53 protein-coding genes and 2 riboswitches (2 of these 55 only partly in view) are annotated in these 55,073 nt (G+C 70.9%); of the genes, 35 read left to right on the forward strand and 18 right to left on the reverse strand.

Features of this window, described 5'->3' with window-relative positions; genetic code table 11:
• From amrB to KGA65_RS04105, 5 genes are all read right to left on the reverse strand, one after another.
• A protein-coding gene (gene amrB, locus KGA65_RS04085; protein ID WP_225861863.1) for an AmmeMemoRadiSam system protein B crosses the window boundary here: on the reverse strand, positions 1–644 show its 5' end (the start). The gene continues 784 nt to the left of window position 1, outside the view; the window shows 644 of its 1,428 coding nt (coding positions 1–644); it begins with the start codon at positions 642–644; the stop codon falls past the left edge of the window.
• Positions 645–1,131: 487 nt separating this feature from the next.
• Complete coding sequence (locus tag KGA65_RS04090; RefSeq protein ID WP_310740937.1) at positions 1,132–3,012, reverse strand: caspase family protein; 1,881 nt, start codon at positions 3,010–3,012, stop codon at positions 1,132–1,134.
• Positions 2,991–3,632, reverse strand: coding sequence for a hypothetical protein (locus tag KGA65_RS04095; protein ID WP_225861865.1), 642 nt, complete (start codon positions 3,630–3,632; stop codon positions 2,991–2,993). The genes KGA65_RS04090 and KGA65_RS04095 overlap by 22 nt, the downstream gene beginning before the upstream one ends.
• Before the next feature lie 538 nt (positions 3,633–4,170).
• A complete protein-coding gene (locus tag KGA65_RS04100; protein WP_225861866.1) occupies positions 4,171–4,470 on the reverse strand; it encodes a hypothetical protein in 300 nt (99 codons plus the stop codon).
• A gap of 90 nt (positions 4,471–4,560) precedes the next feature.
• Positions 4,561–6,000 (reverse strand): O-linked N-acetylglucosamine transferase, SPINDLY family protein, encoded by a 1,440-nt coding sequence (locus tag KGA65_RS04105; protein ID WP_225861867.1) that lies wholly within the window; start codon positions 5,998–6,000, stop codon positions 4,561–4,563.
• A 361-nt stretch (positions 6,001–6,361) separates the two neighbouring features.
• Between KGA65_RS04105 and KGA65_RS04110 the strand changes: the two genes are divergently transcribed.
• Genes KGA65_RS04110 through KGA65_RS04120 form a run of 3 tightly spaced genes read left to right on the forward strand, consistent with a single transcriptional unit; the run spans position 6,362 to position 9,840 of the window.
• Positions 6,362–7,033: an XdhC family protein gene (locus KGA65_RS04110; RefSeq protein WP_225861868.1), complete on the forward strand. Its 672-nt coding sequence runs from the start codon at positions 6,362–6,364 to the stop codon at positions 7,031–7,033.
• 51 nt (positions 7,034–7,084) lie between these two features.
• Positions 7,085–7,552 (forward strand): (2Fe-2S)-binding protein, encoded by a 468-nt coding sequence (locus tag KGA65_RS04115; RefSeq protein ID WP_225861869.1) that lies wholly within the window; start codon positions 7,085–7,087, stop codon positions 7,550–7,552.
• Entirely contained in the window at positions 7,552–9,840 is a 2,289-nt protein-coding gene (locus tag KGA65_RS04120; protein ID WP_225861870.1) for a xanthine dehydrogenase family protein molybdopterin-binding subunit, read from the forward strand. Before KGA65_RS04115 ends, KGA65_RS04120 begins: the two co-directional genes overlap by 1 nt.
• Before the next feature lie 7 nt (positions 9,841–9,847).
• Here KGA65_RS04120 and KGA65_RS04125 read toward each other — a convergent pair whose 3' ends face one another.
• Positions 9,848–10,759 (reverse strand): LysR family transcriptional regulator, encoded by a 912-nt coding sequence (locus tag KGA65_RS04125; protein ID WP_225861871.1) that lies wholly within the window; start codon positions 10,757–10,759, stop codon positions 9,848–9,850.
• A gap of 210 nt (positions 10,760–10,969) precedes the next feature.
• Here KGA65_RS04125 and KGA65_RS04130 point away from each other — a divergent pair, with 210 nt between their 5' ends.
• The 4 genes from KGA65_RS04130 to KGA65_RS04145 all read left to right on the forward strand — a co-directional run bounded on the left by KGA65_RS04130 (position 10,970) and on the right by KGA65_RS04145 (position 14,431).
• Positions 10,970–11,878, forward strand: coding sequence for a transporter substrate-binding domain-containing protein (locus KGA65_RS04130; RefSeq protein WP_225861872.1), 909 nt, complete (start codon positions 10,970–10,972; stop codon positions 11,876–11,878).
• A 15-nt stretch (positions 11,879–11,893) separates the two neighbouring features.
• Positions 11,894–13,180, forward strand: coding sequence for an NAD(P)/FAD-dependent oxidoreductase (locus KGA65_RS04135; RefSeq protein ID WP_225861873.1), 1,287 nt, complete (start codon positions 11,894–11,896; stop codon positions 13,178–13,180).
• A 186-nt stretch (positions 13,181–13,366) separates the two neighbouring features.
• The gene (locus KGA65_RS04140) at positions 13,367–13,822 is read left to right on the forward strand and encodes a MaoC family dehydratase (protein ID WP_225861874.1); all 456 of its coding nucleotides are present in this window, start codon (positions 13,367–13,369) and stop codon (positions 13,820–13,822) included.
• A gap of 3 nt (positions 13,823–13,825) precedes the next feature.
• Positions 13,826–14,431, forward strand: coding sequence for a TetR family transcriptional regulator (locus tag KGA65_RS04145; protein WP_225861875.1), 606 nt, complete (start codon positions 13,826–13,828; stop codon positions 14,429–14,431).
• Between the two features lie 14 nt (positions 14,432–14,445).
• Here KGA65_RS04145 and KGA65_RS04150 read toward each other — a convergent pair whose 3' ends face one another.
• The 3 genes from KGA65_RS04150 to KGA65_RS04160 all read right to left on the reverse strand — a co-directional run bounded on the left by KGA65_RS04150 (position 14,446) and on the right by KGA65_RS04160 (position 15,882).
• Complete coding sequence (locus tag KGA65_RS04150; RefSeq protein ID WP_225861876.1) at positions 14,446–14,937, reverse strand: 6,7-dimethyl-8-ribityllumazine synthase; 492 nt, start codon at positions 14,935–14,937, stop codon at positions 14,446–14,448.
• Positions 14,938–15,014: 77 nt separating this feature from the next.
• Positions 15,015–15,170: riboswitch (FMN riboswitch) on the reverse strand.
• A gap of 87 nt (positions 15,171–15,257) precedes the next feature.
• Positions 15,258–15,560: a heme-degrading protein HmuQ gene (gene hmuQ / locus KGA65_RS04155; RefSeq protein WP_225861877.1), complete on the reverse strand. Its 303-nt coding sequence runs from the start codon at positions 15,558–15,560 to the stop codon at positions 15,258–15,260.
• A 67-nt stretch (positions 15,561–15,627) separates the two neighbouring features.
• Positions 15,628–15,882: a DUF2789 family protein gene (locus KGA65_RS04160; protein ID WP_225861878.1), complete on the reverse strand. Its 255-nt coding sequence runs from the start codon at positions 15,880–15,882 to the stop codon at positions 15,628–15,630.
• A 172-nt stretch (positions 15,883–16,054) separates the two neighbouring features.
• On the opposite strand from KGA65_RS04160, the gene KGA65_RS04165 reads away from it, so the two are divergent.
• Positions 16,055–17,095: a family 8 glycosyl hydrolase gene (locus tag KGA65_RS04165; RefSeq protein WP_225861879.1), complete on the forward strand. Its 1,041-nt coding sequence runs from the start codon at positions 16,055–16,057 to the stop codon at positions 17,093–17,095.
• A gap of 24 nt (positions 17,096–17,119) precedes the next feature.
• Here KGA65_RS04165 and KGA65_RS04170 read toward each other — a convergent pair whose 3' ends face one another.
• From KGA65_RS04170 to KGA65_RS04200, 7 genes are read right to left on the reverse strand one after another with little or no spacing between them, the layout of a single operon-like run.
• The gene (locus KGA65_RS04170) at positions 17,120–18,172 is read right to left on the reverse strand and encodes a S66 peptidase family protein (protein WP_225861880.1); all 1,053 of its coding nucleotides are present in this window, start codon (positions 18,170–18,172) and stop codon (positions 17,120–17,122) included.
• Positions 18,173–18,206: 34 nt separating this feature from the next.
• Positions 18,207–18,824 carry a M15 family metallopeptidase gene (locus tag KGA65_RS04175; protein ID WP_225861881.1) on the reverse strand — a complete coding sequence of 206 codons (618 nt, stop codon included), beginning with the start codon at positions 18,822–18,824 and terminating at the stop codon, positions 18,207–18,209.
• Positions 18,825–18,827: 3 nt separating this feature from the next.
• Entirely contained in the window at positions 18,828–19,727 is a 900-nt protein-coding gene (locus KGA65_RS04180; RefSeq protein ID WP_225861882.1) for a LysR family transcriptional regulator, read from the reverse strand.
• Complete coding sequence (locus KGA65_RS04185; RefSeq protein ID WP_225861883.1) at positions 19,724–21,313, reverse strand: ABC transporter substrate-binding protein; 1,590 nt, start codon at positions 21,311–21,313, stop codon at positions 19,724–19,726. Before KGA65_RS04185 ends, KGA65_RS04180 begins: the two co-directional genes overlap by 4 nt.
• A gap of 19 nt (positions 21,314–21,332) precedes the next feature.
• The gene (locus KGA65_RS04190) at positions 21,333–22,241 is read right to left on the reverse strand and encodes a S66 peptidase family protein (protein ID WP_225861884.1); all 909 of its coding nucleotides are present in this window, start codon (positions 22,239–22,241) and stop codon (positions 21,333–21,335) included.
• On the reverse strand, positions 22,238–23,524 hold the full coding sequence (locus tag KGA65_RS04195; RefSeq protein ID WP_225861885.1) for a serine hydrolase: 1,287 nt from the start codon (positions 23,522–23,524) through the stop codon (positions 22,238–22,240). Before KGA65_RS04195 ends, KGA65_RS04190 begins: the two co-directional genes overlap by 4 nt.
• Positions 23,521–24,774 carry a D-amino acid dehydrogenase gene (locus KGA65_RS04200; RefSeq protein WP_225861886.1) on the reverse strand — a complete coding sequence of 418 codons (1,254 nt, stop codon included), beginning with the start codon at positions 24,772–24,774 and terminating at the stop codon, positions 23,521–23,523. Before KGA65_RS04200 ends, KGA65_RS04195 begins: the two co-directional genes overlap by 4 nt.
• A gap of 248 nt (positions 24,775–25,022) precedes the next feature.
• Between KGA65_RS04200 and KGA65_RS04205 the strand changes: the two genes are divergently transcribed.
• From KGA65_RS04205 to KGA65_RS04235, 7 genes are all read left to right on the forward strand, one after another.
• Entirely contained in the window at positions 25,023–25,928 is a 906-nt protein-coding gene (locus KGA65_RS04205; protein WP_225861887.1) for an N-acetylmuramoyl-L-alanine amidase, read from the forward strand.
• Between the two features lie 39 nt (positions 25,929–25,967).
• Positions 25,968–26,978, forward strand: coding sequence for an ABC transporter permease (locus KGA65_RS04210; RefSeq protein ID WP_225862180.1), 1,011 nt, complete (start codon positions 25,968–25,970; stop codon positions 26,976–26,978).
• Positions 26,975–27,901, forward strand: a complete 927-nt coding sequence (locus tag KGA65_RS04215) for an ABC transporter permease (RefSeq protein WP_225861888.1) — start codon at positions 26,975–26,977, stop codon at positions 27,899–27,901. Before KGA65_RS04210 ends, KGA65_RS04215 begins: the two co-directional genes overlap by 4 nt.
• Positions 27,901–28,854 (forward strand): ABC transporter ATP-binding protein, encoded by a 954-nt coding sequence (locus KGA65_RS04220; RefSeq protein WP_225861889.1) that lies wholly within the window; start codon positions 27,901–27,903, stop codon positions 28,852–28,854. Before KGA65_RS04215 ends, KGA65_RS04220 begins: the two co-directional genes overlap by 1 nt.
• On the forward strand, positions 28,851–29,819 hold the full coding sequence (locus KGA65_RS04225) for a dipeptide ABC transporter ATP-binding protein (protein WP_225861890.1): 969 nt from the start codon (positions 28,851–28,853) through the stop codon (positions 29,817–29,819). Before KGA65_RS04220 ends, KGA65_RS04225 begins: the two co-directional genes overlap by 4 nt.
• Before the next feature lie 43 nt (positions 29,820–29,862).
• On the forward strand, positions 29,863–30,807 hold the full coding sequence (locus KGA65_RS04230; RefSeq protein ID WP_225861891.1) for a succinylglutamate desuccinylase/aspartoacylase family protein: 945 nt from the start codon (positions 29,863–29,865) through the stop codon (positions 30,805–30,807).
• Positions 30,808–31,253: 446 nt separating this feature from the next.
• On the forward strand, positions 31,254–34,073 hold the full coding sequence (locus KGA65_RS04235; RefSeq protein WP_225861892.1) for a TonB-dependent receptor: 2,820 nt from the start codon (positions 31,254–31,256) through the stop codon (positions 34,071–34,073).
• A 118-nt stretch (positions 34,074–34,191) separates the two neighbouring features.
• Here KGA65_RS04235 and dacB read toward each other — a convergent pair whose 3' ends face one another.
• Positions 34,192–35,679 carry a D-alanyl-D-alanine carboxypeptidase/D-alanyl-D-alanine endopeptidase gene (dacB, locus tag KGA65_RS04240; protein WP_225861893.1) on the reverse strand — a complete coding sequence of 496 codons (1,488 nt, stop codon included), beginning with the start codon at positions 35,677–35,679 and terminating at the stop codon, positions 34,192–34,194.
• 71 nt (positions 35,680–35,750) lie between these two features.
• A complete protein-coding gene (locus tag KGA65_RS04245; RefSeq protein ID WP_225861894.1) occupies positions 35,751–36,950 on the reverse strand; it encodes a GGDEF domain-containing protein in 1,200 nt (399 codons plus the stop codon).
• A gap of 131 nt (positions 36,951–37,081) precedes the next feature.
• Here KGA65_RS04245 and KGA65_RS04250 point away from each other — a divergent pair, with 131 nt between their 5' ends.
• The 20 genes from KGA65_RS04250 to KGA65_RS04345 form a co-directional block, all read left to right on the forward strand.
• Entirely contained in the window at positions 37,082–38,341 is a 1,260-nt protein-coding gene (locus tag KGA65_RS04250) for an MFS transporter (RefSeq protein ID WP_225861895.1), read from the forward strand.
• 27 nt (positions 38,342–38,368) lie between these two features.
• Positions 38,369–38,635: riboswitch (cobalamin riboswitch) on the forward strand.
• Between the two features lie 174 nt (positions 38,636–38,809).
• Positions 38,810–39,442 carry an energy-coupling factor ABC transporter permease gene (locus tag KGA65_RS04255; RefSeq protein WP_225861896.1) on the forward strand — a complete coding sequence of 211 codons (633 nt, stop codon included), beginning with the start codon at positions 38,810–38,812 and terminating at the stop codon, positions 39,440–39,442.
• Positions 39,443–39,444: 2 nt separating this feature from the next.
• Entirely contained in the window at positions 39,445–40,254 is an 810-nt protein-coding gene (gene cobM / locus KGA65_RS04260; protein ID WP_225861897.1) for a precorrin-4 C(11)-methyltransferase, read from the forward strand.
• Positions 40,251–41,162, forward strand: a complete 912-nt coding sequence (locus KGA65_RS04265; protein WP_225861898.1) for a sirohydrochlorin chelatase — start codon at positions 40,251–40,253, stop codon at positions 41,160–41,162. The genes cobM and KGA65_RS04265 overlap by 4 nt, the downstream gene beginning before the upstream one ends.
• Positions 41,159–41,842: a precorrin-8X methylmutase gene (locus tag KGA65_RS04270; RefSeq protein WP_225861899.1), complete on the forward strand. Its 684-nt coding sequence runs from the start codon at positions 41,159–41,161 to the stop codon at positions 41,840–41,842. Before KGA65_RS04265 ends, KGA65_RS04270 begins: the two co-directional genes overlap by 4 nt.
• Positions 41,839–42,957, forward strand: a complete 1,119-nt coding sequence (locus tag KGA65_RS04275; protein WP_225861900.1) for a cobalt-precorrin-5B (C(1))-methyltransferase — start codon at positions 41,839–41,841, stop codon at positions 42,955–42,957. Before KGA65_RS04270 ends, KGA65_RS04275 begins: the two co-directional genes overlap by 4 nt.
• A 7-nt stretch (positions 42,958–42,964) precedes the next feature.
• Positions 42,965–44,308, forward strand: coding sequence for a precorrin-6y C5,15-methyltransferase (decarboxylating) subunit CbiE (cbiE, locus tag KGA65_RS04280; RefSeq protein ID WP_225861901.1), 1,344 nt, complete (start codon positions 42,965–42,967; stop codon positions 44,306–44,308).
• Positions 44,305–45,111, forward strand: coding sequence for a precorrin-2 C(20)-methyltransferase (gene cobI / locus KGA65_RS04285; protein ID WP_225861902.1), 807 nt, complete (start codon positions 44,305–44,307; stop codon positions 45,109–45,111). Before cbiE ends, cobI begins: the two co-directional genes overlap by 4 nt.
• Complete coding sequence (locus KGA65_RS04290) at positions 45,108–45,869, forward strand: cobalamin biosynthesis central domain-containing protein (RefSeq protein ID WP_225861903.1); 762 nt, start codon at positions 45,108–45,110, stop codon at positions 45,867–45,869. The genes cobI and KGA65_RS04290 overlap by 4 nt, the downstream gene beginning before the upstream one ends.
• Positions 45,866–46,963 (forward strand): 5,6-dimethylbenzimidazole synthase, encoded by a 1,098-nt coding sequence (bluB, locus tag KGA65_RS04295; protein WP_225861904.1) that lies wholly within the window; start codon positions 45,866–45,868, stop codon positions 46,961–46,963. The genes KGA65_RS04290 and bluB overlap by 4 nt, the downstream gene beginning before the upstream one ends.
• The gene (gene cobJ / locus KGA65_RS04300) at positions 46,960–47,967 is read left to right on the forward strand and encodes a precorrin-3B C(17)-methyltransferase (protein ID WP_225861905.1); all 1,008 of its coding nucleotides are present in this window, start codon (positions 46,960–46,962) and stop codon (positions 47,965–47,967) included. The genes bluB and cobJ overlap by 4 nt, the downstream gene beginning before the upstream one ends.
• Positions 47,964–48,389 carry a (2Fe-2S) ferredoxin domain-containing protein gene (locus tag KGA65_RS04305; protein ID WP_225861906.1) on the forward strand — a complete coding sequence of 142 codons (426 nt, stop codon included), beginning with the start codon at positions 47,964–47,966 and terminating at the stop codon, positions 48,387–48,389. Before cobJ ends, KGA65_RS04305 begins: the two co-directional genes overlap by 4 nt.
• Positions 48,389–49,354 carry an adenosylcobinamide-phosphate synthase CbiB gene (gene cbiB, locus KGA65_RS04310; protein WP_225861907.1) on the forward strand — a complete coding sequence of 322 codons (966 nt, stop codon included), beginning with the start codon at positions 48,389–48,391 and terminating at the stop codon, positions 49,352–49,354. The genes KGA65_RS04305 and cbiB overlap by 1 nt, the downstream gene beginning before the upstream one ends.
• Entirely contained in the window at positions 49,351–50,445 is a 1,095-nt protein-coding gene (locus tag KGA65_RS04315; RefSeq protein WP_225861908.1) for an aminotransferase class I/II-fold pyridoxal phosphate-dependent enzyme, read from the forward strand. The genes cbiB and KGA65_RS04315 overlap by 4 nt, the downstream gene beginning before the upstream one ends.
• On the forward strand, positions 50,442–51,275 hold the full coding sequence (locus KGA65_RS04320; RefSeq protein WP_225861909.1) for an adenosylcobinamide-GDP ribazoletransferase: 834 nt from the start codon (positions 50,442–50,444) through the stop codon (positions 51,273–51,275). Before KGA65_RS04315 ends, KGA65_RS04320 begins: the two co-directional genes overlap by 4 nt.
• Positions 51,266–51,883, forward strand: a complete 618-nt coding sequence (locus KGA65_RS04325) for a histidine phosphatase family protein (RefSeq protein WP_225861910.1) — start codon at positions 51,266–51,268, stop codon at positions 51,881–51,883. The genes KGA65_RS04320 and KGA65_RS04325 overlap by 10 nt, the downstream gene beginning before the upstream one ends.
• 13 nt (positions 51,884–51,896) lie before the next feature.
• Complete coding sequence (gene cobU / locus KGA65_RS04330; RefSeq protein ID WP_225861911.1) at positions 51,897–52,466, forward strand: bifunctional adenosylcobinamide kinase/adenosylcobinamide-phosphate guanylyltransferase; 570 nt, start codon at positions 51,897–51,899, stop codon at positions 52,464–52,466.
• Between the two features lie 4 nt (positions 52,467–52,470).
• Positions 52,471–53,361: a cobalamin-binding protein gene (locus KGA65_RS04335; protein ID WP_225861912.1), complete on the forward strand. Its 891-nt coding sequence runs from the start codon at positions 52,471–52,473 to the stop codon at positions 53,359–53,361.
• Positions 53,358–54,896, forward strand: coding sequence for a cobyric acid synthase (locus KGA65_RS04340; RefSeq protein ID WP_225861913.1), 1,539 nt, complete (start codon positions 53,358–53,360; stop codon positions 54,894–54,896). The genes KGA65_RS04335 and KGA65_RS04340 overlap by 4 nt, the downstream gene beginning before the upstream one ends.
• Positions 54,897–54,968: 72 nt before the next feature.
• Positions 54,969–55,073, forward strand: the 5' portion of a protein-coding gene (locus KGA65_RS04345) for a GSCFA domain-containing protein (RefSeq protein WP_225861914.1). Its footprint extends 969 nt past the window's final position; 105 of the gene's 1,074 nt are visible here — the first part of the coding sequence; the start codon lies at positions 54,969–54,971; its stop codon lies off the right edge, out of view.

Below are 55,073 nucleotides of genomic sequence, written 5' to 3' on the forward strand. Positions count from 1 at the left end.
GGGTCCAGCTCCGGCAGGCGGTGCAGCAACCGGTCCACCGTGTGCGCGTCCACCGCCCGGGCCTGGTCGTAGGGCAGGTAGTGCGACAGGTCGGAGCTGATGACGATCAGTGTCTCGTCGTCGCCCCACAGGCGTTCCAGCACCTGGGCCACCGCCTCGGGCGCAGCATCGCCCACGGCCAGCGGCACCAGCTGGAAGTCGTCCAGCACCAGCTGCAGAAACGGCAGCTGCACCTCCAGCGCATGCTCCTGGGCGTGTGCCCGGTCGCTGAAGCTCACCTGGGGCAGATCGGCCAGCCCGTCCAGCGCGGCCCGGTCCAACGGCACCGGCCCCAGCGGGGTGTCGAAGGCGGCCACCGTGGGCGCGGCCAAGCCATGCACCGCCACGCGGTGGGTGGGGCCCAGCAGCACCACGCGGTGGATGCGGTCGTGCCAGGGCCGGAGCAGTGCATAAGCGTGCGCGGCGACGGGGCCGGAATACACCGTGCCCGCATGCGGCACCACCAGCAGCTTGGGCGGCTGTGAGGCCGGCGGCGGTGCCGGCACCTCGTCCAGATAGCCCTGCAACTCGGCCCGCAGCCGCGCTGGCGCCGCCGGGTAGAAACGGCCCGCAACGGCGGCGGGGCGGTGGGCGGCAGTGGGCATGGCAGACCTCCTGAAGGGACTGCCGCGAAGATGAGCCCTCCGGGGCGGAAATTCAAGCCCGTGGGGTCAAGCCGGTCACGGGGCTGGCTGCCAGGCGGGCCCTGATGGGGATGACGGGAGACGTGGCAGCCGGGTGACGTGGTGACTGGCTTGTTGGGCAGGGGATGTGTCGGGTTTCGACCCACTGCAGGCACTCCCCCTGTCGAAATGGCTATCCGAAACCCGACGATTGGAGCTGCCGGCGGCAAACGACAGCTTGTGCCGCAAAGCCGACGGCTGTGTGCAAGTCGAGGTATAGGCAACTCTGCGCTTGTCGATCCGCCAACAATAACGCAGCAATTGCGAGGCACGCCTCAGAACGAGCGCAGCTGTCCCACGATGGCGTGCGGTCATGCGTACCCCACCTAGGCTGTCAAACGCTGACGCCCAGCGAGGCAAAAGGCCTCCTGCGTGGCGTCCCGCCGGCAGCGGTGCGGGTTTCGTCTCGTCAGCTCTCCAAGAGAAACCACGCTTGCCGATCTGGGTATAGGAGTGATGCGGCAATTGCCAGAGAGGCGATAAGCGGTGTTTGCGGGGAGGTCTTCGGCGGGGGCCAGCTTGCAACAAAGTCCGCAGTCTTGAACACGTCGTAGCCGATCGACCAAACGAGGTTCTCTCCACCCTCCATGAGGTGATCACCGAATCGCACGTAGTCAGCGGGCAAGTAGGCGCTGAACGCGAGCCCGTCGATCTTCCAGAGGCTCTCATCAAAGACATCTTCGAGCCCGAGTTGCACGGCCGCTTTAAGAAGCACGGTGAGCAAATCGACAGGACGCGCGACCAGATCCACGGAATCGGAATAGTCGTTTTGACGTCGGGCGATCAGGTAGTCGAGTGCTCTGTCGCGAGGCAAGTCGCCCCTCGCGACCTTTCCTTCGCACTGGATCAGCGAGTTGAAGAGCAAGCCTGCCAGTTGTTCGCCTTCATCTCGTAGACCCAGTCTCGTGCATGTCGACAGCGCCACACAACATCCTGCGGCCTGCGCGTCGCTGAATGAGGCTACAGAGCCGCTGTAGTAAGCCAAAATCAGCCTGGTCAAACGTCCGTACAGAGCCTCGGCTTCCGCGCGCAGCGTTGCGTCCCGGCTGATTCCTGTTGCCGCGGCTGACCAGCCGAGCACCTTGGTGATCCGTACGGGCAACTCGTGAAGCTCGCTCAAGACACCGCTTCGGTCAGACAGCAGCGCGTACTTGTCAGATTCGAGATCCTTCACAAGTGCCGCCGTCGCACCGACTAGCGACTGCGCTACGTGGTCAACCAAACGTTCAGCGGTCTCCGCGACCAGTTGGTGTCCAAGCGCAGGGAGCAGCGCGACGGCAAGCGTCGCTGCGACTTCCACACTTCTAAACGGGTCGCGAGCTTGGGTCGCTCGCTGAAGGAAGGTGATTGCCAGGCGCTCAGCTAGGCTTGCCATGACCTCCGGATCACTGGCTGATGGCAGAAGCATCGCGCGCACTAGCGACGAGAACTTTCTTGGATCCCAAACCCCGCCAACCGCAGAGTAGGCGGTCCATAGCTCGTCATAGTTCCGTTTGATGACCTCGTCGCTGCCAGTCGGCCAAGTGTGGAGCGCGTGGCGGAGCGAAGAGGCTGGATCGCTTCCGAATCTGGGGTTCTTACAGAAGCCGCGAGAGCCAAACAGGTTCAGGCCCCATACCACCGGGTTCTGCCCGCTTCGGCACAAACGCTGCGAAACCTTCATCCCAATTTCGATGAGATCGAGATTGGCCTTGTGGTCCTGCACAAAGTCGCGACCTTCAATGCAGTCCAGGAGCGCGATCGTTCCGGTACCACCTGCAGGTGTATCGCCCGCGCCCTGATCCTGCGCTGCAGTCGCAACCAGCGTTAGACCAGGGGAGTGTGCGTTGCCCAGGAGGCTCGGCTTGAGCAGGACGCCCAGGTCTTCAATGAGGCCGCCGCTCTCGCAGGCGTCGATGATGATGTTGCTTTGTCCCGGGGCAGCTTCGTTGAGATTTCTGAAGACATCTGCAAGCGACAGTGCTGAAGCCGATAGACCCTTGGGATTCGAGTCGCGCAGCCACATGTAGAAGGCGCCGGCGGACACACTCCCGTGACCTGCGAAGAACAGGGTGAAGGTATCGGGCTGAGGATCTGTGAAGAGCGCATCCCTCAGAACTTGCCTGAGCTCATCGTAGCGTGGCGAAAGCAGCAGGCGCGAACGGCCAGGGTCGTAGTCACCAACTTGCGGCTGAACGAGCGCGTCGAACATTCGCTGTGCGTCCCGCTCGGCCCCGTTAAGCTTTCTCGCGTGGTCGTAGAAGTCGCATCCGATCGCTAGAAGCACTCTCATTGAGAGTCCCCATAGCATACGAAGCGCGCCTTCCGCTCAACCTCACGCGCCAGAGCCTCCGCTGACTTGCGAGCTTTGATCTCTTCGATGCGTTGGTGGAATTCAGGCGGCGCCTCGGCGATGGATTGCTGAAGCTTGTTCGCTGCATCAGGGTGGGAATGGATTTCGGGCAGCTTGACCTTGCCGAACTTGTCCGCAGCGAATTCCACTTTCTCCAGCATCTGCGCGAATGCTTCGCGCGGCGAGCCCTCAGACGGGGAATCGACTACGTTTCCCACACTCGCGGCGGCGGCCGACACAGTGGAATACATCATCTGAGCGAACTGGCGTTCCATGTCCTCGACAAGCCCGCCGACAACTTGGTCGATGACAGTGAGATCGTGGTTCGCAATCTTCTCGAATGGAACTGAGGTCTCAGAAGAGTGCTCTTTGAGACCGGTGGTTAGCGCCTGAGGAGCCGCTGGGTGCGCCCATTGACCCCCGTGCTTGAAACGTTGGGTGTTTTCTGCTCGAAGGTACTTTGAGAACGCGTTCGCTTGCGCTTTGGCCATGAACTTCGTGAACGAGAGGTGGAATTCATCCTCACCAACTTCGTCGGAGAAGTAGTTGGCGCGCTTCCTCAAGGGAGCTGTAGTCATTCTTTCCTCCCATGTAACTGCGCTCGCCGCCGCTCCAATGCGACGGACACCACTGTTGAGTTGACCTTGGGTTTGTACGGCAGTGTAAGGTGACCGCTGGATCGCCACGGCCGACTGCTTGGGTAGCGGATGCGGTCGCTCGCCGAGCCCGGGCAGCCTCGGCGCTGGGCCGATCGCATCGTCGGTACCTGACGCTCGCGTGCGGCAGCTATTGGCCGGGAGCTGCCGACGGCGGCCGGGCGCTGCAGGTGGGCACTCCTCACGACACTTCTCTCGTCCGAATGAATGACCAATTCAAAGGACAAAGGCAACGCTCAGCCCCGCTGGCGCCAACCCTGGGCCGCGCGGGCCAGTTCTTGCGGGGGCAGCACACGCCGGGGTGAATTGACCTGGCGATGAACGGCCAGGTCGCTGAAGGCCTGCACTCGCCGCGGAATGGCTCGAGCCGGTCTCCGAAGCCCCAGATCGCACGGCCCCTCAGGGCGTTTGAACAACGAGGGGCCCGGCATGAAAGACGTGCCGCAGGCGGGCGCAGCCTTCAAGCCGGCTTGGCAAGCCGGCTGCGCAGGATGATCTGTCGGTGGATGTTCTCGCCGACCACGGTCAGGCGCAGGCCACCCGCGTGCCATTCCAGCCAATCCAGCGCCACATAGTCGTCGATGTACCCGGCTTCGATCTCACTCGCACGTCGAAGACGCAGCAGGTCGACACACGCGGGAAGTGCCTCACGCAGGGACTCTCGGCGAAGTGCCAGCGTTGACTGAGGAGTCACGGTCAGACCTTTCAGGCTGGAGACTGTGCGGGCGAACGGCCGTTCATGCGTGCCGAGAACGCCCACGGCACAAGGCCGCAGGGAACCCGACGAACGGATCGCGCCGACCCGATCACCCCATCGTACCCCGCATGGGAGCCTCGTGCCGGCGGCCTGCTACGAAATCTGCGCAGGCAGGTCGATGGCCGAGGGGGGCAGGCCCGCCAGGTGACGGGCCCACATCTGCGCGTACAGCGCTTCGAGCGAGGTGGTGTAGCCGGCCACGTCGAACAGGTGCGCGGCGTGGCGCTGGCGCTCGAAGCCCTGACGCAGCGCCCGCAGCCGCGGCGGGTCAAGCGCCAGGGCGCGGGCCAGGGCCACGTAGTCCGCGCGCGAGTAGGTGATCAGCTCCGGCAGGCCCGCGGCGGTCAGCAGCCCCCCGGCCACCCGCGAGGCAAAGGTCTCCCCGGTCAGGGTCACCAGCGGCACGCCGGCCGAGAGGGCGTCGCTGGCCGTGGTGTGGGCGTTGTAGGGCCAGGTGTCAAGCATCAGGTCCATCAGTGGCAGGCGCGCCAGATGGGCCGCTTGGGACAGATCGGGCGCGAAGATCAGGCGATGCGGCGACACGCCGCGTTCCAGGGCTTCGTTGCGCAGGTTGCCGCTGGCCTGCGGGTCGTCGAGCAGCCACAGCACGCTGTCGGGCACCGTGCGCAGCAGCTCGCACCAGGCGTCAAAGACCTCCGGCGTCAGCTTCCAGGCCTGGTTGAAGCAGGCGAAGACGAAGGCCTGCTCCGGCAGACCGGCGGCCTGGCGGGTCGGCGGCGGTGGCGGCAGGCCGTTCACCCGGCCGCGTGGCTGGTAGCTGTGGGGCAGGCAGGCCAGCGCCTCCTGGTAGTCGCCCGCGGCGCTGTGGGGCGTGACGAAGCGGTCGCTGATCAGGTAGTCGACGAAGTCCTGGCCCAGGGTGCCGGGGTAGCCCAGGAAGCTCACCTGCACTGGCGCGGGCCGGTGGGCGAGCAGCAGGGTCCGGCTGCCCAGGGTGTAGCCCTTGAGATCGACCAGGATGTCGATGGCGTCGTCCCGCATCTGCTGGGCCGCCTGGCGGTCGTCCAGCGCCTGGATGTCACGGAACACGTCGAACTGGGCCATCAACCGCTGGCGCATGCCTTTGCCATCGTCCTTGGCGTGGCTGTAGGCATAGAGCTCGATGCGGTGGCGATCATGGGCCTCGAGCATTTCCACCATCAGCATCGCGGTGGCGTGCTGCTGGAAGTCGCCGGACAGGTAGCCCACCCGCAGACGGGTCTGGCCCGCTGGGCCTGGCGGGCCGCCGGGCGGGCGGTGAGCGAGGGGCTGCGCCGTGTCAGCCGTGGCCTGCAGCGCCGCCAGTCGCACCGACAGCCAGCGCGCGGCACACAGACGCTGCGCGGCCGCGTCGATGCCGGGCATGGCCAGCAGCAGGAAGGGCGGCCAGGCGGCGGCGTCCGGATCGGCCATGTCGGCCCGCACGCGCTCGGGCCAGGTGTGGAAGTCCGCCCACTCGCACCAGGCCCGGGCCCGGGCGTAGTGTCGGATGTGTCGGGAGCCCGACACGATGGGGGCGGCTGGAGGGGGCATGGGACGCTTAAGCAAGTCCTGAGCCGAACCGGGTGCAAGAATCCCAGCGCACTCATGAAACGAGATCATCAATGGCCCGGAGCAGCGACATCGGCGATGGGGCCGCGGCTCGCGCCGCTGCTGCTGGCCTCCCCGGTCATCCAGGCGGAGGCCTTGCGCTACCGACGGCCGGGGTTGGGTGAGCGGCCGTCCAAGGGCCGCACGCGCAACCGGGCCGTTCGGGCGGATTCATGAGTGCGATTCATGAGGCCTAGAGGTCTGTCCCGACTACACAGCGGCCGTCTGGCGTCTTAATGTTCTGCCTTCATGCCCGGACGATCGGGGCATGCGTCACCAGAACGCACAGGGAAGGAGGCCGGCCGTGGAGCCATTGGATGCACAGGTGCTGCGCCAGAGCCTGCAATGGCAGGCCCAGGGGCGGGCAGTCTTGCTTGTCACCGTGGCCCGCACCTGGGGCTCGTCGCCGCGTCCACCGGGCTCCTTGATGGCCTTGTGCGAGGATGGGCGGACGGTGGGCTCGGTTTCCGGGGGCTGCGTCGAGGACGATCTGGTCCACCGCCTGCGCCAGGGCGACACCCCGCTGCACGCCCACCCGGCCCGGCCCGGGCTGGTGCTGATCGGCGCCGGCGACCTGTCGCGCTACCTGGCCAGCATGGCCCGTGGCATGGGGTTTGATGTGATCGTCTGCGACCCCCGGCCCGAGCAGGCCCAGTGGCGCGAGCCCGGCATCGGCTTCAGCCGCGAGATGCCCGACGACCTGGTGCAGCGCCTGCAGCCCGACCGGCGCACCGCTGTGGTGGCGGTGACCCATGACCCCAAGCTCGACGACCTGGCGCTGATCGACGCGCTGCAGACCGAGGCCCAGCTCGCGCGCCTGCATGGCCCGGCCGGCCTCTGCATTGGCAGCAAGACACCGGCGGAGATTGCCCTGTCCATCCTGGCCGAGGTGGTGGCCGTCAAGAACGGCGTGGCCCAGGCCAAGCAGGGCCTGGCCCCCCCACCGTCAACGCAACAGTCTGTCTGCGTGCTCTGAGCGCAGCGGGCGCTGGCCTTTCCAACCCCCTACCGCCGTGGTGAACCCCTCATGACAACCCTGAAGATCAATGGCCGCTCCGTGGCGGTCGACACCCCACCCGAGACCCCGCTGCTGTGGGTGCTGCGCGACGAGCTCGGCATGACCGGCACCAAGTTCGGCTGCGGCATGGCCCTGTGCGGTGCCTGCACCGTGCACATCGACGGGCAGCCCATCCGCTCCTGTGTCACCCCCATGGCCGCGGTGGGCGACCGGGCGGTGCACACCATCGACGCCATGGCCGATGACCAGGTGGGGCAGACCGTGCAGCAGGCCTGGGTGGAGCTGGGCGTGGCCCAGTGCGGCTATTGCCAGGCCGGGCAGATCATGTCGGCGGTGGCTCTGCTCAAGCAACAGCCCCGGCCCAGCGAGCGCCAGATCGACGCGGCAATGGACGGCAACATCTGCCGCTGCGGTACCTATCCGCGCATTCGCGCGGCCATCCAGCTGGCGGCCGCCCGCCTGCAAGGAGCCAAGTGATGAACACCGCCACATTGCAACTGTCGCGCCGCACGGTGCTCAAGGCGGCCGCCGGCGGCCTGGTGCTCAGCGTGGGGCTGGACGGCGTGGTGCACGCCGCCTCCGAGGCCAAGAGGTACGGCGCCGACGCCATGCCCGGTGGCACGGTGGACAGCCCCCTGGTCTTTGTGTCCATCGGCACGGACGGCCTGGTCCAGATCGTGGCCCACCGGGCCGAGATGGGCACCGGTGTGCGCACCAGCCTGCCCATGGTGGTGGCCGATGAGCTGGAGGCGGACTGGGGCTGGGTGAAGGTCGTGCAGGCCGATGCCGACGAGACGCGCTACGGCAACCAGAACACCGACGGCTCGCGCAGCATCCGCCACTTCTACCAACCCATGCGGCGGGTGGGGGCGGCGGCGCGCCAGATGCTGGAGGCCGCGGCCGCCGCCCAGTGGGGCGTGCCGGTGGGCGAGGTGAAGGCCCAGCGCCACGAGGTGCTGCACAGCGCCAGCGGCCGGCGCCTGGGCTACGGCGCGCTGGCCCAGGCGGCCGCGGCCCTGCCGGTGCCGGCCGCCGCCACCCTGCGGCTGAAGACGCCGGCCGAGTTCCGCTACATCGGCAAGGGCCAGGTGCGCGCGGTGGACCTGGCCGACATCGGGCAGGGCAAGGCGGTGTACGGGCAGGACATCCACCTGCCCGGCATGGTCTATGCCGTGGTGGCCCGCCCGCCGGTGGTGGGCGGCAAGGTCAAGGCGGTGGACAGCGCCGCGGCCCTGCAGGTCGCGGGGGTGCAGAAGATTGTCGACATCCCGCCGTTCAAGGGCGTGCCGGCCTTCCAGCCGCTGGGCGGCGTGGCGGTGGTGGCGCGCAACACCTGGGCGGCCATGCAGGGCCGCGCGGCGCTGAAGATCGAGTGGGACGACGGCCCCAATGGCCGCTACGACTCCGCCCGCTACCGCCAGGCCTTGGAGGCCAGTGCCCGTGCGCCGGGCAAGGCGGTGCGCAGCGACGGCGACGCCTTGGCTGCCCTGGCCCAGGCGGCCCCCGCGCAGAAGCTGGTGGCCGAGTACTACCTGCCCCACCTGGCGCACGCCAGCATGGAGCCGCCGGCGGCCACGGCCCTCTTCACCGAGGGGCACTGCGAGGTCTGGACCTCCTGCCAGAACCCGCAGGCGGCGGTGGCCGGCGTGGCGAGCGCGCTGGGCCTCCAACCCGCGCAGGTGCAGGTGCACCAGGCCCTGCTGGGTGGTGGCTTCGGCCGCAAGTCCAAGCCCGACTATGTGGTGGAGGCGGCGCTGATTGCCAAGACGCTGCCGGGCACGCCGGTCAAGGTGGTGTGGACCCGCGACGACGACGTGCGCCACGACTACCTGCACACCGTGTCGCTGGAGCGCCTGGAAGCGGTGCTGGGGCCCGATGGCCGGCCGCAGGCCTGGCTGCACCGCTCGGTGGCGCCGTCCATTGCCTCGCTGTTTGCGCCGGGCGTCAAGACCGAGGCCGAGTTCGAGATTGGCATGACGGCCATCAACGTGCCCTACGCCATCCCGAACGTGCGCATCGAGGTGGGCGAGGCCGAGGCCATGGCCCGCATCGGCTGGTTCCGCTCGGTCTCCAACATCCCGCACGCCTTCGCGGTGCAGTGTTTCCTGAGTGAGCTGGCCCACCGCGCCGACCGGGACCCGAAGGTCTATGCACTGGAACTGATCGGCCCGCCGCGCCGGATCGCCCCGGCCGCGCTGGGCGACCACTGGAACTACGGCGAATCGCCCGAGCTGTACCCGGTGGACACCGGGCGGCTGCGCGGCGTGATCGAGGCGGTAACCCAAGGCGCCCGCTGGGGCCGCAAGCTGCCCCAGGGCCACGGCCTGGGCCTGGCTTTCGCCTACAGCTTCATGAGCTACGCCGCGACCGTGGTGGAAGTGGCGGTGGACGGCCAGGGCGCGCTGCAGATCGTGGCGGTGGACATGGGCATCGACTGCGGCCCGCAGATCAACCCCGAGCGCATCCGTGCGCAGATGGAAGGGGCCGCGGTGATGGGCATCGGCCTGGCGCTGACCGGCGAGATCAGCTTCGAGAGCGGGCACGTCAAGCAGAGCAACTTCCACGACTACGAGGTGCTGCGCCACGCCCAGTCGCCGCGCACCATCCGCACCCACCTGGTCAACAACGACCCGGCCCTGCCACCGGGCGGCGTGGGCGAGCCGCCGCTGCCACCGGTGGCGCCCGCGCTGTGCAACGCGATCTTCGCGGCCACGGGAAAGCGCATCCGCAGCCTGCCGGTGCGTGATCAACTGGCCCGGGCCTGAACGGCGCTCAGTCCGGGCGGGCCGGCTGCAAGGCCTGCCAGACATGGCGCAGGGCGGGATTGCGGTTGGCCACGTTCCGGTAGGCCGCATAGGACAGGCGCAGCGACCAGCGTTCGTCCCCCAGCGGCCGCAACTCGCCACGGGCCACGGCGGGCTCGGCGATGCAGCCCGGCAGCCAGGCGATGCCCAGCCCTTCGATGGCCATCTGGCACAGGACCTCGGCCATGTCGCTGCGGAACACGGCCTGCTCGGGCAGCGGCACCCCGCGCGCTTCGAAGACCCGGCGCACCAACTGCCCCATGTAGGTGCCGTCGGTGTAGAGCAGGTGGCTGGGCGTGGGCCTCTTCGCCGCGGCCGCGTGCGGCGCGGGCAGCGTCGCTTGCAGGGCCGGTGCGGCGTAGGGCCGCAGCGTGTCGTGCAACAGCAGCTTGCGCTCGAAACGATCGGCTTCGAGCTGGATGGGCAGCAAGGGGCTGTCGTAGCACAGCAGCAGGTCGGCCGAGTCGGAGACCAGTGCCGTCACCGCGTCATGCAGATTGCTGGGTCGGGTGTCGCAGTTCGGCGCGGCGCGGTCGGCGAACCAGCTTCGCCACCAGCGCGGCAGCAGGTGGGTCGCCACGGTCAGCGGCAGCGCGATGCGCAGCAGGTCGCTGGATGGATGAGTGCCCAGGGTCGCTTCGTCACGCGATTCGTTGGCCAGCCGCAGCATCTCGGTGGCCTGGGCCACGAAGCGCTCGCCCTGTGCGGTCAGGCAGCTCGGGTACACGGCGCGGTCGATCAGCCGGGCGCCCAGCCAGGCCTCCAGCTGCTGGATGCGGCGGCTCAGCGCGGCCTGCGAGGTGTGGCGCAGCTCTGCCGCCCGCGTGAAGTTGCGCGTCTCGGCGACAGCCAGAAAGTCATGCAGCCAGCGAAGTTCCATCGCGCGCCCTTGCGGATCCAGGGGGCCACTGTAGCGCCGTGCAGGACCGCGGCCCGGCCAGGGGCCCCAAGGGGCTCTTGCAAAAAATGCATCGCTGTCCTTCCCGCAGGCCGGGCAGAGGGGCGCCGCCATGCAGACTTTGCAACCCCTGCCGGGCCCCGGCTTCCTACAGTCGACCGCAGAGCATCTTCGCTCGTTCTGGAGGACGGCATGAAACTGCATTGGCTGGGGGGTGTCGCGTGGCTCTGTGTGGCGATGGGCGCGCACGCCCAAAACCTGGATGGCACGCTGGCCAAGATCAAGGCCTCGGGCAAGATCGTCATCGGCACCCGTGACGCCTCGGCGCCGCTGGCGTACAGCATCGGCGCGGGCCACTACATCGGCTACCACGTCGATGTCTGCAAGCGCGTGGTCGAGGCCATCAAGACCGAGCTGAAGATGCCCGGCCTGGTGACCGAATACACGCTGGTCACCTCGCAGAATCGCCTGCCCTTGCTGATGAACGGCACCATCGACCTGGAGTGCGGCTCGACCAACAACAACGCCACCCGCCAGCAGCAGGTGGCCTTTGCGCCCACGACCTATGTGGTCAACGTGCGCATGCTGGTGCCGGCCAGTTCGACCCTGACGTCGATCAGCCAGCTGGGGGGCAAGAATTTGGTGACGACGCTGGGCACGACGTCCGTGCAGCACTTGCGCAAGAACGAGCGCTCGGCCAACCTGAAATACAACGTGGTCTACGGCAAGGACCACAGTGACAGCTTCCTGGTCCTGGAATCGGGCCGGGCCGATGCGATGGTGATGGACGACAACGTCCTGGCCGGCCTGAAAGCCAGCGCCAAGGACCCGGCCGCCTTCAAGATCGTCGGCGAATCGCTGAGCGAGGAGCCCTGCGCGATCGTCTACCGCAAGGACGACGCCGGGTTCAAGAAGGTGGTGGACGGCACGGTGAAGTCGCTGATGCGCAGCGGTGAACTGGCCAAGCTCTACGCCCAGTGGTTTGTCGCCCCGATCCCCCCGCGCAATGTGTCCGTGGGCATGCCGATGAGCGCGGCGCTGAAGAACGCGATCGCGAACCCCAACGACCGGCCGGCCGAGGCTTACGCCCTTGCCAAGTAACGAGGCCCGTCTCTGATGAACGATGCAACCCGGGTGAACGGGCCGCGCCACGCAGTGGTGATCGGTGCGGGGGCGGTGGGCTGTGTCACCGCCATCGAGGCCGTGCGCGCCGGCCTGCGCGTGACCCTGATTGAGCCGGAGACGCCCGGCAGCCCGCACGCGACGAGCTATGGCAACTCTGGTTGGCTGTCGACCCACTCCGTCATTCCCCCGGCCACGCCGGGGGCCTGGCGCAAGGTGCCCGGCTGGTTGCTGGACCCGATGGGCCCGCTGGCCGTGCGCTGGCGCCATCTGCCCCAGGCCTTGCCCTGGCTGCTGCGCTACCTGGCCGCTGGCTGGACCGAGGCGCGTGTGCAGCGCACGGCCGATGCGCTGCGCACGATGCTGGTCGATGCCCCGGCCCTGCACCGGCGCCTGGCGCAGGAAGCGGGCGTTGCCGAGCTGATCGAGCAGCGCGGGCTGCTGCATGTGTACCGCTCGCGGCAGGCCTTCGAGGCCGAGGCCCTGGGCTGGCGCGTGCGCGCCCGCACGGGGGTGCAGTGGGAGGAATGGGATGCCGCCGAGCTGCACCGCCGCGAGCCCGACCTGGACCCGCGCTACACGCTGGGCATCTACGTGGCGGAAGCCGGCCATTGCCGGGACCCGGGCGCCTATGTGGCCGCGCTGGCCCGCCATGCGCAGTTGCTGGGCGTGCGCGTGGTGCGGGCCCAGGCCACCGGCTTTCGCATCGAGGGCAGGCGCCTGCGCGCGGTGCGGCTGGCCGGCGACGAGATCGCCTGCGATGCGGCCGCCATCTGCGCGGGTGCGCGCTCAGCGCCGCTCGCCGCAGCGGCGGGCTCGCGCGTGCCGCTCGAGTCGGAGCGGGGCTACCACGTGCAGATCACGGACGCCGTCCGCGGCCCCCGCACGCCGATGATGGTGGGCGAGGACAAACTGGTCGTGCACTGGATGAACGGTGGCTTGCGCGCTGGTGGTCAGGTCGAGATCGCCGGGCTGGCCGCGCCGCCCGACTGGCGGCGGGCCGACATCCTCTTCGGGCATGTGAGCCGGATGTTCACCGGGCTGCCGCCGAGCGCCGAGGCGCCCAACGTGCAACGCTGGCTGGGCCACCGACCCAGCACGCCCGACGGCCTGCCCTGCATCGGGCCGTCGGCCGCCACGCGGGACGTGGTGCTGGCCTTCGGCCACGGGCACGTCGGCCTGGGCGGCTCTGCCCGGACGGGGCGGTGGGTGGCGCAGACCCTGGCCGGCCAGGACCTGGACGCTGTCCTGCGGCCGTTCAGCCCGGCGCGCTTTCGCTGAAGACGCCCCGGGGCTGGCGTCGTCGAAGAACACGATGCTGGCCTGGCCGCGGGCCACTTCCCCGCCGCGTCGCATGATGCGTGGCGGGGCAGAGGGTTGAATAGATTTCAATTGAAATCTATTTTGGGTATGCTGCGGGTCATTCCATCACCCCAGCGCCGTCGGCGCACCGCAGGAGACCGCCCCATGCCCCCCCAGCCGGCCACCGTGTACCTCGAAGACCTGTCGGTCGGGGACGAATTCCGCAGTGGCGAATACCAGCTCGACGAGGATCAGATCGTCGCCTTCGCCCGCGAGTTCGACCCCCAGCCCTTCCACACCGATGGCGAGGCGGCCCAGCAGACCTTCTTCCAGGGCCTGGCCGCCAGCGGCTGGCACACGGCGGCCATCACCATGAAGCTGCTGGTGCAGAGCGTGCCGCTGGGCGGCGGCCTGATCGGCGCGGGCGGCTCGCTGGAGTGGCCGCGCCCGACCCGACCGGGCGACACGCTGCGGGCCCACTGCCGGGTGCTGGAGATCAAGCCCTCCCGCTCCAAGCCGGACCGAGGCATCGTGACCACGGAGACGCTGACGCTGAACCAGCGGGGTGAGACCTGCCAGCGTCTGGTGACGCAGATGGTGGTCATGCGCCGGCCGGCCTGAGCGATGGGACGGGTGTCGCGGGCCCAAGCGGAGCTCAACCGGCAGCACATTGTCGAGACCGCCAGCCGTTTGTTCCGTCAGCACGGGGTCGAGAACGTCTCCATTGCGGACATCATGGGCGCGGCCGGCCTGACCGCGGGCGGCTTCTACAGGCACTTCGCCAGCAAGGAGGCGCTGATCGACGAGGCGTTCGCGTTGGCCTTCCAGCAGGCGCTGGGAGCCTGGGAGCAGGTGGCGCGGCGCGGGCGTCCGGACGATGAAAGCGCCCTGGCGTCCCTGGTGAGGTTCTACTTCCGACGCCGTGCGCCGGAGTGGACCTGCCCGGTGCTGGCCTTCGCCTCCCGGGGCGATGCGATAGCACCGCAGGAGCCCGCCACGGCCACCTACCGCCAGGGGGTGGAGGCCCTGCTGGCGCGGTTCCGGCAGCTGGCGCAGCAGGCCTCGGCTCAGGCGGGCACCCCGGCGCCGGCCACGGGCGAGCTGGACCTGCTTTTCGCAGCCATGGTGGGCACCGGCCTGCTGTCGCGGGCGGTGGGCGATGTGCCCTGGATCCGCGACCTGCAGGCCGCGGTGCTGGCCGCCCTGCCGGCGACAGCACCAAAGGCCTGACCGGCCGGGCCCGCTCAGGCGGGCAAGGCGCTCAGGCTATCCAGCGTGGCCAGGCAGGCCTGTGCAGCCTCCTGCCCCTTCGTGATGAAGTGGGTGCGGAAGAAGTTCTGGTGTTCCTCATGCGCGTGGAAGTCGCGCGGGGTCAGCACCACCGAGAACACGGGCACGCCGGTGTCGAGCTGGATGCGCATCAGCGCGTCGATCACCGCGCTGGTGACGAACTCATGGCGGTAGATGCCGCCGTTGACCACCAGACCGCAGGCGATCAGCGCGTCGTACCGGCCGCTGCGGGCCAGCCGCTGCAGGTGCAGCGGGATCTCGAACGCGCCGGGCACCTCGAACTGGTCGATCTGGTGCTGGCCGGGGCGCTGGCGCGCGTACTCGGTGCGGATGCCTTCGACGGCGTTGTGGACGATGTCCCGGTGCCAGCTGGCGCTGACGATGGCGATGCGGTGCATCGTCGAGCCCTGGGCGGGCGAGAGGGAGGTGGTGAGGGGCTGATTCATGGTGATCCTCAAGATGAGTGGCCAGAATCAGGGCGAACGCAGCAGCGCCACCGGCGCCGGAACGCGGTGGCGAAGACATGCGCTCTCTTTCATCCGGACTGTGACCGTCGGCCCTGGCCTCGCACCAGGTCTGCTGACCCCCGCGGCCGTGGTGAGCTGCGGGGCGCTCGCGGGCTCCCATGACATGCATGGATACCGCCGGTGGGGAGTTCCACCCCGCCCTGAGAACGCTTGCCGGTCACGGGGACCGACGCTGACGATTCTAGGCGCCGGCCGAAAACAGCGGTCCCCGCAGGGCCGTCGGGCGGCCCTCACCCGCCTCAGAGCACCGCGTCGAACAGCTCCAACTGGGGCGGACCGAGGTAGAGGTCGCGCTGGACGCCGGCCTGGCCGTGGGCGCGGCGGAAGGCCTCCGAGCGGGTCCAGTCCTCGAAGGCCTGGCGGGAGGCCCAGACCGTGTGCGAGGCGAACAACGTGGCCTCGGCCGTGCCGGGCCCCTGCAGCAGATGGAAGCTCTCGAACCCGGGCACGCCGTCCAGGTGGCTTTCACGCTGGCGCCAGACGGCGATGAAATCGGCTTCGCGGCCCGGCGCGATGCGAAAGCGGTTCATGGCGATGAACATGCAGTCCCTCCAGTCACCCCGGCGGGGTGGCGCGGCTGCAGTATGACCGCCACGCGCGGCACCGGGCTCAGAACAGGTCGCAGGCCCGGTAGCGCAGTCGGGTGTTGAGGTCGCCGCAGACGGGCGCCCACTCGTTGGTGTCGTCCATCATGCTTTCCAGGGCCCGGGCCTGTTGCAGGCTCCAGAACGGAGCCTCGCACAAACGCAGCTGCAGCGACAGCGGGCGGTGGGCATCGATGAAGCGGTCGATGGCCCCGTTGTCGCTGGGCAGGCCCAGCTGGGAGAACAGTTCCGGCAGGTTGTGGCGGGTGGCAGACAGCATGGCAGGCTCCTGACGAACGGCCGAACCAGTCTAGGCAGCGGGCACCGGGCCTGAACTGGGACAAACCAGCAAATGGCCTGACCTGGCGCAAGCGTGCCCCTGGGACGGACCCGGTGGCGGACGCGGTAGGCTTGGGGGCCGGCCGCTGCCGGGGTCCATTTCTCTTTCTCCGATGCAACGTCGTCACTGGCTTTTGTGGGGGGCCGTCAGCCCCCTGGGCGCGCAGGCCGCCCGTCCGCTGCCCACCCCGCGCCCCGCGCCCCTGTCGGCGCTGGTGCTGGCCTGGGCCGACTATGCGCAGCGTTTCGTCACCCCCGACGGCCGGGCCCTTGACCCCGGCAACCAGGGCATCACCCACACCGAGGGGCAGGGTGTGTCGATGCTGGTGGCCCAGGCCTGTGGCGACCGGGCACGCTTCGAGGCGCTGTTTCGCTTCTGCGGCCAGCTGCGGCGGGACGACGGCCTGTACGCCTGGCGTTGGGAGCCGGGCCAGGGCATCACCGACCGCAACAACGCCACCGATGGCGACCTCTACATCGCCTGGGCCCTGGCCCGGGCCGGGCGGCGCTGGAACGCACCGGCGTACCTGGCGGCGGCGGGGGCCCTGGCGCGGGCGGTGCGCACCCAACTGGCGGTCGAGGTGCGCGGGCAGCCCCTGCTGCTGCCGGGCCAGGCCGGCTTCTGGGACACGCCGGCGGCCGGCGGCGCGCCCATTGCGGTGGTGAACCCGTCCTACCTGATCCTGCCGGCGCTGGCCGAGCTGGCGCAGGTGGATGCCTCGCCCTTCTGGGCGGCGCTGACCCAGTCCACGCTGCGTCTGCTGGACACCGCCCGCTTTGGCGCGCGGCAGTTGCCGGCCGACTGGCTGTGGATGGGTGAGCCGGTGAGGCCCTGGCCAGGCCGGCCAGCGCGCTTCGGCTACGAGGCCATCCGCATCGGCCTGTTCCTGGCCTGGTCACGCCAGTCGCGCCACCCCGCGCTGCAGGCGATCGGGCGCTTCATGGCCGAGCCCGGCTTTCCGGCCTGGGTGGACCTGCAGAGCGGGGAGACCGCGCCCTATCCCGCCCCGCCAGGCTTCGAGAGCGTGGCGGCGCTGGTGCGGCAGCAGCTGACCGGCAGCCCGCCGCGCTTTGGCGCGATCGACGCCGACTACTACTCCAGCAGCCTCAGCCTGCTGGCCCGGCTGGCCTGGCAGGACCTGGGCCACGCTTGAGCGCGGCGCGTCTGCGGTGTTGCTTCAGGCGGCGCTGACCACCGGCGCCAGGCAGCGCAGCGTGCCAGCGTCGGCGTCCATCTCCACCCGCGCGCCCACCGGCAGCGTCAGCTTCAGCTTGACGTGGCCGAACTGGGCACCGCGGTAGACCGGCACGCCCAGGCCGCCGAAGTAGTCCTCGAACACCTCGTCGAGCGTCAGCGTGCCGTAGCCGTCGCCCGGCTCGCAGTTCGTGAACTGGCCCAGCACCACGCCGGCCAGTGCGTCCAGCGCGCCGGCCAGGCGCAGCGTGGACAGGGTGCGGTCCACCCGGTAGATGAATTCGTTGATGTCTTCCAGGAACAGGATGGCACCGCGGAAATCGGGCCAGTAGCGCGAGCCCGCCAGCGCCGCCAGCACCGTCAGGTTGCCTCCCACCAGCCGGCCGGTGGCCTTGCCGGGGCGCAGCGTGGTGATGCGGTGTTCGGTCGGAACCAGGCCGGCCGGCGTGCTGTCGACCGGGTTGCGCAGCAGCGCGGCCTGGCCGTCCATCACCAGCGCACGGAAGTTGGCCACGCTGTAGGGGTTCCATTCGGAGCTGGCGACCGGGCCGTGGAAGGTCACCAGCCCGGTCTGCTGCTGGATGGCGTTGAGCAGGCAGGTGATGTCCGAGAAGCCGCCGAAGAACTTCGGGTGGCGGCGAATGTTGGCGTAGTCGAGCCGGTCGACGATGCGGGTGCAGCCCGAGCCGCCGGTCAGCGCGAAGATGCCGGCCACGCTGTCGTCGGCGAACATCGCGTTGAGGTCTTCGGCGCGCTGCGTGTCGGTGCCGCCGAACTGGCCGCGCCGGGCCCGCAGGTGCCGGCCTTCCTTGACCTGGAAGCCCAGCGCCCGCAGCGATTCGATCGCAATCGTGATCGGCTCCTGCTCGTAGGTGGCGTTGGCCGGGCTGACCAGCCCCACCGTGTCGCCCGGGCGCAGACGGCGTGGCGTGAGCACCGGCCGGGCCGGCGTGGCGGCCGCTGCGGCGCCCGCGCCCAGGCTGGCCCCGCTGGCGGAGGCGATCTGCAAGAACAGGCGGCGGCTGGCGGCGGTCATGGCGGGCCTCGTCAAGAAGGGAAAGGATCAGGGCTCAGAGCACGCGAGGCAGGGTGGCGCGCACCTGGGTGCGGTCGCCGAAGTCGAAATGCCACCACTCGGTGCTGATGCCGTGGAAGCCGGCCTGGCGCATGGCCGCGCGCAACCAGCCGCGCTCGATCAGGTGCTGGGCGCTCAGCCAGCCCTGGGCCAGCTGCTCCACCTCGTACTCGGGGTGGGAGCCCGGCTCCATGGCGTCGAAGCCGGTGCCCATGTCCACCTCGCGGCCCTGTGGGTCCAGCAGCGTCACGTCCACCGCCATGCCGAAGGAGTGGATCGAGCCGATCTGCGGGTTCGCCAGGTAGCGCACCAGCGGCGTGCCGCTGAGCTTGGCGTAGAGCCGTTCCTGCACCTGCTGCGGCCGCAGCGCGTCCAGCACCAGCAGCCGGTAGCCCGGCCGCTGCCGGCCCAGCCAGCTGGCCGCGTTGTCCAGCGCCTGGGCGGCCTCGCGCCGCAGGTAGGCCAGGTCCAGCGTGCCGTACACGTTGGCGCCGAAGAAGTTGTTGGCGGTGGCGTAGCGCAGCTCGATCGCGATGTCGGGCAGGGCGGCCAGGGCCTGGAAGTCCGGATGGCCGGGCACGGCCGCGCAGGGCAGGGTCAGAGGGGAGGTCATGGTTCAGGGCAGCCGGGCCAGGCTTTCCTGGGCGATGTCGCCCAGGACCCGGACCAGCTTGCGCGCCGGCAGCCCCAGCGGGGCCTTGGCCAGCGTCAGCAGGTAGAGCTGCACCGGCACGGCGGGGGCCAGCCGCCGCACGCGGATGCGCTGGGGATGGGCCGCGGCGGCGGTGAACGGATCCACCAGGCTCAGGCCCATGCCGGATTCGACCAGCGCCCGTGCCAGCTGGTAGGTCTTGACGGTGACCAGCGGCTGCGGCGGGGCCTCGCCATCGCCGGCCAGGTTCATCACCGCGTGGCCCATCGGGTCGTCGTCGCCCAGGCCGATCAGCTCGCTGGTGATGTTGCCAATGGCCAGCGGGCCGTCCTGGCGCGCCTCGGGGCTGCTGACCGGGCACAGCGCCATCATCGTGCTGCTGGCGAGGGTCTCGGCGCGCAGGCCGGGGTGGTGCGGGTTCTGCAGCGACAGGCCCAGGTCGATGTCGCCGCTGAGCAGCGCGCTGACGATCTCGGTGGTGTGGTTGGTGCTCAGGTCCACCGGCGTGTGCGGCGCCAGCTTGCGCCAGCGCACCAGGGCCTCGGGCAGCAGGTCCACGCCCAGCGTGGGGGTGATGCCGATGCGCACCCGCTCGGCCTGGCCGGTGCGCAGATTGGCCGCCAGGCGGCGCACGCCCAGCAGGTCGCGGTGCAGCCGGTCCACCTCGGCGAACAGGCGGTGCGCTTCCGGCGTGGGGTGCAGCTTGCCGGGCGTGCGCTCGAACAGCGGCATGCCCAGCTGCAGCTCGCAGTGCTGCAGCACCTTGGTGACGGCCGGCTGCGAGATGTGCAGCAGCTGCGCGGCGCCGCTGACCGAGCCGGCCTGCATGATGGCGTGGAAGACCTCGATGTGGCGCAGTCTCATTGGCGCACCACGTTCTTGAAGTCCACGCTGCCGTCGGGCGACATCACGAAACCATGGACGTCCTGGCGCACCGGGATGTAGACGGTGGAGTGGGCGATCGGGATCCAGGGCCGCTCGCGGTGGAAGATCAGCTGCGCCTGCTCGTAGAGCGCGGCACGGCGCGCCACGTCCGGCGTGGCGCGGGCCTGGTCCAGCAGGCGGTCGAACTCGCGGTTGCAGAACTTCACCCCGCTGCGGTTGGCTGCGCAGGACAGGTTGGGGCTGAGGAAGTCGTCGGGGTCGGCGGTGTCGCCCGACCAGCCGCTCATGTAGACATCGTGCTCGCCGTTGTTGGCGCGCTTGAGGTACTCGCCCCACTCGTAGGTCTTGATGTGGGCCCGCACGCCGATGCGGGCCCAGTCGGCCTGAATCAGCTGGGCCAGCAGCTGGCCGTTGGGGTTGGTGGGGCGGCTGACCGGCAGGGCCCAGAGGTCGATGTCCAGGCCCTGGGCGTAACCAGCCTGGGCCAGCAGGGCCTTGGCGCGGCTGGGGTTGTATTCGTTCTTCAGCGTGTGGTTGTAGCCCGGCACCATCGGCGGGAAGGCGCTGACGGCCTGGGTCGCGTCGCCGCGCGGGAACAGCACCTTGAAGATGGTGTTGCGGTCCACCGCGATGTCCAGCGCCTCGCGCACCAGCCGGTTGTTGGTCGGGGCCTTGCGCAGGTTGAACGACAGGTAGGAGACGTTGAGCGCCTGGGTCTGCAGCAGCCGGATGTCGGGCCGGCGCTGGATGGCGGCGATGTCCACATCGCGGATCGGCGCAGTGACCTGGCATTCACCGGCCAGCAGCTTCTGCATCCGCACGTTGGGCTCGGTGGTGATGCTGTAGATCAGCGCCGGCGAGGCCTGGCGGCCGCCCCAGTAGCCCGGGTGCGGCAGCATGCGCACCACATCGTCCTTGGCATAGGACTTGAACTGGTAGGGGCCGGTGCCGATGGGCTGGTTGTTGATCTGGTTGGCGCGGCCCTGGCGCAGCAGCTGCGCGCCGTACTCGGCCGAGTGGATGCCCGCGAAGCCCATCGCGAAGTAGTTCTGGAAGCTGACGTTGGGCCGCGTGAGGTGAAAGCGCACCGTCATCGCATCGACCTTCTCGATGCGCTCGATCATCTGCGCCAGGCCCAGGTTCTCCGGGTAGACGAAGGTGGCCGGGAAGGCCTGGTTGAACGGGTGCTGCTTGTCGATCATGCGGCCGAAGGTGAACAGCACATCGTCCGCGTTGAAGTCCCGTGTGGGGGTGAAATAGGGTTCGGTGTGGAAGTGCACGCCCGGCCGCAGCTGGAACTCGATCGTGCGGGCGTCGGGCGAGATCTGCCAGCGCTGGGCCAGCGCCGGCACCAGCCTGGAGCTGCCGCGCTCGAAGGCCAGCAGGCCCTCGAACATCTGGGTGGTGACGTTGTGGGTGCTGGCCGAATCCCACAGTGAGGGGTCGAAGCCCTCGGGGCTGGCGTCGGCACAGTAGACCAGCGGCCGGGCGGCCAGGGCCGGCTGCCCAGCCAGCGCGAACAGCAGGCAACCCAGGGTCAGCAGCGGCAGGGTGGGGAACTTCATCGGCAGCAGGGGTGGGGCATCAGGGCAGGGGGTCGAGCAGACGCAGGGCGGCCGCCGCCACATCCATCTCGACGGGCACGCCCAGCGGCAGCGCGTGGTTCGGAACGGTGTGGCCGGCGGGCCAGCCGGCCAGCACCGGCCGACCCAAGGGGTGCAGGTAGTCGGCCAGCACGGCGTCGGCATTGTCGGCCTCGGTGAAACCACCCAGCAAGAAACCGGCCACGCCATGCAAGGCGCCGGACAGCCGCAGCTGCGCCAGCAGCCGGTCGATGCGGTAGGGCGGCTCGGCCACGTCTTCCAGGAACAGGATGGCGCCCTCGGTGCGCGCCGCAAACGGCGTGCCCACCAGCGAGGCCAGCACCGTCAGGTTGCCGCCGATCAGCCGGCCCCGGGCCACGCCCGGCCGGTTGAGCGGGTGGGGGGCCGTGGGCGGCGCCAGCCGGTCGCCAGCGTGCCAACCCTGGCGCAGGGCCTCGCTCAGCCGGGCCCAGTCGTCCGGGGCCTTCAGGCCGTCCGAGGCGGGCATCGGCGCATGCAGGCCGGCCAGATCCCAGCGGTCGCGCAGCAGGTGCAGCGCGGTCAGGTCGCTGTAGCCGATCAGCGGCTTGGGGTGGGCGCGCATCAGCGCCGGGTCGATGCGGTCGAGCAGGCGGTCGCAGCCATAGCCACCGCGCAGGGCCAGCACCGCGTGCACGGCGGGGTCGGCCCAGGCGGCGTGCAGGTCGGCCAGGCGTTGGTCGTCGTCGGCGGCCAGATGGTCCAGGTGGGCCGGGCCATGGCAGCCGGTGTAGACGCGGACCTGCCAACCCCGACCGCGCAGCAGTGCCTGCACCGGGGCCAGCTGCTCGCCGGGTGTCGGGCCGGCCGGGGCGACCAGCCCCAGGCAGGCGCCGGGCGGCAGCGGCGGGATCCAGGCGTGGCGGCTCATGGCGTGCCGGGCTTGCCGCTCGGCTCCAGGTGCGGGGCCAGCCAGGCGTCGAGGGCGGCGCCCAGCGCCGGCAGGCGCCAGGTGCTGAAGGCCAGCGGGTGCGGAGCGTAGCGGGTGCCCAGGTTGGTCAGCACGGCGACCAGGTAATGGCGCCGGGCCAGGCCGGGGCGGCCGGTCACGATGCCGGCGTTGGAGGCGTAGTTCTCGGTGGTGCCGGTCTTGTGGGCAAAGCGCAGCGGGGCCTCGGCCTGGGCGGCGCGCAGGTCGCCGGGGTAGAGGTCGCCGGCTACCTGGCCGTGGCCCTGGCGGTCGATCCACTGCGCCGGCAGCTGGGCCGGGATGCCGGGCACCCAACCGGGCAGGCCGGCCAGCAGGGCCGAGGACAGGATGCCGTGCACGCCCTGGGCGGCCAGACAGTCCAGCACCACCTTCAGCTGCGGCGCGCTCAGCAGCGGGCCGTGGTCCTGGCGCGGCCAGGGGGCGGGCGGGGCCAGCGGGTCCAGCAGCCACAGCAGGCGCACCGTGTCCCAGGCGGTCATCTGCAGGTGGCCGACGCCGGCGCCGGCGCGGTTCTGCCAGCCGCCGTCGGGCTGGGTGTCGGCCAGGCGCAGGGTGTGCAGGCCGTGGCGGGCCATCCACGCATGCCAGCCGTTGTGCACTTCGTGGCCGCCTGCGCGGCGGATCAGACCGCAGCGGTGCAGCAGCGCCACCATCGCCGAGGTGGCTTCGTTGCTGCTCTGGGCCATCATGTCCATCGCCCAGGTGCGCACCGGGCGGGTCATCTCGGCAAAACCGAACGCGTCGTCCCAGCGCACGTCGTCGCGGTCCACACAGTGGGCCACCGCCACCAGCACCATCAGCTTGAGCAGCGAGGCCGGGTAGGGCTGGACGAAGCGGGGGGCCTGAGGGTCGGTCTGGCGGGCGCCGCTGGGCAGCGGGGTCCAGGCCATCGCGTTCCATTGGGCCTCGGGCTGCCAGGCCACCGAATTGAACAGCGCGTCGGTCTGGTCGGCCAGGTAGCGCACATTGGCCACCGGGCCGCAGCCGGGCTCCATGCGGGCGACCCAGCCTTGCGGCAGATCGCGCGAGAACAGCACGTTGGCCGCCACCGGCGCGCCGCCCTCCGGGAAGGCGACCACCGCCAGGTCCAGGCTGGGGAAGTGGCGCACTGGGCCGCCGCCTTCCAGCGCATCGGGGGTGGCGCCAAAGTCGCGTGCCAGCACGGCCTGGCGCAGGGCCTCGGCCAGCGTCTCGGCGGTCAACGGGGGGACGGGCGCGCTCATGCGGCTTGCAGCTGCAGCCCGTCCAGGGGCAGCGGGCTGGGCTGGCCGGCGATCAGCCGGCTCAGGATGCGGGCCGAGCCGAACGAGAAGGTGAAGCCCAGGGCACCGTGGCCGACGTTGAGCCAGAGGTGTTCAACGGGGCTGGCGCCCAGGATGGGCGCGCCCGCCGGGGTGGCCGGGCGCAGGCCGGACCAGGGCTCGGCCTGTGCGTAGTCGGCCGCGTCGGGCAGGGTGGCATGCACGGCCCGTTGCAGGGCCGCCAGGCGTTGGGGGTCGATCTCTTCGTGGAGGCCGACCAGGTCCACCATGGCGGCGACGCGCAGCTGGTGTCCGATCCGGGTGTACAGCACTTTTTTCTCGAAATCCGTGACGCTCACTTCCGGCGGATGGTGGTGCGCGCCGATGGGAGCGCTCAGACTGTAGCCCTTGAGCGGGTAGAGCGGCAGGCGGATGCCCACCGTCTCGGCCAAGGCGCGGCTGCCGATGCCGGCCGCCAGCACGAATTCATCGCCCGCGATGGGCCCCTGGTCGGTCAGCACGGCCCGGGCCTGCCGCTGTTGCAGCTGGAAGCCCGTCACCTCGGCCTGCACGAAGCCGCCGAAGTTCGGATGCTGGGCCAGGGCCGCGGCCAGCTGCAGGCAGACGGCGTGGCAGTCGGCCACCGCCTCGCCCTCGGTGAAGATGCCGCCGGCCCAGGCCACCGGGCTGTGAGCGAGGGCCGGCTCCACGCGGCGGCAGTCGTCCGGGCCCAGGGCCTGTTCCGGGCCTTCACCCTGGCGCTCGACGCGGGCGCGGGCATGGTCGAAGTCCTTGGGATGCCGGTACAGCACCAGCTTGCCGGGGGCGCGCCAATGGGCCTCGGCCAGTGGCAGCCGGGTGCCGAACTCGGCGCAGGCCGCCTGGCTCAGCGCGCCCAGGGCCAGCAGCCGGCCGGTGGTGCGCTGGTTCACCGGGGCCCGGCAATGGGCCAGGAAAGAGGCCAGCCAGCGCCACTGGTGGGCATCGGCCTCGGGCCGCCAGTGCAGCGGGCCGTCCCGGTCCAGCAGCCACTTGAGCGCCTTCAGCGGCACGCCCTGGTCGGCCAGGGGCGAAACGTAGCGGTAGCTCAGCTGCCCGCCGTTGGCGTGGCTGGCGCCGGTTGCAGGGGTCTTGCTGCGTTCGATCACGCGGACGTTGAATCCCGCTTCCACCAGGGACCAGGCCGTGGTCAGGCCAATGATTCCCCCTCCGATCACGACGATTGTCTTCATCTCCGCAACAAGAATCTGCAACGGAGCCAAGGGTACGGAGCCCGCCGGGGTCGGGCCAATGAAAGCGCGAGGGGTTCCCATAACCTGAGGGCATGATCATGGCGCCCGGTCCGGGGTGAGAGGCCGGCTGCAAAGGGGGCTCGGCCTTAACCAGGGGTTATACCCTCGGCGCGGATTGACATTGGCCCCCGGTGGCAGGCTGCTCCTAAGCTGCCATCCACCTTGGGCTCAGACCACAATCACGGGTGATGCAAAAACGTAGTGAACGGGCGCGCCGCGCCGCTGCCGTGCTGGGCCTGTCGGCCCTGGCGGTGTTGACCGGTTGCGCCACGCCGGCCCCGGGGCCGGCGGCCGCCATCCAGGCCCTGCCTTCGGCGCTGAAGATCGACCGCAGCCATGTCTCGCAGAACCAGGACAGCCGGGTGCTGTACCTGATCCTGCATTACACCGAGGCCAACTTCGACCATTCGATGGACATCCTGACCGTGGAGCGGCCCAACCGCCCGCCGGTCAGCGCCCATTACCTGGTGCGCGAGACGCCGGTGGAGGTCTACCAACTGGTCGATGAAAGCCAGCGCGCCTGGCACGCCGGCCCCAGCTACTGGAAGGGCGCTTCGCTGCTGAACTCCAGCAGCATCGGCATCGAGATCGTCAACAGCGGCCCGCGGCGCGAGCCGGTCGAGCCGGGGGACCAGGATTTCGTGCCCTTCCCGGAAGAACAGATCCAGCAGGTCATCCAGCTGTGCAAGGAGATCGTCGCGCGCCACCACATCCGGCCCGACCGCATCCTGGGCCACAGCGACATCCAGCCCCAGTCCAAGCAGGATCCGGGGCCTTCGTTTCCCTGGCACCGGCTGGCCGAGGCCGGCCTGATCCCCTGGCCCGACGCGGCCCAGGTGGCGGCGGCCCAGCCCCGTTTTGCGGCCCAGCTGCCCGACGTGGGCTGGTTCCAGGACCAGTTGATCGCCTTTGGCTACGGGCTGGAGCGCAGTGGCCAGCTGGACCATGCCACGCGCCGCGTGCTGTCGGCCTTCCAGATGAAGTACCGGCCCAGCCGTTACGATGGCCTGCCGGATGCGGAGAGCGCCGCGCTGCTGGCGGTGGCCAACACGCCTGGCGGCATGCGCATGCTGGGTGCGGGCGCCACGCCCTGAAGCCCGCCTGACGACCCCCGCGCCCCGGCCGACCCGATGCTGTTCCAATTCCTGCTGCGCAAACTGCTGACCCTGGTGCCCACGGTGCTGGGTGTGACCCTGGTGGCCTTCGGCCTGATCCGGCTGGTGCCGGGCGACCCGGTCGAGATCATGATGGGCGAGCGCCATCTGGACCCGCAGGCCCATGCGGCGCTGCTGCACCGCCTGGGGCTGGACCAGCCGCTGTGGCGGCAGTACCTGGACTACCTGCGCCAGCTGGCGCATGGCAACCTGGGCGAATCGCTGGTCAGCCACCAGCCGGTGGCGCAGGAGTTCGCCACCCTGTTCCCGGCCACGGTGGAGCTGGCGCTGGCGGCCCTGCTGGTGGCGGTGTTGGTGGGCGGGCTGCTGGGGGTGACCGCCGCGCTGCGCCGAGGCCGCTGGCTGGACCACGGCGTGATGGGCCTGGCCACCGTCGGCTACTCGATGCCGGTGTTCTGGTGGGGGCTGATCCTCATCATGTACTTCTCGGTCACGCTGGGCTGGACGCCGGTGACGGGCCGCATCAGCGTCGAGTACGACATTCCGGTGGTGACCGGCTTCATGCTGTGGGACGCGCTGGCCTCCGGCCAGGCAGGGGCCTTCGGCTCGGCCCTGCTGCACCTGCTGCTGCCGGCCATCGTGCTGGGCACCAGCTCGATGGCGGTGATCGCGCGCATGAGCCGCTCCAGCATGCTGGAGGTGCTGCGCGAGGACTACATGCGCACCGCGCGGGCCAAGGGCCTGTCGCCCTGGCGGGTGGTGGTGGTGCATGGCCTGCGCAATGCGCTGGTGCCGGTGCTGACGGTGATCGGCATGCAGACCGGCAGCCTGCTGGCCGGTGCGGTGCTGACCGAGACCATCTTCTCCTGGCCTGGCATCGGCAAGTGGCTGATCGAGGCCATCGCCCGGCGCGACTACCCGGTCATCCAGACCGGCATCCTGATGGCCGCCTGCACCTTCATCGCGGTGAACCTGGTGGTCGATCTTCTCTACGGCGTGGTCAACCCGCGCATCCGGGGGCAGGCATGAGCACGACCGAGGTTTCCGCCGTGCAGGCGCCGGGCGGTTGGGCCCGCTGGCAGGCCCGTCTGGCGGCCGGGCGCGATGTCGTCCGCGCCTTTGGCGCGCACCATGGCGCTGTGGTGGCGCTGCTGGTGCTGGCGCTCATCGGCCTGGCCGTGCTGCTGGCCCCCTGGCTGGCGCCACACGACCCGGTGCAGCAGTACCGCGACGCGCTGCTGACGCCGCCGGTCTGGGACGCCGGCGGGCAGGCCCGTTTCCCGCTGGGCACCGACGAGCTGGGGCGCGACATCCTCTCGCGCCTGCTGTGGGGCGGCCGCATCTCGCTGGGCATCGGTCTGGCCTCGGTGCTGCTGTCGCTGCTGCCGGGCGTGGTGCTGGGGCTGCTGGCGGCCTTCCATCCGCGCTGGCTGGCCCCGGCGGTGATGCGGGTGATGGACGTGATGCTGGCGCTGCCCGGCCTGCTGCTGGCCATCTGCGTCATCACGGTGCTGGGGCCGGGGGCGATCAACACCGTGCTGGCGATCGCCATCGGTGCGCTGCCGGGCTATGTGCGCCTCACCCGGGCCGCGGCGCTGGGTGAGCTGCCCAAGGACTATGTGACCGCCAGCCGCCTGGCCGGCGCGGGCAACGCGCGGCTGATGTTCAACGCGGTGCTGCCCAACTGCATGGCGCCGTTGCTGGTCAACGCGACGCTGAGTTTCTCCTCGTCCATCCTGGAGGTCGCCGGCCTGGGCTTTCTCGGCCTGGGCGTGCAGGCGCCCACGCCGGAGTGGGGCACCATGCTGTCGGCCGCCCGCGACTACCTGGTGCGCGCACCCTGGGTGGTGATGCTGCCGGGGCTGGTGATCCTGGTCACGGTACTGTGCGTGAACCTGCTGGGCGACGGCCTGCGCGACGCGCTGGACCCCAAGCTGCGAAAGGCCCGTTGATGCTGCGTGTGCGAAACCTGGGCGTGCGCTTTGGCAGCTCGGTGGCCGTCGAAGGCCTGGACCTGGATGTGGCGGCCGGCGAGGTGCTGGGCCTGGTGGGTGAATCGGGCTCGGGCAAGTCGGTCAGCATGATGGCCTTGATGGGGCTGATCGACCCGCCGGGCCAGGTGCAGGCCGAGTCGGTGGCGTTCATGGGCCGTGACCTGCTGGGCCTGCGCCCGCGCGAGCGCAGGCAGGTGATCGGCCGCGAGATCGCGATGGTCTTCCAGGACGCGCTGACGGCGCTGAACCCGGCCTACCGCGTGGGCGACCAGATCGCCGAGGTGCTGCGTGCCCACCTGGGCCTGCGTGGCGCGGCGCTGCGCCAGCGCACGCTGGAACTGCTGGAGCAGGTCGAGATTCCGGATGCGCGCAGCCGTTTGCGGGCTTATCCGCATGAGCTGTCGGGCGGCATGAACCAGCGGGTGATGATCGCGATGGCGGTGGCCTGCCAGCCGCGGCTGCTGATCGCCGACGAACCCACCACCGCGCTGGACGTGACCATCCAGGCCCAGATCCTGGACCTGCTGCGCCGACTGCAGAAGGAGCAGGGCATGGGCCTGATCATGATCACCCACGACCTGGGGGTGGTGGCCGAGCTGGCCCAGCGCGTGGCCGTCATGTACGCCGGCCAGATCATCGAGACCGGGCCGGCCGCCACGCTGTTCGACCAGCCGCGTCACCCCTACACCGCGGCCCTGCTGGCGGCGCTGCCCGAGCGCAGCCGCGGCCAGGCCCGCCTGCCAGCGCTGCCGGGCAGCGTGCCGGCCGGTGCGGACCGCCCGGCCGGCTGCCTGTTCGCGCCCCGCTGTGCGGCGGTGCAGGCCGACTGCCGTGCGGCCCGGCCCGCCTGGCAGGGCGCGGTGCGCTGCCTGCATCCCTTGGCGCCGCAGGGCGAGGAGGCCACGGCATGAGCGAGATCCTGCTGGAAGCCCGTGGCCTGGCCCGCCACTACCCGGTGCGCGCGCGCTGGTGGCAGAAGCCCCGGCTGCTGAAGGCGTTGGACGGTGTGAGCTTTGCGGTGCGGCCCGGCCGCACACTGGCGGTGGTGGGGGAGTCGGGCTGCGGCAAGTCCACGCTGGCACGCCAGCTGGCCCTGATCGAGCCCCCCTCGGCCGGCGAGCTGTGGCTGGACGGCCAGCCGGTCGGCCAGGCCGACGCCACGGCCCGGGCCACGCTGCGCCGTCAGGTGCAGATGGTGTTCCAGAACCCGTTTGCGGCCTTGAACCCGCGCAAGAGCATCGCCGCGACGCTGGCCGAGCCGCTGCTGCTGAACACGCCGCTGGACCGCGCTGCCCGCTGGGAACGCATGGCCCGCATGATCCGCGAGGTGGGCCTGGCCGAGGACCATCTGCTGCGCTATCCGCACATGTTCTCGGGCGGGCAGCGCCAGCGCATCGCGATCGCCCGCGCCATGATCCTCAACCCGCGCGTGGTGGTGGCCGACGAGCCCACCTCGGCGCTGGATGTCTCGGTGCAGGCCCAGATCCTCAACCTGTTCAAGGACCTGCAGGCGGCCAATGGCACCGGCTATGTGTTCATCTCGCACAACCTGGGCGTGGTGGAGCACATGGCCGACGAGGTGATGGTGATGTACCTGGGCCGGGCGGTGGAGCAGGGCCCGCGCGACGCGGTGCTGCAGGCGCCGCTGCACCCCTACACCCAAGCCCTGCTCAGCGCGGCGCCCACCTTGGCCCCGGCCCACGCCGCGGCCAAGGTGCACCGCATCCACCTGCAGGGGGAACTGCCCAGCCCGCTGGCGCCGCCCTCGGGCTGCGCCTTCCACCAGCGCTGCCCCCGGGCCACGGCCGAATGCGCGGCCGAGGTGCCGGTCTGGCGCGAGGTGCAGGGCCGCCACCTGGCCTGTCACCGGGTCTGAACCCCGCGCTCTCATCTTCGGGCGCGCAAGGAGGCGCCCTGCCATGCTGTCCTTCAAGTCGGTTCAATATGTCTCGCCGCGGCCCGGGCCGCGGCTGCTGGTGCTGGGCACGGTGCACGGCAACGAGGTCTGCGGTGGCATCGCCATCCGGCGCCTCATCGACGCGCTGGACCGCGGCGAGATGGCGCTGGACTGCGGCACGCTGACCCTGGTGCCCATCAGCAACCCGCTGGCCTTCCAGAAGGGCGAGCGCAACGGTGACCGCAACCTCAACCGGCGGTTGATGCCCACGGCCACGCCGCGGGAGTTCGAGGACCACGCGGCCAACTGGCTGTGCCCGCTGCTGGCCGAGCACGAGGTGCTGCTGGACCTGCACTCCTTCCAGGGCGGCGGGCCGGGCTTCGTGATGGTTGGCCCGCGCGACAACACGGGCGCCATCGAGCCCTTCGTCCATGAGGCCAAGGAACAGGCCTTCGCCCGTGCCCTCGGGGTGGGGCGGGGCGTGTGGGGCTGGCTGTCCACCTACGCCGCGGGCGTGCAGCGCCGCGCCGCCGCCGGGGTCACTGGCGGCGACCTGTCGGTGGACTATGGCGTGGGCACGACCGAGTTCATGCGCCGCCAGGGCGGCTGGGGCGTCACGCTGGAGTGCGGCCAGCACCAGGCGCCCGAGGCGCCCGAGGTGGCCTACCGCGCCATCGTCAACGCCCTGGCCCACCTGGGCATGCTGCGCGATGCGCTGCCCCCGGTGCCCGCGTCGATGGACGGCCTGCAGATCTTCGAGGTGGTGGACCGTGCCAGCGAGGGCGATGGGTTCGCCCGGGCCTGGCGCAGCTTCGATGCGGTGCCGGCCGGCGCGCTGATCGGCACCCGGGCCGATGGCCGCGAACTGCGGGCCCCCGAGGACGTGGTCATGCTGTTCCCCAACGACCGGGCCCCGGCCGGCCAGGAATGGTTTTACCTGGCCCGGCCCTCGGAGCGCTTTCGTTGAACCGCCCCGGCCTGCCCAGGCAGCAAGCAGCCGACGCGATGGGTCGGCTTTTTTTTGGCCGTGACGCCACGGCCGACGCATTTTTTTCGAGATCGGGGCCGCCGTGCAGACACGGGACACGGGCGCTCGGAGATGAACCAGAAACGTGCACCGGCACTTTGTGGCCCGGATTTTGCGAAACATGAACCATGTTTCCAGTCGTTCCGGGCCGCTCTCCGCGCCGTGTTGGGGCAGCCCGCCGGGAAGCGCCTCACGCCATCGCACCAAAACGGCTTGTGGCGGAACCGGTCTGCCGGGCGGGGGTATGAGTCCAGGTTATCGCCCCGGCACAAGTCGGCATTGTTGTTCGGGCACGGCCTTCCCTACGCTGAAAGCCAGAACCTGCTGATGACAGGTGAATGAATTGGAAACAGGGATTTTGTTCATCTGAGAGGAGAGGTACTTTGTTGTTCAAGCTCAATCGGCTCACGCAGAGCCTGGTCATGGTGGGCCTGGTGCTGCCCGTCATGGCCCACGCGCAGGATGTGCCGGCCACGCCGAAGAAGGACGAGGCCAAGGCCCAGCGCATCGAGGTCACGGGCTCCAGCATCAAGCGGGTGAGGGATGAAGGGGCGGTGCCGCTGCAGGTCATCCGGGCCCAGGACCTGGTCAAGCAGGGCATCACCAGCGCCGAGCAGTTCGTGGCGACCTTGTCGTCGAACGGCAATGGCATCGACAACATGACCACCAACCAGGGGGGCGACTTCCTCGGCAGCACGGCCGACCGGCCCCACAACAACGGCGCGGCTGCCGCCTCGCTGCGCGGCCTGGGCGCGCAGTACACGCTGGTGCTGCTCAATGGTCGGCGCCTGTCCACCCACGGCCTGAACGGCACCTCGGTCGACCTGAACTCGATTCCGATGGCGGCGGTGGACCGCATCGAAGTGCTCAAGGACGGCGCGTCCGCCATCTACGGCACCGACGCGATCGGCGGGGTGATCAACTTCATCCTCAAGCGCGACTACCAGGGCCTGGAGATGACGGCCTCGGCCGACAAGACCCAGCATGGCGGCGGTGACATGTACCGCCTGTCGGTGCTGGGCGGCACGGGCGACTACGAGGCCGACGGCTACAACGCGCTGTTCAGCCTGACCTACGACACCAACAACCGCTTGCGTGGGTCTCAGCGTTCGTTCCAGAACGGCTACCAGCCCGACCGCGGCCTGGCGCCGGACACCACCGGCACCCCGTTCGCCACCATCGGCGCGTCGTCCGGCACGGCGCTGTCGGGCTACTACACGCTGCCCGGGGACACCCAGTCCTACAACAAGGCCAACCTGCTGGCGCTGGAGGGCAATTGTTCGGCGGGCACCGACATGGTGGCCTACCGCGGCGACATCACCGGCTTCAACAACAACAACAAGGCCTGCGCCTACGACTACGGCAAGCAGTGGAGCCTGATGCAGCCGGTGGACCGCTACAACCTGGTGTCCAAGGTCAACTTCAAGCTCTCGCCCGATCACATGCTGACGGCGGAAGTGGTGGCCTCGCACACCGAATCGGCGGTCGAGTACACCCCGATCCAGATCACCACCAAGTCGGCCGGCGCGCTGTACCCGGCGTACATCAAGGACAGCAGCGGCAACCTGGTGCGTTCGCCCTATTACCAGGACCTGACTGGCCTGGTGCCCGGCTTTGACAACACCAAGGACGAGCTGATCCGCTGGCGCTGCCTGGAATGCGGCCCGCGTCAGCAAAACACCAAGACCGACGCCTACCGCGTCCTGCTGGGCCTGGAAGGCGTGCTGGGGGGCGACTGGGACTACAAGACCGGTCTGTCCTATGCGCAGAGCAAGGCCGACACCACCCTGGGCGACGGCTACCTGTACCAGGACCAGCTGACCGCCGCGATGGCCACCGGCCTGATCAACCCCTTCCTGCGGGCTGGCGAAACCCAGACGGCCGAGGCGATGGCGCTGCTGAATGCGGCCAAGGCCAAGGGGGCCAAGCTCTACGGCGGGCAGGCCAGCGTGGCCGAGTTCGACGCCACCGTCTCGCGCGAGATCTACCGCCTGCCGGCCGGTCCGGTGGCGATGGCGCTGGGCCTGGATGTCCGCAACGAGAAGTACAAGTTCAACGAGTCGGCAACCAGCTATCCCGCGATCAACGGCGTGAGCGCACCGGCGTCGCTGGACGAGGCCAGCCGCGACATCAGCGCCGTGTTCGGTGAGCTGGACGTGCCGTTGATGAAGAACCTGGACCTGCAGGCCGCGCTGCGCTACGACCACTACAACGACTTCGGCGCCACCACCAACCCGAAGGTGGCGCTGCGCTGGCAGCCGCTGCCGGAGCTGGCCTTCCGGTCCTCCTACAGCGAGGGCTTCCACGCCCCGGGCTTCGAGCAGCTCTATGGCGGCGCCAGCACCGGTCAGTTCAACAGCGACATCAACGACCCGGTGCTGTGCCCCAACGGCGGCACCGACGCGAACGCCTGCGGCATCCGCCCGGAGATCGTCACCACCAGCAACCCGAACCTGAAGCCGGAGACCTCCAAGCAATGGTCGATCGGCTTCGTGGCTTCGCCGCTGCCGTGGCTGACCTCGAGCGTGGACTTCTGGAACATCGAGATCGACAACAAGATCGCCGCGCTGTCGGGTCGGGCGCTGATGGCCCACTACGACCAGTATGCGCAGTACGTGGTGCGCGATGCCGATGGCTACATCTCCCAGGTGAACGCGCCGTTCATGAACCAGGCCGGCGCCAAGACGCGCGGCGTGGACCTGAACCTGACGGCCAACATCAAGGACGGGGCCAACAGCTGGGTGGCGAACTTCGACGGCACCTACACCAGCAGCTACAAGTCGCGCTTCAGCGCCAGCGACCCGTGGACCGAGCTGGTGGGCACCTTCGGCGACGCGATCTATGGCTATGACCTGCATGTGCGCTGGAAGCACCAGGCCTCGCTGACCTGGTCGCGCGGCGATTGGAGCGTGACCGGCGTACAGGCCTTCACCGGCCACTACCGCGACGAGGTGGACGGCTTCGGTTCGGGCGTGACCTCGTCCAATGCGCCGACCTGGGTGAAGAGCTACACGCTCTACCACCTGTCGGCCACCTACACCGGCTTCAAGGACACCAGCGTGACCTTTGGCGTGAAGAACCTGTTCGACACCAAGCCCTCCTACAGCGCCCACAATGTGGACAACGTGGCGGGCGCCGGCTGGGATGCCCGGGTGGGCGACCCCCGGATGCGTTCCTTCACCCTGCGCGTGAACCACAAGTTCTGAGCGCCGCACCGGCCCACCCGGCCGGTGCCTGGATCCCACCCCCACCCCCACCCCCACCCCCACCCCCACCCCCACCCCCACCTCCGGCCTCGGACGCGGGGGTTTTCCGTTGGGGGGCTCAGCGCTGTTCGGCGACCCAGTTCACCAGCCGATCCACCACCTGGGCGCCATGGCGGGTGGCCTCGGGCTGGTTGACGATGGCCACCACCACCCAGTCGCGCTCGCGGCGGTCGCGCACATAGCCAGCCACCGCCACCACGTTGTTGAGCGTGCCGGACTTGAGCCGGGCCCGGCCTTGGGCGGGTTGGTCGTGGAAGCGCCGGCGCATCGTGCCGTCGACACCGGCCAGTGGCAGGCCGCTGCGCAGTTCGGGGGCGTAGGGCGATTGGTCGGCGGCGGCCAGCAGGGCCGCCATCGTGGCCGGTGCGATGCGCTCGCTGCGCGACAGGCCGGAACCGTTCTCCAGCACCAGGCCATCGGCCGGCACGTCATGTGCCTGCAGCCAGGCGCGCACGGCCCGGCCGGCCGCCTCCCGCGTGTCCAGGGACGGCGCCACCGGGGCCGGGCCGCGCATCCGCTCCAGCTCGATCTGCTGCCGACCCAGCCGCAGGAACACCAGCCGCGCCAGGATGTTGTCGGAGCGCTTGAGCGTGTTGCGCAGCACATCGGCCAGCGGCGCATCCCGGTGCTGCGCGACCAGCTGGGTGCCCTCGGGGGTGTGGCCTTCGCGCACCGTGGCTTGGGGGCCCCAGCGGCCGCCCAGTTCCTGCCAGAGCAGGCGGACGGCCTGGCTCACCAGCCACTGGCTGTCGACCAGGTTCAGGGGTTCGCGCTGCGTGCACTGGCGCGGGAACCGGCCTTGCAGCGCGATCGTCACCGTGCCCTGCGCATCGGTGCGCACCTCAGGGGTTTTCCACTGGGCGTCCCAGTCGTCACACGGGGCGTCGATCAGCGTGATGGCGCGGGTGTCGAAGCGCACCCCGGGCAGCGCGGGCCAGAAGCGGGCCTGCAGGGTCTGGGCGTCGCTGCGCAACTCGGTTTGCAGCAGGTGCTGGTTGAAGTCCAGCGCATCGGGGATCACGTTGTAGTCGAACTCGGGGGCCTCGTCGAAGGGCGGTACGCCGAGCTCCATGCGGGCCGGCTGGAACAGCGTGCGGTCCACCACCACGCCATCGGCCAGCGTGGTGACACCGCTGTCGCGCAGCTGGCTCAGCAGCGTCCACAGCGCGCCCCAGTCCAGCGCGGTGTCCGCGCCGCCGCGCAGGTACAGCGGCCCGGTCAGCACGCCATCCTGCGGGGCCTGGGCGATGCGCAGTTCCGTGCCGCCCTGGCTGGCCGGCCCCAGCCGGTCCAGCGCGACGGTGGCCGTGACCACCTTCATCGTCGAGGCGGGTTGCACGGGCACCTCACTGCGCCAGTACAGCCCCTCTTCGGGGTGGCCGAGCGGGTAGGCCGCCACGGCCAGCGCCTGGTCGCTCCAGCCGCTGTCGGCCAGGGCCTGTGCGACCGGGGTGGGCGGCACAGGCGGGCGGGGGGAATGGGCGCAGCCCGCCAGGCTCAAGGCGCAGGCGGTGATCCACAGGGCACGGGAAAAAACGAAAGGCATGCGGAACAGAGCAAGGAAAGAGTGCAGGGTCGCCCAGGCATGCATCAAGCATGCCGGGGGAGGGCGCGGGTTCAGCGGGGTGACGACAAGGCCGGCGCGGCCTGAGGCGGGCCGAGTTCGGCGTGGTTCACGATGGTGTTGCGGCCACGCCGCTTGGCTTCGTACATCGCGGCATCGGCCTGGTCCACCAGGGCGGCGCCGGTGCCGTCGCCGGCCCAGACCGCATAACCCAGGCTCACGCTGAGCGGAGGGCAGCCCGGGGGCACGGGGATCCGCGCTTGGGCGATCTCCCGCATGAGCCGCCGCATCAGGGCCGGCGCCTGGGGGGCCGACATGCCGGGCAGCAGCAGCACGAATTCCTCGCCGCCCCAGCGGCCGCACCGGTCGCTGCCCCGCAGGCAGCGACGCAGCAGCTGCCCCAGGGCCTGCAGCACCCGGTCGCCTGCCGCGTGCCCGCCCTCGTCGTTGATGCGCTTGAAGTGGTCCACGTCCAGGAAGGCCAGGGTCACCGGCAGCTGGAGGCGGCGGGCCAGCGTCAGCGCGGCGTCCAGTTCGGCCTCGAAGGGGCCGCGCCGCAGCACGCCCGTCAGGTTGTCCACCCGCGCCAGGCGGTTGGCCCGCACCACCTGCCGGCCCAGCATCATGCCCAGCCAGCTGATGTGGAACAGCCCGGAGGTGATGGCGAACGGAATCAGCGAGGACGCGCCATGGTCGTTGCGGGCCGCATAGCTGTGGGCCGCCGCGGCCGGGTTCAGCAGCAGGTGGACGAGAAAGGCCAGCACCGCCAGGCCCATCAGCCCGAAGGGCAGCAGGGGCAGCCAGCCATAGCGGCCGAACTCTTGGTGGATGGGCTGGCGCAACCAGACGATGGGCATGCCCAGCAGCAGCAGGAAGGCCGTCTGGTACACCGCGAGGGACGTGAGGTCGGCCACCGCCGCGGGCAAGGGCAGCCAGGTGGCTGCCACACCGAGCCCCAGGGTCAGGGCCCAGAACCCGCGGTGGCGCACATGGCCGTGGACGAAGGCATCGGCGCCCGCGCTGACCAGCGTCGCACTGCCCAGGCCCAGCGTCATCAAGCCCTGCGCCACCGGACGCAGGCTGCCATCCTGCATGATCTGCAGCCAGGCGGTGGCGGCGTCACAGGCACAGGTGGCCAGGAACAGCAGGGCCGAGCGTCGTTCGCGCGGCATCAGGGCCGCGATCAGCCCCCAGCACAGGCCGAACAAACCCAATTGAACCAGGGCGAGGGTGAGCGCGAGGCGGGACTCCATGCCAGGCGGCGGACTTTCTGTGGGAGGAGAGAGGGGGGAGCGGTGCGCGCGGGGTCAGCAAGGACTTGAGGGGCCTGTTAGGCTGCCGTCCCAACGCGGCAGTGATTGTTGCCCATCTCGCCCCAGGATCCATGTCCTCCTCTCCCGAACTCGCCCCGCCCAGCCCCGAAACACGCCGGCCCGACCATCTGGCCCATCGCCCCGAACAGGACCGGCTGCTGTTGCGCACCGTGTTCGCGCTGGGCACCGGCGGCTTCGCCATCGGCACCGGCGAGTTCGTCATCATGGGCCTGCTGCCCGAGGTGGCGCGCGATCTGGCCATCAGCATCCCGCAGGCCGGCCATGTCATCAGTGCCTATGCCCTGGGCGTGGTGGTGGGCGCGCCGCTGCTGGCGGTGTTGACCGCCAGCTGGCACCGCCGCAGCCTGCTGATGGCGTTGATGCTGTTGTTCGGCCTGGGCAACCTGGCCAGCGCGCTGGCACCGGACTACCTGTCGCTCAACTTGCTGCGCCTGTGCGCGGGCCTGCCGCATGGCAGCTACTTCGGCATGGCCGCGTTGGTGGCCGCGGCCTTGAGCGAGCCCCACCAGCGGGCCCGGGCGGTGGGGCTGGTGATGCTGGGGTTGACCGGCGGCACCTTGCTGGGCGTGCCGGTGGCTTCTGCCCTGGGGCAGTGGCTGGGTTGGCGCGCCGCTTTCGTCTTCGTCGGCGTGGCGGCCCTGTTGTCGGTGGGCATGATCCGCGCCTGGGTGCCCAACCTGGCGCCGCCGCCCGGGGCCAGCCCGCTGCGCGAGCTGGGCGCGCTCCAGCGCAAGCAGGTCTGGCTGACGCTGGGCATCGCGGCCATCGGTTTTGGCGGCATGTTCTCGGTGTTCAGCTACGTCAAGCCCACGCTGCTGCAGGTGGCGGGCATGCCGCTGGCCTGGATGCCGCTGGTGCTCTCGCTGTTCGGCGTGGGCATGGTGGGCGGCAACCTGATCGGTTCGCGCCTGGCCGACAAGGCGTTGATGCCCACGGTGGGCGGGCTGCTGCTCTGGTCGGCCGCCGTCCAATTGCTCTACGTGCTGACCTGCCACCACCCGCTGACGGCGGCCTTGACCGTGGTGCTGGTGGGCACGGCGGTGGCCATCGGCCCGGCGCTGCAGATCCGGCTGATGGACGTGGCCGGCGATGCCCAGGCCCTGGCCGCTGCGCTCAACCACTCGGCCTTCAACCTGGCCAATGCGCTGGGCGCCTGGCTGGGCGGCCTGGCCATCGACGCCGGCCTGGGCTACCCGTCCACCGGCTGGGTGGGCACGCTGCTGTCGCTGGGCGGCTTCGGCATGTTCTGGTGGGCCCGGCAGGACGCGCGCCGCGCGGCGCAGGCGCCCGCCACCGCGTTGACGGGCTGAGGGGCTGAAGGCCCCGACCGCGCTGCTACACTGCCTCCCGCTTCAGGTGCTTCTGCCGGCTGTTCATGCGGCAGGAGTGAAACGGGAAGCCGGTGCGTGGCTCGCTTTGGCGAGTTGCAATGCCGGCGCTGCCCCCGCAACGGTAAGCGAGTCCGTGGCCCGATCGGCCGGCATGACCCATGCCGGTCTCGCCACTGTGTCCTGCGGGACATGGGAAGGTGATCGGGTCCGGATCGGGTGTTTCGCACCCGGTCCCTCGTGAGCCCGGAGACCGGCCTGTCGCACAGGAACAGTCCGTCACGGTGGGTGGTGGGGTGTGCGTGCCGCCGGTCGGGCCCTGTCGGGTCACATCCCCTCTCACCTGGCCGGGTGTCGCCCTCGTGCCGGCCGTCCATCCCTCTTTCCGCCTTGACGGGCTGATGTCGCCGTCAATGTCGCGCCCGGTGGGGGCGCAGGAAAGAGAGACCCATGCACATCGAACCCGGCCTGCTGGCCCAGACCCAAATCCTGGCCGCCAACGGCGTGGCCGCCGCCGTGCTGGCCAGCCACGCGCCCGCGCTGTTGCGCCGCCCGGTGCTGTGGCTGCGCACGCTGCTGGCCACCGTGTTCTTCACGCTGTTCATGCAGATGTTCCACCTGCAGGTGGGGCCGTCGGAGCTGCATTTCGTGGGCGCCATGCCCATCTACCTGACCCTGGGCTACCTGCCCACGCTGTTCGGCTTTGCCGCCGGCCTGCTGCTGCAGGGCCTGGTGTTCGAACCGCAGGACCTGCTGCACCTGGGCGTGAATTCCCTCTCGCTGATGGTGCCGCTGATGGTGCTGCACGCCACGCTGGGCCGCCGCCCGCAGGCGCTCACCGTGGCCCGCGTGCTGCGGCTGGACGCGGTCTACTACGCCGGCGTCACGCTGATGGTGGGCTTCTGGCTGTCGATGGCCCAGGTCGCCACGCCGTTCTCTGACTGGCTGTGGTTTGCCAGCAGCTACCTGAGCCTGGTGGTGCTGGAGCCCATGTTCACGCTGACCGTGCTGACCGGCCTGCAGCGCCTGAACCCGCCGGCCTGGCTGCGCCTGTGCTTTGACGAACGCCTGAGCCGCGCCTGAGCATGGCCGCCCACGACAGCGCCGCGCCGCCAGGCCGCGGCACGGTCTGGTTCGTCGGTGCCGGCCCGGGGGACCCGGACCTGCTCACCGTCAAGGGCCGGGACCTGATCGCCCGCGCGGGCGCCATCCTGTTCGCCGGCTCGCTGGTGAACGTGGCGGCCACCCGCTGGGCGCCGCCGGGCTGCGTCATCGCCGACAGCAAGGACATGACGCTGGAACAGATGGCCGCCTGGCTGATCGACCAGGCCGGGCGCTGCGAGACCGTGGTGCGCCTGCAGACCGGCGACCCGGCGCTCTATGGCGCGCTGATCGAGCTGGTGCAGCCGCTGGACGCCGCGGGCGTGCCGCTGCGGGTGGTGCCGGGCGTGTCCTCGGCCATGGCCTCGGCCGCTGCGGCGGTGGAAAGCTTCACCCTGCCCGAGGTGACGCAGACCACCATCTTCACCCGCGTGGAAGGGCGCACGCCCATGCCCGCGGGTGAGGACCTGGCGGCCCTGGCCGCGCACCGCAGCACGCTGTGCATCTTCCTGTCCATCACCCTGCTGCACAAGGTCGAGGCCGGCCTGCGCGCGGCCGGCTGGCCGGAAGACGCGCCCATGCTCGTCGTTCACAAGGCCAGTTGGCCCGGCGAGGAGCAAATCGTGCGCGGCACTCTGGCCACCATCAAGCAGCAGTGCCGCGACGCCGGCATCGTCAGCCAGGCCATGGTCATCGCCAGCCCCACGCTGGGCGCGCGCCACTGGCCCGCGCTGACCCGCTCCAAGCTCTACGACCCCAGCTTCACCCACCGCTTTCGAAAGGCCAGCGCATGAACACCGACCTGAACACGGCCCTGCGCGACACCACCCTCTTCATCGTGGGCCACGGCTCGCGCGAAGAGAGTGGCAACCAGGAGATCCGCGACTTCGTGGCCCAGTGGCGGGCCCGCCAGCCCGGCTGGCGCATCGAAGTGGGCTTCATCGAGTTCGCGTCCCCGTCGCTGCACGACGGCCTGCGAGCCGCCGCCCAGGGCGCGCGCCGCGTGCTGGTGCTGCCGCTCATTCTGAACGCGGCCGGCCACGTGAAGATGGAGATCCCCGAGGCCATTGAGCATGCCCGGGCCGACTGCCCGCAGGTCGAATTCCTCTACGGCCCGCACCTGACGGCCTGCGATCCCATCCTCGACATCCTGAAGCGCCAGCTGCGCCATGCCATGGCCGCGCTGGACATGCCCGACCCGACCACCACCGGCGTGGTGCTGCTGGGTCGGGGCTCCTCGGACCGCGGCGCCAACGGCGACATGGCCAAGATGGCCCGCTGGCTGCAGGAGGCCGGCGACCACGAGCTGGTCGACCTGGCCTTCACCGGCATCACCTTTCCGCGTCTGGAGCGGGTGGTGCAGCGCCAGGCCCGCATCGGCATGACGCAGCTCGTGGTGCTGCCGTACTACCTCTACACCGGCACGCTGATGCAGCGCATCGGCCGCCAGGTCGAGCACCTGCGCGCGCAGTACCCGCAGATCCGCTTCGCCCTGGGCACGCACTTCGGCTTCGAGCCCGAGATCTTCGCCCTGCTGGAACAGCGCGTGACCGACCTGGTGGCCGGCCGCCAGGACAGCGCGCTGAGCTGCGACGGCTGCCGCTTCCGCGAGATCGCCCACGACCTGGGGCATGGGCACAGCCACGAGCACACGCACGGCCCTGCCCATGACCATGACCATGCGCCGGTGGTGATGGCATGAGCGTCCCCCAGGCCAACACCGTCACCGAGCAACTGACCCGCGCTGGCCAGGCCATCGAGCACGACAGCTTCGCCATCATCGACGCCGAGGCCGGCCCGCACCGCTACCGCGCCGAGCAGTGGCCCATCGTGCGGCGCATGATCCACGCCAACGCCGATTTCGAGTTCAACGGCCTGACCGACTTCCACCCCGACGCGGTGGCCGCCGGCATCGCGGCCATCCGCCACGGCGGCACGCCGGTGGTGGCCGATGTGGAGATGATCTGCTCGGGCCTGTCGGCGCCGCGCCTGGCGCACTTCGGCATGGTCCCCCACCAGTTCATCAGCGACGCCGATGTGATCGCCGCGGCCCAGGCCGAGGACAGCACCCGCGCCGTGCAGGCCATGCGCAAGGCCCATCGCCTGGGCCTGCTGCAGGGCGCCATCGTCGGCATCGGCAATGCGCCCACCGCACTGATCGAGCTGGTGCGCCTGATCCGCGAGGAAGGCCTGCGCCCGGCTCTGGTCATCGGCATGCCGGTGGGCTTCGTCTCGGCGGCCGAGTCCAAGGCGCTGATGGCCGAGGTGGGCGAGGTGCCCTGGATCGTCATCCGTGGTCGCAAGGGTGGCTCCACCCTGGTGGTGGCGGCCCTGCATGCGCTGCTGGCCCTGGCCGAAGCCGCGGAGCGCGCCCCGGCATGATGGAGAAGACCGTCCGGCGCGGAGAGCGCACCGGCTTCACCACCGGCGCCTGCGCGGCCGCGGCCGCGCGGGCGGCGGCGCTGGGCCTGGTGACGGGCGCGGTGCCGGCCACGGTGGAGAGCCTGCTGCCCAACGGCCAGCGGGTGGTCTTCGCCGTGCAGGACGGACGTGCGGATGGACAAAGTGCCCACGCCATGGTGGTCAAGTTCGCGGGCGACGACCCTGACTGCACCGACGGCGCCCACCTCACCGTGGACCTGCGCCGCCTGCCGGGCCAGGCCGGTGTGCTGCGGCTGCGCGGCGGCGTGGGCGTGGGCACGGTGACCATGGCGGGCCTGGGCCTCGAGGTGGGCGGCCCCGCCATCAACCCGGTGCCTCGCCGCAACATCGAGGACAACCTGCGCGAGGTCGCGGCCGAGCTGCTGACGCAGGACGGGCTGGACGTGACCGTCTCCGTGCCGCAGGGCGAGGAGATGGCGAAGAAGACCCACAACGCCCGGCTGGGCATCCTGGGGGGCATCTCCATCCTGGGCACCACCGGCATCGTCAAGCCCTACAGCACCTCGGCCTGGCGGGCCAGCGTGGTGCAGGGCGTGCAGCTGGCGGCCACGCTGTCGCACGGCGTGGTGGTGCTCACCACCGGCGGGCGCACCGAGAAGTTCGCCATGGCCGAGCGGCCGCAGCTGCCCGCCACCTGCTTTGTGCAGATGGGCGACTTTCTGCGTTACGCGCTGGACGAGGCGGTGGCCCGCGGCCTGCGCGAGGTGGTCATCGCCGGCATGGTGGGCAAGCTCACCAAGATCGCCCAGGGCGAGACCATCACCCACGCCAACCGGGCCGAGGTGGACACCGCCTTGCTGGCCCGGCTGGCGGCCGAGGTGGGCGCGCCGCCCGACGAATGCGCGGCCATCGCCGCCGCCGAGACCGCCCGCTTTGCCGCCGAGCGCATGGCGGCCCTGGGTCGGATCGACGCCTTCCACACCCGCCTGGCCCAGGCCGTGGTGGCCACCCTGAGCGACCCGGCCCGCTACGGCGGGCGCCTTCGCCTGCAGGTGCTGGTCTGTGATTTCGAGGGCCAGAAGCTGGCCGAAGCTACTTCTGAGTCCTGTTCTTGAGATGCCCATGAAAGACTCCCTGGAACCGGGGTTCCGCGACCCCAACCCCTGCCGCGTGATCGGCGTGCTGGACGACGGTGCCGCCAGCCTGGACGCCACGGCCCTGGCCCATCTGCGCACGGCCGATGTGGTGATCGGCGCCAGCCGGCAGCTGCAGACCCTGGCCGGGGAGATCCGCCCCCAGGCGCGCCGGCTCGACCTGGGCGGCGAGCTGGCCCGGGTGCCCGGCTGGGTGCGCGCGGCCCGGGCCGATGGGCTGCGGGTGGTGGTGCTGGCCAGTGGCGACCCGCTGTGCCACGGCATTGCCGCCTACCTGGGCGCGCGCCTGTGCCTGGATGCGCTGGAGGTGCTGCCCAACCGCTCCACGCTGCAGCTGGCCTGCGCCCGCATCGGCCTGGCCTGGCAGGACGCCGTCATCGTCTCCATCCACACCCGCGATGCCGGCGAATGGTCGGTCGGCGCCGAGCCCGGCCATGGCCTCTACCCGCTGGCCCAGGCCCTGCGCCAGCACGACCGCCTGCTGGTGCTCACCAGCCCTGACAACAGCCCCGACCGGGTGGCCCGCCTGCTGATGGCCGAAGGCCTGGGCGAGGACTTCCAGCTGGCGGTGGCCGAGTGCCTGCTGCAGCCGGGCGAGCGGGTGCGCAGCGGCCTGAGCGCGGCCGAGACCGCCACGCTGCGCTTTGCCGACCCCAATGTGCTGCTGCTGTGGCGGGTGCAGCCGCGCCAGCCCACCGTGCGCTTTGGCCTGGCCGATGCGGCCTATGCCCAGCGCCAGCCCCGAGGCAACCAGGAAGGGGGCCTGATCACCAAGCAGGAGGTGCGCGCCGTCAGCCTGGCGCGGCTGCAGCTGCGGGCGGACAGCCGCGTCTGGGACATCGGCGCGGGCAGCGGCTCGGTGGGCCTGGAGGCCGCGCGCCTGTGCCCGCAGGGCCATGTCTGGGCCATCGAGAAGAACGCCGAGGACGTGGCCATCGCCGCGCGCAACCGTGCTGCCATGGGCCTGAGCAACCACACCCTGGTGCACGGCAAGGCGCCCGAGCACCTGGACCGCTGGCCCGACCCGGACGCCGTCTTCATCGGCGGCTCCGGCGGCGAACTGGCCGGGTTGATCACGCTGTGCCTGTCACGCCTGCGCCCGGGCGGCTGGCTGGTGATGAACTTCGTGACCTTGGAGAGCCTGGCCACGGCCACCCAGGCCCTGACCGTCGCTGGGGCGGCCTGGGATGTGTTGCAGTTGCAGGCAGCCCGCAGCAAGCCGATTCTGCAGATGCACCGCATGGCGGCCGAGAACCCGGTGTGGATCGTCTGCGCCCAGCGCGGCACCGCGCCTGAGGAGGCGAGCGCATGACGGTCCCCGTGACCCCCGGCACCCTGATCGGTGTCAGCCTGGGCCCGGGCGATCCGGAGCTGATCACCCGCGCGGCCTGGGCCCAGCTGCAGCGCCAAGAGGCGGTGTGGGTCTACCCGGCCCGCAGCACCAAGACGCCCAGCTACGCCTTCGACATCGCCCAGCGTGCGGGCCTGACGCCGCCGGCCGAGCACCAGGCCCTGCTGTTCCCGATGACGCACGACGCCGAGAAGCTGCTGCGCCACTGGCAGCGTGCGGCCGAGACGGTGCTGACCTGGCTGCAGGCCGGGCGCGACGTGCTCTTTCTGGTGGAGGGCGACGCCAGCACCTACGCCACCTTCGGCCACCTGGCCCGCACGCTGCAAGCCCAGGTGCCGGGCCTGCCGGTGCGAACCCTGGCTGGCGTCAACGCCTTCACGGCGGCCTGTGCGCGTCTGGGCCGGCCGCTGGCCGAGCAGGACGACACGGTGGCCATCGTGCCGGCGGCCTATGGTGTGGCCGCGCTGGACCGGCTGCTGCCCGAGTTCGACACCCTGGTGCTGCTGAAGGTCAAGCCGCTGATCGAGCCGATCTTCGACTGGCTGATCGCGCGCGGCCTGCTGGAGGGTGCCGACTTCATCGAGCGCTGCGGCGCCCCCGACGAGCGGGTGTACCGCGGCGCCGAGATGCTGGCCCTGCGCGGTCAGCCGGTCAGCTACCTGTCGCTGCTGCTGGTGCGCCATGGGCAACGCCTGCGCGGCGAGCGCATCCGCGGCTGCCTGAAGAAGACGCCGCCCATCCCGAACGCCCTCATCACCCCATGAACGAACTGTCGCCTTCATCTTCGCTGCCCCGCGTGGTCCTGGTGGCTCTGACCAAGCACGGCGCCGCCCAGGCCGCCGCCCTGGCGCGGCAACTGCCCGCGGCCGAGGTGTGTGTGGCGGCCAAGTTCGCCGCCGCCTTCGCCGGCCCGCTCAACCCGGTGCGCGCCTACGAGGGTGCCTTCAAGGACGAGGTGCCCGGCCTGTTCGCGCACTACGACCAGATCGTCTTCTTCGTCTCGCTGGGCGCGGTGGTGCGGCTGATCGCCCCGCACCTCAAGAGCAAGGACGAGGACCCCGGCGTGCTGGTGGTGGACGACGCCGCGCAGTTCGTCATCCCGGTGCTCTCGGGCCATGTGGGCGGCGCCAACGCCATGGCCGAGACGGTGGCCGCGCTGCTGGGCGCCACGCCGGTGCTGACCACCGCCTCCGACGTGGGCAAGACGATTCCGGTGGACATCCTGGGCCGCGAACTGGGCTGGACCGTGGAGGCCCCCAAGCTCAACATCACCCGCGTTTCGGCGGCCGTGGTCAACGAGGAGCCGGTGGCCTTTGTGCAGGAGGCCGGCAGCCCGCACTGGTGGACCCGGCCCACGCCGCTGCCGGCCCACATCCACCGCTTCGACCGCTTCGAGGCGGTGGACCTGGACCGCTATGCCGCCGTGCTGTGGGTCACCCACGCGCCGGTGCCGCCCGCGCTGTGGCAGTGGCTGGACCAGCGCCTGGTGGTCTACCGGCCGCCGCTGGAGGGGCAATCGTGAAGGTCGCGCTGGGGCTGGGGTGCGACCGCGGCACCCCCGAGGCCACGCTGGCCGAGGCCGTGGACCGGGCTCTGGCCGAACTTGCCACGCCCCCGCGTGAACCGGTGCGGGTGGTGGGCGCCGGCAGCATCACCCTCAAGGCCGACGAGCCGGGGTTGCTGGCGCTGGCCCGTGCGCGCGGCTGGTCGCTGCGCTTCTACCCGCCCGAGGTGTTGGCCCAGGTGAGCGTGCCCAATCCGTCCGAGATCGTGCGTCGGCACACCGGAACGCCCTCGGTCAGCGAGGCGGCGGCCCTGCTTACGGCCCTGGCCCGCGGCCCGGAGGCCCTGCGGGTCGAGAAGCTGCGCTGGCGCGGCGCCGATGGGCGCAGCGCCACCGTCTCGGTGGCCGTGGTGGACGACGCGCAGCAGCCCTGCTTCGACACCGCCCAGCGCGACGACGCCCAGGCCCTGCTGGCGGCGCGGCGCGACATGCGCCACTTCCTGCCGGGTTGCCGGGTGGACGAGAGCGTCATCGCGCGCCTGCTGGTGGCCGTGCAGGCCGCGCCCTCGGTTGGCCTGATGCAACCCTGGCGCCTGCTGCGCATCACCGACGGCGCGCTGCGCGAGGAACTGGCCCGCGAGGTGGATGCCGAGCGCCTGCGCACGGCGGCCCAGATGGGCCCGCGCGAAGCCGAATTTCTGGCGCTGAAGGTGGCCGGTGTGCGCGAGAGCGCCGAGCTGTGGGCCCTGGTGCTGGCCCCTGACGACGGCACGCTGTTCGGCCGCCGTACCCTGCCGCGCGACATGGCGGTGTGCTCGGCCGGCGCGGCGGTGCAGAACCTCTGGCTGGCCGCCCGGGCCGAGAACCTCGGCCTGGGTTGGGTGTCCCTGTTCGAGCCGGCGGTGCTGGCCCAGGCACTGCAGCTGCCGGCCGGTGCACAGGCCCTGGGCCTGCTGTGCCTGGGCCCGGTGGCCGCGTTCTATCCCCGGCCGATGCTCAGCCAGACCGGCTGGCGCCAGCCCCGCCCGCCCACCGCCTGGTGGGGCGAAAACCGCTGGGCCTTCGAGGCCGATCCCCCTCCCGTTTCCGCAGACCCTGGAGCCCCCGCATGAGCGCGCCCCTTTCCCCCTCCGACACCGCCGCCACCGCCGGCAAGATCATGCTGGTGGGCATCGGCCCCGGCAGCGTGGAGCACATGACCGGCCGCGCCCGCGCGGCCATCGCCGAGGCCGACACCATCATCGGCTACGTCACCTACATCAAGCTGGTGGCCGATCTGATCGAGGGCAAGGAGGTCATCCGCAAGAGCATGACCGAGGAGCTGGACCGTGCCATCGAGGCCCTGGACCGCGCCCGCGCCGGCAAGAAGGTGGCCCTGGTGTCCTCGGGCGATGCCGGCGTCTACGGCATGGCCGGCCCCACCTACGAGGTGCTGTTCGAGGCCGGCTGGACGCCCGACTCGGGCATCGCCGTCGAGATCGTGCCCGGCGCCTCGGCGCTCAACAGCTGCGCTGCGCTCGTCGGCGCGCCGCTGACGCACGACTTCTGCGCCATCTCGCTGTCGGACCTGCTGACCCCCTGGCCGGTCATCGCCCGCCGGCTGGACGCGGTGGCCCAGGCCGACTTCGTCGTCGCGCTCTACAACCCCAAGAGCGGGCGGCGCACCCAGCAGATCGTGCAAGCCCAGCAGCTCATGCTGCGCCACCGCCGGCCGGACACGCCGGTGGCCATCGTCAAGAGCGCCTACCGCCGCCGCGAGCAGATCACCTTCACCACGCTGGACCAGATGGCCGAGGCCGACATCGGCATGCTCAGCACCGTGCTGATCGGCAACAGCCAGACCTTTGTGCGCGCGGGCCGCATGGTGACGCCGCGCGGCTACGCCAACAAGTACGCGCTGGAAGAGGGCGGGGCCACCCGCGCCGGCGAGCAGGCTGGCCGCTCGCTCTCCACCGGCCTGCTGGGCTGGCTGCAGACCCTGCAGGCCGAGCACCAGGCTGGCGCCACGCCCGATGAGCTGGCCCGGCGCCACCGCCTGCCGGCCGACTACATCGTGCAGGCCCTGCTGGCGCCGGTCGAGGCCCCCGCGGCCGTTGCCGAGGAGGGCGAAGCATGAGTGAAGCGACGAACCCTGTGCCCATCGTTCCGCTTGACGACGTGCCCCGGCCGCGCATCGGTGCGTATGCGCGACACCTGCTGGTCTGCACCGGCCCGCGTTGCGCGCAGGAGGGACAATCGCAGGCTTTGTTCGACAGCCTGGGCGACAAGCTCAAGGCGGCCGGGCTGAACGAGGGGAGCCTGCGCGTGAAGCGCAGCCGGGTGAGCTGCTTTGCCGCGTGCAAGGGCGGCCCCATCCTCTGCGTGCAGCCCGACGGCACCTGGTACTACAACGTGACCCCCGAGACCCTGGATCGCATCATCGACGAGCACCTGCGCCACGGCCAGCCAGTGGCCGAGTGGGTGTTCCACCAAGGCCCCGGCTGCGTCGGCGCGGCCGATGACGAGACCCTGGGTCTGGAAGGCGATCGCGCGGCGTGATGTCGTTGGCTTTGTCTGCTCCCGTGACAGGCTGGGCCGTGGCGACGGCCCTGGCCTGGGACCGCCTGCTGGGCGAGCCGCCGGCGCGCTGGCATCCGGTGGTGGGCATGGGGCGGCTGCTGGGTGCGGTGGGCCCGCGTCTGTGGCCCTTGCCGCCCGCGCGTGCCCGCGGGGCCGGGGCTGCGGCCTGGTGCGCGATGGCGCTGGGGGTGGCGGCGGTGGCGGCCGGGTTGCAGGCGGGGCTGTCGCACGCCGTGGCGGCAGGGCTGCCAGCGGCCTGGCGGGACCTGACCACCGGCGTGTTGCTGGGCGTGTTGCTCAAGCCGCTGCTGGCCTGGCGCATGCTGCGCGGCGAGGTTCGGCAGGTGGAGGCCGCGCTGGGCCAGTCGCTGGACGAGGGTCGGCGCCGCCTGGCCTGGTTGGTCAGCCGGCCGGTGGACCGGCTCAGCGCCACCGAAGTGCGGGAAAGCGCGCTGGAGACCCTGGCCGAGAACCTCAGCGATTCGGTGGTGGCGCCGCTGTTCTGGTTTGCCATCGCCGGTCTGCCGGGCGCGGCGCTCTACCGCTTTGCCAACACGGCCGATGCGATGTGGGGCTACCGCGACCACCGCCGCTGGGGCGGCCAATGGGCGGCCCGCGCCGACGACGTGCTCAACTGGCTGCCGGCCCGGCTGACCGCGCTGGCGCTGTGCGGCGTGGCGGTGCGCTGGCCCGGCTGGCAGCGCCTGCGGGCGGAGGCCGCGCGGCCTGCCTCGCCCAATGGCGGCTGGCCGATGGGTGCACTGGCCCTGCTGCTGGGGCGGCGCCTGGGCAAGCCGGGCGTCTATGTGCTGAACCCGGAGGGGCGAATGGCCGAGCCGCACGATGTGACGCGGGCGTTGACCTGGTCAGGCCGGGTCGTGGGCTGGCTGGGCGTGGCTGGCCTGGCGGTGGCGGCCTCGGCCGCCTGGAGCTCGCTGTGGTGAGCCACGAGGCCATGGGCGCCCCTGCGGCCGGGCCTGAGCACGGTGGCCCCGATGGCGGGGCGGACATCCTGTACGACTTCTCGACCAATGCGAACCCGCTGCCCCTGCCGCCGGGCCTGCAGCGGGCGCTGGCCGAGGCCGACCGGCGCCATTACCCCGACCCCCATTACCAGGCCCTGTGCGCCCGGCTGGCCGAGCACCACGCCGTGGCACCGGCCCGGGTGCTGCCAACCGCGGGCAGCAGCGAAGCCATCCGCCGCCTGACCCTGCTGGCCCATCTGCAGGGCCTGGGCACGGCCTGGGTGCCGTCGCCGGGTTATGGCGACTATGCCGCCGCCGCCGAGGCCCTGGGGCTGCGGGTGCAGGGCTGGCCGGCCCCGGCCACGCTGCTGGATGGCCTGGACCGCGCCGCGTCGCCGGCCCTGGTCTGGCTCAACGAGCCCTGCAACCCCACCGGCGTCAGCCTGCCCACCCATTTCTGGCAGACCCTGGCCGAGATCGCCTGGCAGCGCGGCCACTGGCTGGTGCTGGACCGCGCCTACGAACCGCTGCGGCTGGAAGGCAGCGACCCCATCACCGGCAGCGTGGCGGCGCGCTGCTGGCAGCTGTGGTCGCCCAACAAGGCGCTGGGGCTGACCGGCATCCGCGCCGGCTATGTGCTGGCACCGGTGGAGGCCGCCGACGACCTGGGCCCGCGCCTGCGCGCGCTGGCGCCCAGCTGGGTGCTGTCGGCCGAAGGGGTGCAGATGCTGCTGGCCTGGTGGGGCGAGGAGGTGCAGGGCTGGCTGCAGGAGAGCCGCCGCACCCTGGAACAATGGCGCACCATGCAACGCAATCTTTTGGCGGACCTGGGCTGGGCGCAACGCGCCACCGTCACGCCGTTCTGGCTGGCCCGGCCGCCGCTGCCCGCGCGGCTGCTGGGCCTGCGGCTGCAACAGCTGCGTGCGGCCGGCATCAAGCTGCGTGACGCCACCTCCTTCGGCCTGCCCGGCTGGGTGCGGGTGGCCACGCGCCCCCCGGAAGCCCAGCGGGCCCTGGCGCTGGTCTGGCACGCCAGCCGCTGGAAGGGCGAAGAAGGAGACACCCCATGACCGGCCCCGAGGTCGTACCGCCCAAAGAGAGCGCCTGGCGTGGCGAGCTGCGCCTCTTCCTGACGGCGCTGCAGTTTTTCACCCGCCTGCCGGTGCCGGCCTGGGTGGGCTGGTCGGCCGCTCAGCTCAATGCCTCGGCCCGCCATTTCCCCAGCGTGGGCTGGCTGGTGGGCGCGGTGGTGGGCACCGTGCTGTGGGGCGGGGCGCAGCTGTGGTCGCCCGGGGTTGGGGCCTGGCTGGCGATCGCCGCTGGCGTGCTGCTGACCGGGGCCTTCCACGAAGACGGGCTGGCCGACAGCTGCGACGGCTTCGGGGGCGCCTGGCAGCGCGAGCAGGTGCTGGCCATCATGAAGGATTCGCGCGTGGGCAGTTACGCCACGCTGGGCGTGGTTATCACGTTGGGGCTGAAGGCGCAGCTGCTGATGCTGCTGGCCGAGCGCGCCCTGGGCTGGTGGGCCATCGTCGGCGTGACGGTGAGCGCCCATGCGCTCAGCCGCTGGGCCGCGCTGTGGGTGATGGCCCGGCTGAGCTATGTGCGCGAGGACGCGCTGTCCAAATCCAAGCCCATCGCCCAGGGCGTGGCCCGTGGGCCGCTGCTGTTCGCCACGCTGGTGGCCGCGCTGCCGCTGTTCACCCAGGGGCTGGCGGGGGTCTCAGCCGCGGTGTCGGCCCTGCTGATGGCCGGGCTGGCGGTGCGCTACCTGCGTCGCCGCCTGGGGGGCTATGTGGGCGATGCGCTGGGTGCCACCCAGCAGCTGACCGAGCTGGTGCTGCTGCTGTCGCTGCTGTCCCTGCCGCCGGCGGTGGAGAGTTTGAGCCGATGGCACTGATCCTGGCACGCCACACCCGGGTGGACCTGCCGGCCGGCACCTGCTACGGCCAGGCCGATGTGCCGCTGCTGCAGCCGCACGACCCGCCGTTCGACGGCGTGGGGCAGCGGCTGGGCGCGCTGCTGGCCCGCATCGGCGACGGCACCCGGGTGGCCCAGGTGGTCAGCAGCCCGCTGCGCCGCGCCCGCCTGCTGGCCGAGCATCTGTCCCGGGGGCTGGGCCAGCCGACCGCGACCGACCCGCGCTGGATGGAGCTGGATTTCGGTGCCTGGGAGGGCCGGCGCTGGGACGACATTCCCCGCGCCGAGAGCGACCCCTGGGCCGAGGACACCCTGCACCGCGCCCCGCCCGGCGGCGAAACGCAGAACGCGCTGATCGCCCGCGTGCAGGCGGCGCTGGCCGCGCTGCACGCCCCCGCCAGCCGGCCGGGCGAGGCGGTGCTGGTGGTGGCCCATGCCGGCCCGCTGCGGGTGGCGCTGGCCGCGGCCCAGGGCTGGGTGCCCTCGGCCGACCCGCAGCAGGCCCCGGTGTCGCTGGACTTTGGTGGCCTGACCTGGCTGGACCCGCTGCCCGCTGGCGGCTGGGTCCTGCGCGCCCTCAACGCTTGAATGTCTTCTTGCCATGGCTGAACACACCCTGATCCTGGGCGGCGCCCGTTCCGGCAAGAGCGCCTGGGCCGAACGTCAGGCCGCCGAATGGGCCGCAGCCGACGCCGGCCGCGCGGTGGTGGTCATCGCCACGGGCGAGGCCCGTGACGAGGAAATGGCCGCCCGCATTGCGCAGCACCGGGCCCAGCGCCCGGCCGGCTGGCAGACGGTAGAAGCCCCGCTGGCGCTGGCCGAAGCCCTGGCCGCGGCGGACGGCCCGCAGCGCCTGCTGCTGGTGGACTGCCTGACGCTGTGGCTCACCAACCTGCTGCTGGCCGATCTGCCGGCCGACCTGGACAGCGTGCGCGCGCTGCAACCCGGCCCGCGCTGGCAGGCCGGCCGGGCCGCCTTGCTGGCCACGCTGCCCCAGCTGCAGGCTCGGGTGCTGATGATCGGCAACGAGGTGGGCCACGGCATCGTGCCGCTGGGGGCGGTCAACCGCCTGTTCGTCGATGAAAGCGGCCGCCTGCACCAGGCCCTGGCCGTGCAGTGCGCGCAGGTGCGTTTCGTGATGGCGGGCTGTGTGCTGCCGCTCAAGGGTTGAGACGATGAAGAAGCTGAGTTTGCTGATGGCGGGTCTGTTGGTGTTGGCCGGCGCGGCCCAGGCCAGCGTCAGCGCCCGCGACGACGACGGCCGCACCGTGACGCTGCCGGCCCCGGCGCGCCGCATCATCAGCCTGGCGCCGCACACCACCGAGCTGCTCTACGCCGCCGGGGCCGGCCGTCAGCTCATCGCCACCGTGCGCTATGCCGACTACCCGCCCGAGGCCAAGGCCCTGCCGCAGGTGGGCGATGCCCATGCGCTGGACCTGGAGCGCATCGTCGCCCTGAAGCCTGACCTGATCGTGGTGTGGGTGCATGGCAGCTCGGCCCGGCAGATCGAGCGCCTGCGGGCGCTGAAGATCCCCGTCTTCCACAGCGAATCGCACACGCTCGAACAGGTGGGTGACGGCATCCGCCGCCTGGGCGTGCTGGCCGGCACCGCGGACGCGGCCAATGCGGCGGCCAACACCTACGCCCAGCGGCTCGCCACGCTGCGCGCCCGTTACAGCCAGCGCACCCCGCTGCGGGTGTTCTACCAAGTCTGGCAGCAGCCATTGCTGACCCTCAACCGGCAGCATCTGATCAGCGACGCCATCCGCCTGTGCGGCGGCGTCAACGTGTTTGCCCAGCAGACCGCGCTGGTGCCCACCGTCAGCCCCGAGGCGGTGCTGGCTGCCCGGCCGCAGGTGCTGGTGGCTGCCAGCGTGGGCGGCCAGCCCGACGACAGCCTGGCCCCGTGGGCGCCGTTCAGGCAGTTCGAGCCCATCGCCCGCCACCACGTGGTGTGGCTCAACACCGACCTGATCAGCCGCCAGGGCCCGCGCATCGTCGACGGCGCGCAGCAGCTCTGCGAGGGGCTGGACAAGGTGCGCGCCGACCTGGCCGCCAAGCCATGACGGCCCGGCCCTGGCTCGGCATCCCCAGCCGGGCGCTGATGGTGCAGGGCACCACCTCGGACGCCGGCAAGAGCACCCTGGTGGCCGGCCTGGCCCGCTGGCTGGTGCGCCAGGGCGCCAAGGTGGCACCCTTCAAACCGCAGAACATGGCCCTGAACAGCGCGGTGACGGCGGACGGCGGCGAGATCGGCCGCGCCCAGGCCCTGCAGGCCCTGGCCGCCCGCGTGCCGGCCACCACCGACATGAACCCGGTGCTGCTCAAGCCCAGCAGCGACACCGGCGCGCAGATCATCATCCACGGCTGGGTGCGCAGCGACATGGACGCCCGCGCTTACCACCAGTACAAGCCCATCGCCTTTGAGGCGGTGCGCGAGAGCTTCGAGCGCCTGCGCGCCGCGTACGACCTGGTGCTGGTGGAGGGCGCCGGCAGCCCGGCCGAGGTGAACCTGCGCGACCGCGACATCGCCAACATGGGCTTTGCGCTGCCTTACCGTGTGCCGGTGCTGCTGGTGGCCGACATCGACCGCGGCGGCGTCTTCGCCCACCTGACCGGCACGCTGGCCTGCCTGTCGCCCGAGGAACAGGCCCTGGTGCGGGGCTTCGTCATCAACCGCTTCCGGGGCGATGTGAGCCTGCTCACGCCCGGGCTGGACTGGCTGCAGCAGCGCACGGCCAAGCCCACGCTGGCGGTGCTGCCCTATCTGCACGGCCTGCACCTGGACGCCGAGGACGCGGTGGATGCCCAGCAGGCCGCGGCTGCCCACGGCCCGCGCCTGGTGGTGGCGGTGCCGGTGTTCCCGCGCATCAGCAACCACACCGACTTCGACGCGCTGCGCGCCCACCCGCAGGTGGACCTGCGCTTCGTCGGCCCCGGCCAGCCGCTGCCGGCCTGCGACCTGATCGTGCTGCCCGGCAGCAAGAACACCCTGGCCGACCTGCGCTGGCTGCGCGAACAGGGGCACGAGGCGGCCATCGCCCGCCACCTGCGCTATGGCGGCAAGCTCATCGGCATCTGCGGCGGCTTCCAGATGCTGGGCCGTGCGCTGCACGACCCGCTGGGCCTGGAAGGCCCCGCCGGCAGCCAGGCGGACGGCCTGGGCCTGCTGGACATGACGACCACGCTGGCCACTGACAAGCAGCTGCGCCGGGTTCAGGGGCGGCTGGCATCCTTGCCTGGCGCAGACGAGGCTTCCGCCGCCGTGCAGGGCTACGAGATCCACCTGGGCATCAGCCAGGGCCCGGCGCTGCAGCAGCCCGCGGCCTGGCTGCAGCCGGTGGGGGAAGAGGGCGTCGCCCCGCGCCCCGATGGCGCGCTGAGCCCCGACGGCCAGGTGTTGGGCAGCTATGTGCACGGCCTGTTCGACGACCCGCAGGCCCAGGCCGCCCTGCTGCGCTGGGCCGGCCTGCGCGACGCCGCCGCGGTGGACCTGGCCGCGCTGCGCGAAGCCAGCCTGGACCGCCTGGCCGATGTGCTGGAGGAGCACCTGGACGCCGATGCCCTGTGGCGGGTGGTGACGCGTCTGAGCCCGGGCTGAGATCGAGGGGATGGCTGGAGGCCGCCAGGTCGTCACAATCGGTCCGTTGCCACCGTCTTGTGCTGCAGATCTATGCACCCCTACCAGTCCCTGGACGACAAGAGCTTCTGGGCCACCGCTGTTGCCAAGCGGAACATGTTCGACATTTCGGATCTGTGGACGCCCAAATTCGACATT

This window comes from Ideonella benzenivorans, from assembly GCF_020387415.1.
Taxonomy (GTDB): Bacteria; Pseudomonadota; Gammaproteobacteria; order Burkholderiales; family Burkholderiaceae_C; genus Ideonella; species Ideonella benzenivorans.

What these genes read in the sequence shown, in the direction of transcription:
- KGA65_RS04230 (WP_225861891.1), top strand. Translation starts at nt 29,863, where the DNA reads ATGCTGTCCTTCAAGTCGGTTCAATATGTCTCGCCGCGGCCCGGGCCG.
- KGA65_RS04095 (WP_225861865.1), bottom strand. Translation starts at nt 3,632, where the DNA reads ATGACTACAGCTCCCTTGAGGAAGCGCGCCAACTACTTCTCCGACGAA.
- KGA65_RS04265 (WP_225861898.1), top strand. Translation starts at nt 40,251, where the DNA reads ATGAACACCGACCTGAACACGGCCCTGCGCGACACCACCCTCTTCATC.
- KGA65_RS04135 (WP_225861873.1), top strand. Translation starts at nt 11,894, where the DNA reads ATGAACGATGCAACCCGGGTGAACGGGCCGCGCCACGCAGTGGTGATC.
- KGA65_RS04220 (WP_225861889.1), top strand. Translation starts at nt 27,901, where the DNA reads ATGCTGCGTGTGCGAAACCTGGGCGTGCGCTTTGGCAGCTCGGTGGCC.
- KGA65_RS04160 (WP_225861878.1), bottom strand. Translation starts at nt 15,882, where the DNA reads ATGCTGTCTGCCACCCGCCACAACCTGCCGGAACTGTTCTCCCAGCTG.
- cobM (WP_225861897.1), top strand. Translation starts at nt 39,445, where the DNA reads ATGGCCGCCCACGACAGCGCCGCGCCGCCAGGCCGCGGCACGGTCTGG.
- cbiE (WP_225861901.1), top strand. Translation starts at nt 42,965, where the DNA reads ATGAAAGACTCCCTGGAACCGGGGTTCCGCGACCCCAACCCCTGCCGC.
- KGA65_RS04185 (WP_225861883.1), bottom strand. Translation starts at nt 21,313, where the DNA reads ATGAAGTTCCCCACCCTGCCGCTGCTGACCCTGGGTTGCCTGCTGTTC.
- KGA65_RS04325 (WP_225861910.1), top strand. Translation starts at nt 51,266, where the DNA reads ATGGCACTGATCCTGGCACGCCACACCCGGGTGGACCTGCCGGCCGGC.
- KGA65_RS04335 (WP_225861912.1), top strand. Translation starts at nt 52,471, where the DNA reads ATGAAGAAGCTGAGTTTGCTGATGGCGGGTCTGTTGGTGTTGGCCGGC.
- KGA65_RS04115 (WP_225861869.1), top strand. Translation starts at nt 7,085, where the DNA reads ATGACAACCCTGAAGATCAATGGCCGCTCCGTGGCGGTCGACACCCCA.
- KGA65_RS04165 (WP_225861879.1), top strand. Translation starts at nt 16,055, where the DNA reads ATGCAACGTCGTCACTGGCTTTTGTGGGGGGCCGTCAGCCCCCTGGGC.
- KGA65_RS04170 (WP_225861880.1), bottom strand. Translation starts at nt 18,172, where the DNA reads ATGACCGCCGCCAGCCGCCGCCTGTTCTTGCAGATCGCCTCCGCCAGC.
- KGA65_RS04275 (WP_225861900.1), top strand. Translation starts at nt 41,839, where the DNA reads ATGATGGAGAAGACCGTCCGGCGCGGAGAGCGCACCGGCTTCACCACC.
- KGA65_RS04150 (WP_225861876.1), bottom strand. Translation starts at nt 14,937, where the DNA reads ATGAATCAGCCCCTCACCACCTCCCTCTCGCCCGCCCAGGGCTCGACG.
- KGA65_RS04120 (WP_225861870.1), top strand. Translation starts at nt 7,552, where the DNA reads ATGAACACCGCCACATTGCAACTGTCGCGCCGCACGGTGCTCAAGGCG.
- dacB (WP_225861893.1), bottom strand. Translation starts at nt 35,679, where the DNA reads ATGCCTTTCGTTTTTTCCCGTGCCCTGTGGATCACCGCCTGCGCCTTG.
- KGA65_RS04340 (WP_225861913.1), top strand. Translation starts at nt 53,358, where the DNA reads ATGACGGCCCGGCCCTGGCTCGGCATCCCCAGCCGGGCGCTGATGGTG.
- cbiB (WP_225861907.1), top strand. Translation starts at nt 48,389, where the DNA reads ATGTCGTTGGCTTTGTCTGCTCCCGTGACAGGCTGGGCCGTGGCGACG.
- KGA65_RS04190 (WP_225861884.1), bottom strand. Translation starts at nt 22,241, where the DNA reads ATGAGCCGCCACGCCTGGATCCCGCCGCTGCCGCCCGGCGCCTGCCTG.
- KGA65_RS04195 (WP_225861885.1), bottom strand. Translation starts at nt 23,524, where the DNA reads ATGAGCGCGCCCGTCCCCCCGTTGACCGCCGAGACGCTGGCCGAGGCC.
- KGA65_RS04245 (WP_225861894.1), bottom strand. Translation starts at nt 36,950, where the DNA reads ATGGAGTCCCGCCTCGCGCTCACCCTCGCCCTGGTTCAATTGGGTTTG.
- KGA65_RS04180 (WP_225861882.1), bottom strand. Translation starts at nt 19,727, where the DNA reads ATGAGACTGCGCCACATCGAGGTCTTCCACGCCATCATGCAGGCCGGC.
- KGA65_RS04130 (WP_225861872.1), top strand. Translation starts at nt 10,970, where the DNA reads ATGAAACTGCATTGGCTGGGGGGTGTCGCGTGGCTCTGTGTGGCGATG.
- KGA65_RS04215 (WP_225861888.1), top strand. Translation starts at nt 26,975, where the DNA reads ATGAGCACGACCGAGGTTTCCGCCGTGCAGGCGCCGGGCGGTTGGGCC.
- KGA65_RS04105 (WP_225861867.1), bottom strand. Translation starts at nt 6,000, where the DNA reads ATGCCCCCTCCAGCCGCCCCCATCGTGTCGGGCTCCCGACACATCCGA.
- cobU (WP_225861911.1), top strand. Translation starts at nt 51,897, where the DNA reads ATGGCTGAACACACCCTGATCCTGGGCGGCGCCCGTTCCGGCAAGAGC.
- KGA65_RS04270 (WP_225861899.1), top strand. Translation starts at nt 41,159, where the DNA reads ATGAGCGTCCCCCAGGCCAACACCGTCACCGAGCAACTGACCCGCGCT.
- cobI (WP_225861902.1), top strand. Translation starts at nt 44,305, where the DNA reads ATGACGGTCCCCGTGACCCCCGGCACCCTGATCGGTGTCAGCCTGGGC.
- KGA65_RS04205 (WP_225861887.1), top strand. Translation starts at nt 25,023, where the DNA reads ATGCAAAAACGTAGTGAACGGGCGCGCCGCGCCGCTGCCGTGCTGGGC.
- KGA65_RS04140 (WP_225861874.1), top strand. Translation starts at nt 13,367, where the DNA reads ATGCCCCCCCAGCCGGCCACCGTGTACCTCGAAGACCTGTCGGTCGGG.
- KGA65_RS04255 (WP_225861896.1), top strand. Translation starts at nt 38,810, where the DNA reads ATGCACATCGAACCCGGCCTGCTGGCCCAGACCCAAATCCTGGCCGCC.
- KGA65_RS04090 (WP_310740937.1), bottom strand. Translation starts at nt 3,012, where the DNA reads ATGCTATGGGGACTCTCAATGAGAGTGCTTCTAGCGATCGGATGCGAC.
- KGA65_RS04200 (WP_225861886.1), bottom strand. Translation starts at nt 24,774, where the DNA reads ATGAAGACAATCGTCGTGATCGGAGGGGGAATCATTGGCCTGACCACG.
- KGA65_RS04175 (WP_225861881.1), bottom strand. Translation starts at nt 18,824, where the DNA reads ATGACCTCCCCTCTGACCCTGCCCTGCGCGGCCGTGCCCGGCCATCCG.
- KGA65_RS04225 (WP_225861890.1), top strand. Translation starts at nt 28,851, where the DNA reads ATGAGCGAGATCCTGCTGGAAGCCCGTGGCCTGGCCCGCCACTACCCG.
- KGA65_RS04305 (WP_225861906.1), top strand. Translation starts at nt 47,964, where the DNA reads ATGAGTGAAGCGACGAACCCTGTGCCCATCGTTCCGCTTGACGACGTG.
- KGA65_RS04290 (WP_225861903.1), top strand. Translation starts at nt 45,108, where the DNA reads ATGAACGAACTGTCGCCTTCATCTTCGCTGCCCCGCGTGGTCCTGGTG.
- KGA65_RS04250 (WP_225861895.1), top strand. Translation starts at nt 37,082, where the DNA reads ATGTCCTCCTCTCCCGAACTCGCCCCGCCCAGCCCCGAAACACGCCGG.
- KGA65_RS04320 (WP_225861909.1), top strand. Translation starts at nt 50,442, where the DNA reads ATGACCGGCCCCGAGGTCGTACCGCCCAAAGAGAGCGCCTGGCGTGGC.
- KGA65_RS04145 (WP_225861875.1), top strand. Translation starts at nt 13,826, where the DNA reads ATGGGACGGGTGTCGCGGGCCCAAGCGGAGCTCAACCGGCAGCACATT.
- KGA65_RS04125 (WP_225861871.1), bottom strand. Translation starts at nt 10,759, where the DNA reads ATGGAACTTCGCTGGCTGCATGACTTTCTGGCTGTCGCCGAGACGCGC.
- hmuQ (WP_225861877.1), bottom strand. Translation starts at nt 15,560, where the DNA reads ATGTTCATCGCCATGAACCGCTTTCGCATCGCGCCGGGCCGCGAAGCC.
- cobJ (WP_225861905.1), top strand. Translation starts at nt 46,960, where the DNA reads ATGAGCGCGCCCCTTTCCCCCTCCGACACCGCCGCCACCGCCGGCAAG.